The organism is Bacillus stratosphericus (genome assembly GCF_020524495.1).
Taxonomy (GTDB): domain Bacteria; phylum Bacillota; class Bacilli; order Bacillales; family Bacillaceae; genus Bacillus; species Bacillus stratosphericus_B.
Window position 1 is genome coordinate 57,672 of record NZ_JAIVLB010000008.1, and the last position, 47,334, is coordinate 105,005.

Genomic DNA, 47,334 nt, shown 5'->3' on the forward strand with positions numbered 1-47,334 from the left:
GCAATGCTTTGGTGTGTTAAGATTAGGGGATCATGGGGAGCTTCATCACTCCTCCATTGTTACGCATCCAAACCATACATAAAAAAAGCCTAGGGGTAGGCTTTTTTATTTACCTTTCATTCATATAAAACAGTGATTGCTTGAACTGCATGTTCTAAAGCACCTAGCTAGGGCATATCCTCATCGTAAGTACAGTCATCAAGAAGGGGGATGCCTCAGTGTCAAAAAAACTACTTGCACTCAATATAGATGGAACATTACTTCGTTCCAATGGAAAAATCCACTCCGCTACTAAAGAAGCTGTGGAATATGTAAAGAAAAAAGGGGTTTACGTGACGATTGTCACAAACCGGCATTTTCGATCAGCACAAAAAATTGCCAAGGCGTTGAAAATTCCAACTTCAACACTTGTGACACATAGTGGTGCATTTATCGCTGATAAACTCGATGAGCCGCTTCATGTGAAAAAATTAACGGAAGAAAAAACATTTAATCTTGTTCAAATTCTTGAAAGCTTTGATTGTAATGTGCGCTTGCTGCATGAAAAATTCTCTATCGGAAATCGAAAAAAAACACAGTCTCAACTTATGGGAAAAACGTTGATTCATCCGTCTGATCCGATCTTCTATCCCGTTCAATTTGTTGAATCATTAAGTGATATGCTTATGGATGAACCGGTCAGCACACCTGTGATTGAAGTGTATTCGACCGAAGAGCTTCAGCCTGAGATTCACAAGACAATTCAACAAGCGTTTCCATCTGTTGACCTGATCAAAATCAGTCATGAGAAAATGAATATTGTTTGTAAAGGGGTTTCTAAAGAAACGGGACTTTCTCTTTTAACCTCAGCGTTAGGTTTTACATTAGAAGATACGGTCGTCATTGGCCACGGGATAGATGATATTCCAATGCTTGAATTAGTTGGTCTAGGTGTTGCTATGGGAAATGCACCTCATTCGGTCAAGCGTAAAGCCGATTGGGTGACACGTTCTCATGATGAACAGGGTGTCGCTTATATGATCAAAGAATACTTTAGAATGCAGCAAAGAGAAGGCTTTTTACATCAATTTGATATTAAACGATAAAACGGTGAAGGGCCCTGTCAATCATGAAATGACAGGGCCTTCGTCTGTTCTCTTCATTGCTTTCCCTAGATGAATTTTGTAAAATGAAACAAGTTTGAAGATAAAGGTGATACGATGCGAATTTTAATCAAAGGGCTGTCTGATGAACGATTTCATCGCCCGCTTGTCAATATAGCAAATTTATTTGAAGAAGATAGTGAAGTACAGTTTATTCCAGACGAACTGTATGATGGTCTAGTGATGGTACTTAGCTGGAAAGAGGAACATGGAATGGTTGAAGCATCTGGTCATATCGCGGGGTCAGACGTAAACAGTTGTTTTACAAGAGCTGTTCCAGAGGGTTTGAACGACAAGGAACGCTGGAAGCAAATCAAAAACACGGTGCTGTCTGTTTATTTACACTTGCTTCAGGAACATACAGGAATCACGCAAAAATGGGGAATCCTCACAGGAATACGTCCTACGAAATTACTTCATAAAATGCTCAGAGAAGCCATGACAAGGGAAGAGGCACATGCTGCATTAAAGCGTGATTATTTCATTCATGATGAAAAAATCAATTTGATGCAGGAAATTGTCGACCGTCAAATACAAGCGATTCCAGATTTGTATGACCTTCAGCAGGAAGTGAGTATTTATATTGGTATTCCTTTCTGCCCAACGAAATGTGCTTATTGCACGTTCCCTGCTTATGCCATTAAAGGACAAGCTGGAAGAGTGGGGACGTTTCTTTTTGGGTTGCATTATGAGATGCAAAAAATAGGCTCATGGCTCAAAGAACATGGTGTTAAAGTAACGACCGTTTATTTTGGTGGGGGCACTCCGACGAGTATTACAGCGGAAGAAATGGATTTGCTGTATGAAGAAATGTATCGTTCTTTTCCTGATGTGAAACACATTAGGGAAATCACTGTAGAAGCTGGACGTCCTGATACCATTTCGCCTGATAAGCTAGAGGTGCTAAACCGCTACAATATTGACCGAATTAGCATTAATCCACAATCGTATGAGAATGAAACACTGAAAGCCATTGGCCGTCACCATAGTGTCGAAGAAACGATTGAAAAGTATCATTTATCAAGACAGTACGGGATGAATAATATTAACATGGACTTAATTATTGGTTTGCCGGGGGAAGGGCTGAAGGAATTTCAGCACTCTTTGCAGCAGACTGAAGAACTAATGCCTGAATCTTTAACTGTGCATACACTCTCATTTAAAAGGGCGTCTGAAATGACACGCAATAAGGAGAAATATCAAGTGGCAGACCGACAGGAAATCATGCGTATGATGGATGAAGCGGTTGCTTGGACGAAAGCACATGAATATCATCCATATTATTTATATAGACAAAAAAACATCTTGGGGAATCTCGAAAATGTCGGGTATTCATTAGATAGACAGGAAAGTTTGTATAATATCATCATTATGGAAGAAGTGCAGACGATCATTGGAATTGGTTGCGGTGCGGCCAGTAAATTTATTGATCCACGATCAGGAAAAATTACGCAGTATGCCAATCCAAAAGATCCAAAATCGTATAATGATCGCTATGAGCACTATACGGAGGAGAAGATTCAATTCCTTGAGTCATTATTTATTTCTCACATTTAAACACTGTGGTGACGCAGTGTTTTTTTCATTTATAAAAGGGTATATAAAGGTTAAAGCAGGTGTACATATGGTTGTGTGATCGGAATTGGAACTGGGCCCTTCACATTTAGGATTACAGCGTTATTAGAGGAGTATGAAGATATCACGTGCTATTTTTTGAACAGGAGTTCGAGTTTGCTTGGCATGCTGGTTAAATGAACTGATTTGCAAGTTTCCTTTCTAGCGGGCCTTGTGACGATAGAAAATCCAAGGAGTAAATATACTTTTTTAATTATCAAAGAGGTTTCACAGATTCTAATAAATATATTTCTTTTTTCAACAATTACGCTTATTTTAGTATCAATTGATCTGAAATTTTTTGTTTAGAGGAAAAGGAATTGTTCGATGGAAAGGGAAGTAAGTCATAAGCTCAAAAAGAAAGAGGGGTATGGATGATGACATATATCAATTGTCAGTTAGACGGGGATATTTTTGAAATCATTTTCAATAGGCCGGAAGCTTATAATGCATTTCATGTTGATATGTTTGCAGAACTTAAGGAGGCGTGTGATACAGCAAGTGAAAGCAGTGCAAAAATCGTTGTGCTGAAGGGAATGGGAAAAGGGTTTTCAGCAGGCGGAGATATTGGAATGATGCTGAAACAAGATCGCGAGGAAGATTTCCATCGTGTGATGGATTTAATCGAAGGGATTACACTTTCTCTAGCCCGTATGAAAAAAGTGACGATCGCGCTTGTTCACGGGGCGGCGGCTGGTCTTGCTTTTAGCTTTGCTCTAAGCTGTGACTATTTGTTTATACATCAGAAGGCAAAACTAGCCTTGAATTTTAATGGAATAGGGTTAATTCCAGATGGCGGAGGACATTTTTTCCTCACTAAAAGAGTAAGCGAACAAACCGCCAAACAATTAATTTGGAGCGGACAAAAGCTGTCGGCTGATGAAGCGCTAAAGCTGGGTCTCGCAGACGGCGTGTTTCAAGAAGAGGTTGATATGTATCAAAAAGCTTGTGTGAAGCCATTTGTCAACATGCCGCTTCAAGCATTTATTGAAACAAAGATGATCTATTTTCAGCAGTCAGAATCACAACTGTTAGCAGTTCTTCAAAAGGAACGAGCAGCGCAGGCAAGACTCAGACAAAGTCATGATCATAGGGAAGGCATCCAAGCCTTTTTAGAAAAAAGACGACCTGTGTTTCATCAAGTATAAACGAATGTAAGGCCGGCGAGTGCCGGCTTTTTAACGTTCAAATAAAAGAAGCTTGCCTGCATCATCAACGAGCCGATGAGAATGCTTCGTGTATTGTTGTTCGATTAGGCGATGACGTCCTAATTCCTTTGCCTTTTCATCACTATCCGTGGTGATTTTTTCATTTATTAAGGTCTCACCTGACCGATCAAATACGGTCAAAAAGTATGTCTTCTCCATTTCTCATCTTCCTCTCTTCTGTTTTTTAATGTAATTAAACAAAGAGTAAGGCAAAACCTCTTTTTTTCCTTCAAAAATGTGTTTTTTAGAATCAGAGCGATAGAACGTGCATTCGTAAAAATAGCATGATAAAATATGGACAACTACAGTATCGTAGAAGGAGATAGACGTTTGACTAAGCTCACCTTTATTCACGCCGCAGACCTTCATTTAGATAGTCCGTTTACGGGAATATCGAAAATACCAAGCCAAATATTTAAGAGGTTGAAAGATAGTACATTTCAAAGTGCCAAGAACATGTTTGATCTTGCCATTGGTCGAGCAGTAGACTTTGTGCTGCTGAGCGGAGATTTATTTGACGAATCAAATCGCAGCCTGAAAGCACAGCTTTTCTTAAGAAATCAGTTTTTAAGGCTGCAAACACATGGGATCGAAGCTTTTATTATTTATGGTAACCATGATCATTTAGGTGGTGAATGGACACCAATTGAGTGGCCAGAGAATGTCCACGTTTTTTCGAGCAGTACACCAAGTGAACAATCCTTTTATAGAGGAGAGCAGCTTGTCGCAAGTATTTATGGATTTAGTTACAAAGAGCGAGCTGTGTATGAAAATATGACGTCTCATTACATCAAAACGACAGATGCTGCTTACCAAATTGCGATGCTTCACGGCACATTAGCGGGACAAGAAGGACATGATGCGTATGCACCATTTCAGCTTCAGCAGCTCCTTTCTCAGGATTTCGATTATTGGGCGCTTGGACATATTCATAAGAGGGCCCTTCTACATGAAGACCCATTGATTATTTACCCTGGCAACATGCAGGGAAGACATATAAAAGAAACAGGAGAGAAAGGCTGTTACTTCGTTCACCTATCCGATACTTCTGAGACAGCGGAGTTTATTGGCTGTGCTGATGTCATCTTTGAGACATTGACAATAAACATCACAGAAACGGCTCATATGACGGATCTTGTAACGCTTGTGGAAAAAAAGATCTGTGAGCTGAAAGAGCGGGGCGTTCCTCATTTTGTGAAAATTAAATTGATTGGTGATGCACCAGCTTATTTTGAGCTTGCGCAGCTAGAGGTGCTAGAGGAGCTGCTGGCTGTTCTTCATGAGCAGGAAGAAGATGAAGACGTGTTTGTTTGGGTGATGTCTATTGATTGTCGTACAAACGAGGATGTTGTCTATCCAGAAGATTCCTTTTTAAAGGAACTCACATCAGAAATTGCCCAGTTTGAGGCGTATGAAGAGCTGCTCTCACCGATCAAGCGTCATCCAACCTATAGGAAGTCAGGAAAAGCCCTCACAAAAGAGGATGAAGGGGATATAAAAGAAGAAGCGCAAAGGTTGCTGACAGAACAGCTAAAGCAATTATGAGAAAAGGAGAGGCATAATGAAAATACGTTCACTCCATATTGCGAATTTCGGGAAATTTTCCAATCGAACCTTTCACTTTTCTAGTGACGGTTTTCAGCTCGTTTATGGTCTGAATGAATCGGGGAAAACGACATTGAAGGCATTTATTGAATCGATGTTATTTGGTTTTTCGAAAAGCAAAATGTATAAGTTAAAGCAGGGATCATTTTATGGCGGCTTCCTCACTTGTTTAGATGATGAGTTAGGTGTCATTCATATTGAAAGAACGTCCGATCGAGGCGGTCAAGCACAGGTGTTGCTACCGAATGGTGAAGTAAAAGACGAAGCTTTTCTGTGCACTATTTTAAAGGGAACGGACCGCAGATTATTCCAGTCGATTTATTCATTTGATGTGTTTGGACTGCAAAATGTTCAAGCCTTAAACCAAGACCAAATTGGTGAGTTTCTTCTCTTTTCCAGTTTATTTGGCTCAGATGCGGCCTCCAAGATGGATAGCAGGCTTCTAAAGCAGCAGGAGCAGCTTTTTAAACCCAATGGACGCAAGCCCGAATTAAACCAACAGCTTAATCGTATAAAAGAGCTTACAGGCGAGCTGAAACAGGCCAAATTGATAGCATGGCGTTATGCTGAAAAGAAACGGGAACAAGCCCAATTAACAGAGGGGATAGAAGAGCTTCAACAAGAAATAAAGCATGTAGAAGAAGATATTCAACAATTGAATGAACATATTCGCCTTTATCCTTTGATAGAGAAAAAGGTGGAGTTAAAAAAAGAATTAGGGCGTTATCCAAAGCGAGTCAAACAGTTTAGACAAGAAACCGAGCATGAACTCGATAAATTAGAATCGCACCTTCACCCGAAGAAGGCTCAATTGACAGCACTGAAGCAGAAATTAGATCACTTGCAAACATCACTAGGGCAAGTTCAACCACTCTATGACAAGGATACGTTCATGGAGATGAAGCGTCTCATTAATGAGTCCTTTGATGATGAGCTTGTGACGAAGCGCTTAGCAGAAGGTAAAGCAGAAAGTCATTTATTAAAACAAAAAATAGAAGAAGCGACAGCGAAGCTGAAGTGGCAGCGTCCCATCAGGCTGGATCAGATCGATGATTCACTAGATTTTGAGTGGGAATTAAAGGAGGCTGTCAGCCAATACGTTCGTTTAATGGATAGAAAGGCACAACTAGACGAACGCTTTGATCACGCAAGACATGAGTTAGAAGAAGCGGAAACCGCTCTAAAAGGATTAAAGGATCAGCAAGTCAGGCAGCAGGGTGCAGAAGATGTCAGAGGAACAAGAGCCAAAGAGAAACAAGTTCATTATCGAACGTGGTTATTCCCGCTGATGTTTTTGTTTGATGCTGTAATTCTGCTCATCTTATTCTTTTTAGCAGAGTGGTGGGTGACTTTGCTGTTTGCAGGGTTTTCTGTTTTTGTCTTCACAGCATTTTCTCCATTACTTAAAAATACAAAGATGAGCCATGGAGGAAGAAGCGAAAATCATGATTATTTTCAAATTCAAGCAGCTTCAGCTGAAACGCTTGTGAGGCAAAAGGAACTTCTGTACGAAAGAATCATAAGGCAATATGAAGACTGGGAGCGAGAGCTAGAACCTGTTCAGCAGCACGTAGAGGAAATGAAAAGCCAGCTAGGCTTGTCCTCAGAGCTTTCTTTTCTCGTAGAAGCCTTTCATATCCTGAAACAATTAAAAACGAATTCAGCGGCATATGAGGCGCTTGCTCAAGAAATAGAAGCGCTTACTCATCAGCAATCAAACTATAAGCAAAGAGTGTCAGCGTTAAGCAGCCGCCATCTCCAAAGTAAAGAAGGAACCTTTCAAGAAAGCATCTCAGCCTTTCAGGAAGTATTGAAAGATGAGGCAAAAAGAGAAAAAGAACGTCAGACATTGAATGTATCCATTCAACATGTAAAACAGCAGCTGACAACGCTAGAAGGAGAAATCCAATATTACGAAAAACAAACAGGCGAGCTCTTTTGTCAAGTAGAAGCAGAATCAAAAGAAGATTACCATTTACTTTCTCATCTATCTAAAGAATACCGGGAGCAGCTGTACAACTTGCAGCAGCTAAATCAAGAGCTGCATAGAAGCGGTGTTTTTGATGAAGAAGAATGGATTACTCGTAAAGGATTGCGCAGCCTTGAGGAAGAGTGTGCAGAAGCGAAAAAGCGTCTACATGACATTCAACAGAATTTGACCAATATGGAGAAACGCTCAGCAGAACAAGCAGTGGAAATTCGGCAAATGGAAGCTTCAGGTACGGTGTCTGATTTGACTCATCAGCTTGCAGTAGAGCAGGAGCATGCGAAGCACCTTGTGAAAAAATGGGCGGGAATCCAGCTTGTTCGCTTCGTTATTCGTGAAAAATTGAATGAACATAAAGAAACAAGGCTGCCAGCACTGCTTCATACAGCTTCCAGCTTTCTTCAGCCGTTAACGAATGATCGATATGAAACGATCTTGTTTTCAACAGAAGATGACCGGCTGATTGTGAAAAGGATGGATGGACGAATATTCCGACCAGAAGAGCTTTCACAGGCAACATGTGAACAAATTTATCTCGCGATTCGTTTTGCGCTCGCTTTGTCTCACCAGCAAGATTGTCACCTTCCGTTTATGATGGACGACAGTTTCGTACATTTTGATCATGTTCGTCTAGGACGAGTGCTGGAGATGATGAATGAACTGACTTGTTTTGAGACACAACTGTTTTATTTCACTTGTCATCATCATATGAAACAAGCAGCAGTAGGTGGCCAGGTTACGAGTTTAGCAGTTGAATGATTTACAAATAATGACTTATGTTATACTTAAATAAGCAGAAACATGGAAGGAGCTTTTATTGAATGGCTAAAGGGATTATGACCTATGATGTCGGCGAACAAGTTGACCTGCATTTATTAATTAAATCATCTACTAAAGGTATTGCGAGCAATGGCAAACCATTTTTAACGTTAATTCTTCAAGATCAAAGTGGAGATATTGAGGCGAAGCTGTGGGATGCAAAGCAGACTGATGAACTTACATATGCACCACAAACAATCGTGAAGATAGTAGGTGACATTCATCATTATCGCGGGAGGAATCAGCTGAAGCTTAGGAATATACGCCCTGTTGCTGAAAACGAGCAAATTCGAATTGATGATTTTTTAGAAACAGCTCCTATTCCAAAACATGATATGATGGATACGATTATGCAATATATCTTTGATATGAAAAACCCTAATATTCAGCGTGTCACAAGACATCTGATCAAAAAATATGGACAGGAATTTGCTGATTATCCAGCAGCTACAAAAAATCATCATGAATTTGTCTCTGGTCTTGCCTATCACGTAGTGTCCATGCTTCATTTAGCGAAATCAATCGTTGACCTATATCCATCATTAGATCGAGATCTTTTATACTCAGGAATCATTCTACATGATTTAGGGAAAGTCAAAGAGCTTTCGGGTCCAGTCTCCACCACATATACAGTCGAAGGGAACTTAATTGGACATATTTCCATTATGGTGACAGAAATTGCGAAAGCCGCAGAAGAGCTGGGAATTGATTCAGAAGAAATTCTGATTTTACAGCACTTAGTACTGAGTCATCATGGAAAAGGGGAGTGGGGAAGTCCTAAACCACCAATGGTGAAGGAAGCCGAAATTCTCCACTATATTGATAATTTAGATGCGAAAATGAACATGATGGATCGTGCCCTTGAACATGTGAAGCCAGGAGAATATACAGAACGTATTTTTGCATTAGAGAATCGTTCGTTTTATAAACCAACCTTTCATCATAAATAAGAATGTCAAAGCGTCCGTTTAAAGCGGGCGTTTTTTTTCATAACTTGTCTTCTTGTCGCATAAGCATGTAACACAAAGGAAAAGAGGGATGTTCTGAAAAAAAGGAGGCGATGACAAGATGTTGTTTTTTCCATGGTGGGTGTATGCGTGTACCATTGGCATTATTTTCTGTGCATATAAATTAATGACGACAGCAAAAGAAGAGCAAGAGATTGATCAATCCTTTATTGAAAAGGAGGGAGAAATCTTTATCGAGCGAATGGAACAAGAAAGAGAGCGCAGACATCAGGATCAGCAAGTGAAAAGATCAGAGGAAACTGCGAAACATGAGGACCATTCGATTGCTTAAACATCTGTTCATACAAAAACCCCCTCTACGCATTCAATCGAAGAGGAGGTTTTTTTGTGATTATTGGTTTTGGTTTTGTGTTGTTTGTTGAGATTTTTCTTTAAACGTCTTTTGAAGCTCTTTGTCTTTTACTTTTACATCGGCATCTTTCACCAATTTATTTAAGATCGTTTGGATTTCATTTGTGTCTGCTTGTTTTTGATCAAGCACTTCTTTTTTTAAGTCAGCTTTCATGTCATCGTATTTTCCGCGTTCTTCGGTCTTTTTAATGATATGGTAACCGAATTGTGATTTCACTGGTTGACTGATTTCATTTACTTTTAGCTTGAATGCAGCTTTACTGAAATTCTCATCCATTTGGCCATCTTTTGCGAACCAGCCGACATCGCCGCCTTCTGCTGCTGAAGCCGTGTCAGTTGAATATTCAGACACAAGGTCATCCCATTTTTCACCTTTATCTAATTTCTTTTCTACTTCTTCAGCTGTTTTCTTATCAGCAACTAAAATGTGGCTCGCGCGGATTTTTCCTTTTAGGTCATCGTAATACGCTTTTACTTCTTTATCAGTGATTTTGATGTTAGCTTTGGCAGCCTTTTGAGTCAGTAGCTCATATTTCACTTGATCTTTGATGTAATCTTTTCCAAATTCATCTTGAAGTTGTTTTAGACGGTCTTCACCAAGTGTCTTTTTATATTCTTCCATTTTCTTATCAATTTCTTTATCTGATACTTTGTATTTGTCAGCAAGAACCTTTTGTTGAACAAGTAGATTTAAAGCATCTCCACCCGCTTGTTTCTTAAGAGTTGTATAAAGCTCTTCTTTTGTGACATCTCCTGATTTTGTTGTTGCGATCACTTCTTTATCACCGCTACTGCATGCGCCAAGAGTTAAAACACTTACTGCTGTTACAGCTGCTAAAGCCATTTTTTTCATTCAAAAAACACTCCTAATCTTTCCAATTTATTTATCATTGCTTGTATCATAACATATTGTGACACGCTGTAAAAAGAAATGCAAATGGGAGGGCATCCGTCTAGTCAAAATTTTGCTCACGACATACATATATAGTGATCACAAAAAGGAGGCTGAATTATATGGGAGCAGGATATTCTAATGGATTTGCTTTATTGGTCGTGCTATTCATTTTGCTGATCATCGTTGGTGCAGCATATCTTTACTAATTAAATCGCTGTTATAGAAGGAGCCGTCCTGCCATGCGTGCGGGCGGTTCTTTTTTAAAACGATGACATGTGCCTAAACGTTTTCAATTTAACTGCATACACTGAGCTTAGAACAGAGGAAGAACTGGCAGGAGGTGTTTTCACATGGGAGGAGAAGTTTTTGCTGGCGGTTTTGCACTAGTCGTCGTGTTATTCATCTTATTGATCATTATCGGTGCATCTTGGATTTGTTAATCGATCATATAACACAAAAGGCTGCCCTCATACAGGCAGCTTTTGCTTTGAGCTTAAATAGAAATGGTAATTTCAACAAATGATGAGATAAGTAAAATCAGTATTGATACATTGATAAAGCGAAACACCTTATCTTGCCGTTCTTCAGGAATCTCTCTGACAAGGCATAATGTATTAGTAAGCCTGTTTATTGAATACACAATAAACGCGGCAAAGGCGATGAAGTAAAATAAAACTATCGGAGATCCCCCCTCTCTATGCTATTCCCATACTACATTACCAAATTTTTTATGAAAAAGATAGAAGTTGGCTTTAAAAACCTCATGATGAGGAAGTTTGGTCAACTAAAATATCAAACTCGTCTTTGGCTTGATCGATGATACATGATTTTGGTGCTTTTAGCAGTTTCCATGCAAATAAAAAGTCAGGCAAACAATAGCCTGCATGAATACTTGCGATGATGATAAAATAGTGTGCGTACATTGGAAATGCTATGCCTAAAACAAAGTAAACAGGTGAGATGACACAAAACGGGCTGAGCAGGGAGAAAAGCATCACTCTTTTTGGCACGCGCTGCCAGCAATTTCGTTTAAATAACGTCATTTTTTTCTTGTTCTTCATGACCGGAATCAAGTGAACCACACGATGGACAAGCAGTGTCGCAAGTAAAAGCACGGCAAAAAGCGGTGCATTGTGACTACTTAGTTTCGTTTCAGGATGAGTCAGTTGAAAACATAAAAAAGCAAAAATGAAAAAGAGTATAGCAAGACTTATTGCTGAAATGATCATTCTCGTATAACCATAATCCTTTTCCAGATTAATGGTCTTCCAACAATTCATTTTTCATCCTTCCAATCTCAAAAATCTAATTGAATATCTCAAGATAATTTACTCTTCCTGAGGATAAAAATCAATGGTTTTCGTGAAAAAAAATAAAATGTTACATTCATATGGAATAAAGAGAGGAAACTTTGGTTTTTTCAAGAAAAAATGACATAAGGGGAAAGTTCGTCTCTTTCGTCAATGAGTCATTTCGGCTAAAATAGAAAGAATAAGAGAAAGAGGTAACGTACATGAGTATTGAGGAACGAATGAGCCAGCTCGAATATTATATGGAACTTTTACTAACGACGACTGATATGAGCCGTTATCCATATTATGCGCTATTGATTCGGCAGCGTGTATCTAAGGAAGAGGCAACAGACATTGAGCGTATTTGTGCTGAGCTTTCAGACGAAATGGACAAACAAAAAGCACAAGGCTATGTCATGTTCGACGATCTCCTTGCGCTTTTTGCTGGTCAGTTAATTGAGAAGCTAGATGTTCATGAAACGATTTTTGCTCTCCATGCTCAAGGGCTGTTTCAGCCGTTAATGAATGAATTTATAAAGATCATTAAACAATTTGATTTGCTTTAGCCGCTTTTTCTGAATCTTCAAGTTCCTCAGGCTTTTTCGTGACTTTCCCATGCTCATTCAAAAAGTCCTTCTCAATATTTGAAAACGATTTCTCAAAAATCTCCATGAAATCCTCACCATAAATGTTTCGGATAATACACATCATTTCTAAAATTTCAGGGAACTTTCCGTAAATGTCATGAAGCGGCTGTGCGCCTTTGACAATTCCAGTTCGGGCCGGGTCGTAATTTTCGAGTAGTTTATGGAATGTCTCTTCGCCTTTTGGCGTTAGCTCAATATACGTATTGCGTTTATCGTTTAACTTTTTAGAAAATTTTAAAAATCCTCTTTCCTCCAGTTTTTTGGAGAAGTTAAACGCCGTTGATACATGCATGACGCCAAACTTTGCAATTTCTGATATTGAAGCTCCTTTTAATTGATATGCAATCCACAAAATATGATGTTCATTGATATTCAGGTTATACGGTTTGATCCACTGCTGCCAGTCTTTCTCAATGGATTTCCAAAGAGCTTTACTCAATTGGGCCATTCTTTGACTGAATAAAAGTGCTTCTTTTACATCGAAAGGCTGTTCCGAATGATTCATCCATTTCACCTACTTCTCTTTTTCTTGTAATTCTATTATGCCAATAAAATAAAGATTAATAAAGCTGAAAATTCAAGAATTTTAAAAAGTTATGAAAAACATTGACAAAATAACCTTTTTTCATCAAAAAAAGTGCGGGATACGCACCCCGCACACTTTTGTAAACGAATATTTTTGTGAGCATATTAGTTTTGTAAGGTTTTCTCCAGTTGTTTAAGCTTTTCCTCAATTTCCTGAATTTCCTTTTGTAAGTCCTGCCGATGAGGTTTGATTTCTTCTCGCCATTGCTGAATAGATGTTTGTAATTCAGATCCAACCTCTTTGATGACCTCTGCACTTTCTTTTGCTGTTTCAACAATTTGCTCTTTTAAAGCTTGCCCGTCTTTTTTTAATCTTGTTAGCGTATCTTCGAATTTGTCATAGCTGTCTTTCACCTTTTCGCGTACATCTCTGCCAGAAGAGGGAGTCGTCAGGAGCACTGCCGCACCTCCGAGGAGACCGCCTACAAATAATCCTGTTAATAAAGAACGTCCACTAGCCATTCAAATCACCTCTAGTCAAATTTTACACATTCGCATGTTCTCTCTGAGCTGACGATCAGCTTCATTGAACTTCCATACATAGCTTGCTTTATTTTAGCATACTTTTGAAGAAAAGGGAGGGGAGAAGGTTGTCTGTCTTTCTGTTCGTTTTTACGTGTATGGGTGTTGTGTTCACATGTGGTTCCATTCATTATATAAGACAGCTTGGGTATGCAGGGTCATATCCGCCAAAACATGTATTAAAACAAAAAGCACTTGTGTGTGCAGCAGGTGCAGGGATTTCGCTCTCCATTTTGCTGCTCACCCTTTTTCTTTTATAAAAGCATGAAAAGAACCTCTTCATTTGATGAAGAGGTTCGGTTATTCGTTAAGCGACTTCTATCATTCTTGCACGCTTTAGAATGGACTGAGCAATCGGGAAGACAAATACCATCGCGATGGTATTAATCACGGCTGCTGGTAGGACAACGCCCACAAGAAGTGCCGGTAATGCAGTTGGCAGTCCAGTAATCAGTAAAGCAGCAGATAGGAAAATAATGCCTGATACAATGGTTCCAATGGCTGTTAATACAGCAGTCAGCATCACTTTGTTCTTCATCTTTTGACAAGATAAGAAAAGGGCTAAGAAGATAAAGGCCGTCACCGGTTTATCAATCATATTTGGAATTTGTCCGCCGGGGAAACCTGTTGTCAAAGCGGAAATGACCCCAGTCACTAGGGCAATGACGACTACATGCTGTACCTTAGGGAAAAGGATGATGCTTAAAAACATCATGACCAGCATCATATCAGGTTTCATTCCGAAGAAGATGGGCGGGAAAATCGTATGCAAAACAGCTCCCATTGCTGCAAGCAATGACATAATCACTAATTCTTTTGTTTTCATTTCTATGCTCTCCTCTGCTAAGCTCTTAAAGGACTCTCCAATAATATGGCTCATCATTTATTGCAAGAGTCATCACTTTTATTTCTCGTTATTATAACAAATTTATTTCACGATAGGAAAGTTTTTTTCTCATTTTCTTGCTGGAACTTTTTCATAAAGTCCGCAAGCTTTTGGCAGTCTTCTATAGACACCGCATTGTAAATAGACGCTCTGCATCCACCGACGGAACGGTGTCCAGCAAGTCCAACCATTTGTTCCTGTTTTGCTTTCTCCACAAAAGATGTAGTGAGCGCATCATCACGAAGGGTAAACGTGACATTCATATGTGAACGGCTATCAGAGCGGGCATGCCCTTTGTAGAAACCATCACTTTGATCAATCGTATCATAGAGAATGGCTGCTTTTTGTTCGTTGCGTTTTTCCGCTGCTTCTACGCCGCCAGCGTTTTTGACATGCTCAAGAACAAGAGACAGCATATAAATCGCAAAAGTTGGAGGTGTGTGATAAAGAGAGTTAGCTTTTGCGTGTGTTGAATACTTTAATATCTTTGGTGTACCGCTTTTTTCTTTCTTTAATAAACGTTTGTGCGCGATCACAATCGTGATACCAGAAGGCCCTAGGTTTTTTTGTGCCCCGGCATAAATGAAATCAAATGAAGAAACGTTTATTTTTTTGCTGAGGATATCACTGGACATGTCGGCAATGAGTGGCAATGAAATGTCAGGGAATGTTTTCCACTGAGTACCGAAGATCGTATTGTTCGATGTGATGTGCAAGTAAGCCCCATCGGTCAAACTGGATCCATCTACATCAGGAATATACGAATAGTTCTCATCTTCGCTTGAGGCAAACACAGACGTCTCACCAAACCCTTTTGCTTCTGACAATGCTTTTTCTGACCAAGCCCCCGTTTGAATGAAATGAGCGGTCTCGCCTTCATGTAAGAAGTTCATTGGAATCATCGCAAATTGAAGACTTGCCCCGCCTTGTAAAAAAAGGACCTCATAATCTTCTGGAATGTCCATCAGCTCCACCAAAAGCGTTTTTGCTTTATTATGGATCTCTTCATATTCACCGCTGCGATGAGAAAGCTCCATCACAGACATCCCAGTTTGTTTAAAATCAACAAGTTCTTCCTGTGCTTTTTGAAGTACTTCTAGCGGCAGTGCCGCCGGACCAGCATTAAAATTCGTCGTTCGCTTCATCACAATCTCTCCCTATTTCTCGCGTTAATGGATTAAAAGATAAAACCATCCTATCACAAATTTGAGGGATTTGGACAAAAATTTGAGTCGTTCTAAATATCTTACGGTATGGATGGAAGAGATGGATGCCTAGAAAAAGGGGGAGAAAAAGAAAAACCTCAAATCTATTAAGATGAGGTCAGTCGTTTCTGGATGGCAGAAGAAATGTCTGCTAAATCCTCTGAAGTGTATTGCTCTTGATGTGATTTCCATACTGCTCCAAAACCATCTCCTTTGCCGTAGCGTGGAATGATATGCATATGGTAATGGAACACTGATTGTCCGGCTTTTTCACCGTTGTTATTAAGGAGGTTTAAACCGATTGGTTCAAATTCCTGTTTGATTGCTCTTGCAATTTTCGGAATGGCTTGGAAGTAATGATTAGACACTTCTGATGTCATTTCATAAATGTTTTCTTTATGTATTTTTGGGATAACAAGGGTATGTCCTTTGGTTACTTGGCTAATATCAAGAAAAGCCAATACATGCTCGTCTTCATATACTTTTGCACATGGAATATCTCCATCAATGATTTTGCAAAAAATGCAGTCGCTCACGCCATGTCACTCCTCATTATTTTTTCTTTATCGTATCACAAAAAGAAGCAAAAAAGGAAACAGGATAAAACGAACTCCTTTGGTCGCTTATCCTGCTCCTGTAGAAGAAATGCTGATACTTTCAATCGATATGCCTTTTGAATTCTCCATTTACACGAATAAAGAATTCATATGCCTGCTATTTCTGCCGTAAACACCTCATTTGACGTTTTGGTTTGTCGAATACAAGATTGTATAGGACACAAAAATCAAGAATCAGTGAAGCAAAACAGGAGCTAAGGTTTTTAGACGAAAACCCAACTTGTCATGCGGTTCTTTGCCTTTAACAAACACCTCATTTACGTATTGGTCATCAAGTTCATTTCTTCTACATTCCATTATGATGACCAATGCGCTCATTTTTTATTCATGTCTCGACTATAGGTAAACATTTCAAATTATCTTTCGTTTTTGGTACTATAAAGGAAAAAAGAAAGAAAGGAACGAACTCATGTCCCTTTTAACTGTAAAAGATGTAACGGGCGGATATACGAAAAATCCCGTTCTAAAAAATATTTCATTTGAACTAGAAAGAAATCAAATCGTTGGTCTCATTGGCTTAAACGGAGCGGGCAAAAGTACAACCATTCGTCATATCATCGGATTGATGAAACCGCATAAAGGTGTGATTGAACTGAATGGACGAACCCTTCAAGAAGATCAAGAGGCTTATCGTTCGCAATTTACCTTTATTCCAGAAACACCCGTCTTATATGAAGAGTTAACGCTAAAAGAGCATTTAGAGCTGACAGCGATGGCGTACGGTCTTTCAAAGGAACAATTAGAAGAACGTCTACCATCATTGCTGAAAGAATTTCGAATGGAGAAACGTTTAAAGTGGTTCCCTGCTCATTTTTCCAAAGGAATGAAGCAAAAGGTCATGATTATGTGTGCGTTTCTTGTAGAACCAGAGCTGTATATTATTGATGAACCGTTTTTAGGGCTTGATCCACTTGCGATAAATGCGCTGTTGGAACGTATGAATGCTGCGAAGAAAAGCGGGGCTAGTGTCCTGATGTCAACGCATATTTTGGCGACAGCTGAACGTTATTGTGATGCCTTTATTATTTTGCACGAAGGGGAAATTAGAGCGAAAGGGACACTGACAGAGCTAAGAGAGCAGTTCAAAATGAGAGATGCAACACTCGATGATCTTTATTTGGAATTAACAAAGGAAGAAAGTTATGAGTAAAACAACGCAAACCATTTGGAAATCACGATTAGAGGAACACGTACAAGAAACAAGAAAATATTTAAAATACATGCTCAATGATCATCTTGTCATTGTGCTTATTTTTCTCCTTGCAGGTGGAGCGAGCTGGTATAGCGGTTGGCTTAAACATATCCCAACCCACTTCCCTTCGTATTGGTTGATGGCCGTTGTTTTCTCTTTGGTGTTGACGAGCTCTTACGTGAGAACGTTGATTAAAGAGGCAGATTTGGTGTTTTTGCTTCCTTTGGAAGGAAAGATGGAGCCTTATTTAAAGCAAGCCTTTAACTTTAGCTTCATTTCTCAGCTATTTTCTTTAATTGCTGTATCGATTATCGCACTCCCTTTTTATTCGGCTGTCTCTTCAGGAGACTTGGTGCTGTACGCCCTTATTTTGGCGCAAATGATTCTGGTAAAGGGTCTGAATACAGCGATTCAGTGGCGGATCACTTATTTTCAAGGAAAACATGTCAGGTGGCTTGATGCAGCGCTTCGTTTTCTATTGAATACGATTTTAATGTACTCCGTTTTACAGTCAGTCTATGCGATTACAATCGTTTTCTATCTTTTATATGCTGTCTATCTTATTTACTTAACAATTGCAGTGAAAAAACAGCCTTTTCAATGGGAATTGCACATTTCTGATGAATTAAAGCGGAAGCAGCGCTTTTATCGCTTGGCGAATTTATTTACAGATGTGCCTCACTTAAAAAAGCAAGTGAAGAGAAGAGTTTATATGGACTGGCTCTTGCAGTTTGTACCATACGAGCAGCGTAAAACTTTTTCTTACATGTATGTGCGGGCGTTTTTACGTTCAAATGACTATATTGGACTTGTGTTTAGGTTAACGGTCTTGTTTGTGCTCATCATCCTGTATACAGGTGCAGCAGATTGGGTGGGCGCTTTACTTGTGTTGTTCACAGTATTTATCACAGGTGTACAGCTTGTTCCATTAACGAAACACTTTGCTCATCTTTCGTTACAGTCACTTTATCCAGTCTCAAAGCAAGAAAACGATCGAAGCTTTTTTGTTCTCGTCCGTAATGTGCTCATCATTCAATCAATTCTGCTTAGCTGTGCGCTTTTGCCAGCAGGAGGATGGAAGGGAAGTGGACTTGCTCTTCTCATTTCATTGGCATTTGTGCTTGTCCTATTCAAACCTTACGTACAAAGTCGATTAAAAAAGATGAGATAAGTGGAGATATGTTTTTGACAGCGAACGTATGATGACATCAAGGAGGGGACCGGATGAATGCAGCTGAACGGGAGTTGTTTAAAGAGGTCATTCTTTTTCAAACGCATTTTTAAGAAAACCTCCAAAGCTTGAGCGGTTTTCAAAAGGAGTTCAGCACAATTGAATCGCCTAATCCCTGCCAGGTTTTATTAAGTCATCACAAGTGCAGTAAAAACAATGGTCGAAATCCACGGTAGTTGTTATACATTCACTTCATTTTTAGTGATCGATCGTAGAGCGAAATGAGCTGGCAACCACGTGTTTCGCTTAAGGGTGTTGAAAGAAATGAAATAAAAAAGCCGCTTTCGTTAGCGGATTTTTTCATTCATCGTAGGAAAGGACGGCATGTGCCAGTACCTTTGCGGCGACGGGCATTGCTTTTCGTTAATATCAAATTTCGGATGATGATGTGGATATACATCCTGGCTGTTTTCTGGCATGGCTCCTGTGTAGAAAAAGGTACCAGGGACATGCTGAAGGTAATAAGCAAAATCTTCTCCGCCCATTTGTGTTTCCGCTTCTTTTACTTCTGTGACACCCTCAGTCTGTTTCGCTATTTCAGCGATGTATTCAGTTGGTTTAGGGTGGTTTTGGACAGCTGGATATCCTCGGATATATTCATATGTGTAGGAAGCATCATGCATGTGGCAAACCCCTTTCACCACCTGTTCAATTTCACGTTCAATGATATGTCTTGCACTTTCTTCAAAGGATCGTGCAGTACCGGTTAACACAGCTGAATCGGCAATAACATTAAAGGCATTTTCAGCTACAAAACCTCCAACTGATACAACAGCAGAATCAATTGGATTGACTTTACGGGCGACGACTTGCTGCAAGCTTGCAACAATTTGTGAACCGATGAGTACGGCATCTTTCGTTAGGTGAGGCTGGGCGCCGTGTCCGCCTTTTCCTTGGATCTGAATAGAGAAACGGTCTGCGGCGGCCATGAAGTTCCCGCTTTTATAAAGAACCGTGCCACAAGGCTCTGACGACCAAAGGTGAGTGCCAAATATGACATCAACTCCGTTTAAACAGCCGTCTTCAATCATCGGCTTTGCACCGCCTGGGGCATATTCTTCAGCATGCTGATGAATGAAGACAATTTTTCCTTTTAATTGATCCCGATGCGCATGTAAAATTTTCGCTAATACAAGAAGCGTCGCTGTATGCCCATCGTGACCGCATGCGTGCATCACACCAGGCTTTGTCGAACGATAAGTCACCTCCTTTTCATCCTCAATGGGAAGCGCATCAAAGTCAGCTCTGAGGGCAATGGTTGGCCCCGGTGCAGCACTTTCAATAAAGGCGAGGACACCATGACCACCTACTTGAGTGTGTGTCGGTATATGTAATGTGTCATAGTAGTTTGAGATAAAAGCGGCGGTTTCTTCTTCCTGAAAAGAAAGTTCTGGATTCATATGGAGATGGCGTCTAATTTCAACCATTTCCTCATAATGTTCATCAAGACGTTCATTGATGCTTTTTAAAGTGGATATTGTCATTGAACCGAAAACCTCCTTCATGCTCTTTTATTGATTGTATGGTAATTGTTAGAATCTTTCAACAGAAGAGGACTTCCGTTCAACATAAAAGGTCATTTTACATAAAAGTCGAAGGTTGGAAACTCTGGAAAAGGGGGGGACGTGGCGTTGGGAAGCTGTCCAAGTTGTTCAAAAGCATTTTCTTTCGTCGAAAAGTTTCATTTATCTCATACGAAAATGATGATGTGTCCAAGCTGTCAGCACCAAATCAAGGAAACGTTTGTCTCAAAGATGAGCTTTTTCATGCTCTGCTTTATTCCGCTGTTGGTGATGCTTCTTCAGTTGAAAGGCGCTTCACCTATGTTGAAGTGGCCGATCTTATTAGGGTGGATATTGCTGAATTTCTATGTGTTTCAGCCTATTATTCATCGGTACGAGCTAAAATGAAGACGGTTAAAAGAAGAGAGCCCAGCTAATGGGCTTTTTTCATGAAAAAAGAAGTGCTGCAAGCAACACTTCCTTAATTGTCTGTGGCAGCATGGTAGGATGTCAGATAGGCAGGACGAGAGAAGATAGAGCCTGTATCTTCGTGTGGCTGAAAGAATGCCTCTGATGCTTGAAAGTCTTGAAATAACTCCTCTGATTTCCAAATCGTCAAAATGAGATAGACCTCTTCATCTTTTTGGGGTCTTAGGACACGAAGTGACTGAAAGCCACGCTGATGTTCTGAAATGTTTGTTTTTTTCTGGAATGTGGATTCAAAAAGGGGTCTGCTTTCAAGCTTTACGGGGATATGATTTAAGGTGACGAAGCCAGATTGGACGAGCTCGCCTTTCGCGTAAATCACATCATATGCATGAGGAGCTTTAAAGACAGTATCGCCCTCTGTTTCATGACACAGAGCAGCTTGTTCTTTCCCAACCATATACAGCAGATTTTCCTGTTGATGTTTTTTTGCGATTTTGTGCAAAAAGTCTGCTGTTCCATATGTTATATAGACATTCATCTAAACCGCCTCCTGCTTGATAGTATAACAAAAGAATGATATATAATTCTTTGGTAGTCAATCCATAAAACATATTATGAAGCAATACATCCCATACTAATCGTATAAAGGAATGAGGTGCCCTAATTTGAAAAAAAAGAAGATAATCATTCCATTAGTCATTGTAGGAAGTACACTTGTACTCTCATTTATTGGCTATCTGACCATTTTATTTTTAGGACATTATGTCATAGATGAGAAGAAGCTTGTTTTTCATGCTTCCTCAAAAATCATTGATCAGAATGGAAAAGAACTCACAAGTATGTATTCAGAAAATCGAGATCCTGTGTCATTGAAGGAGGTACCTGATAAAGTAGCAAAGGCGTTTGTTGCTGTAGAAGACAAGCGTTTTTACGAGCACCATGGTATTGATGCACAATCTATTTCAAGGGCGGTTTATCGAGATATATTAGCTGGAGGAAAGGTAGAGGGCGGTAGCACGATTACCCAGCAACTCGCAAAAAACATTTTTCTTACAAACGATAAAACCTTTCTTCGAAAAACAAAAGAAGTCATTATTGCTATTAATTTAGAAAGAGATTATTCAAAAGATAAATTGCTTGAGATGTATTTGAATCAGCTTTACTTCGGCCATGGGGTCTATGGTATTCAGGCAGCGTCCAATTATTATTTTAATAAAGATGTCAAAGATTTAACTGTTAGCGAGGGTGCTACACTTGCCGCTATGCCAAAGGCACCTTCTACTTACTCGCCTGTTTTGCACCCTGATAAAAATAAACAAAGGCGAGATACGATACTGAATTTAATGAATGAGCAAGGCTATTTGTCGTCAACAGAGACGATTGAAGCGAAAGGCCGAACACTAGGTCTCCATTTAAAAAAGAAATCAGAAACGCCGTGGATGGACAGTTATGTAGATCTCATCATTAAAGAAGCAGAATCAGAGTATGCCATTTCACATGAGCAGTTACTCCAAGGCGGCTATACGATTACTGTACCGATCGATATGAACTTGCAAAAAGTCGCCTATGATGCGATGAAAAACAACCGTTATTTCCCGGGAAAAAGCGGTTCACCGGAAAGTAGCGCCGTGTTTATTGACAACGCGTCTGGAGGAGTAAAAGCAGCCATTGGAGGACGAGATTATCAGGCAAGAGGCTATAACAGGGTAACGGCTTTGAGACAGCCTGGGTCTGTTTTTAAGCCGATTGCTGTTTATGGTCCGGCGTTGCAGGAAAAAAAGTTTAGACCTTATTCACTGCTTGAAGACAAAGAAAAAAACTATGATGGCTATTTACCAAAGAATTACGATGGACAGTATGAAGGTCAAGTCACGATGGTGGATGCCCTGATGAAAAGTAAAAATACAGCTGCTGTATGGACGTTAAGTCAGCTTGGCATTGACACTTCAAAATCATATCTTGAAAAAATGGGGATTGATATTTCGGATAAAGGACTTGCCATGGCACTTGGCGGCTTAGAAAATGGAGTCTCTCCTTTGCAGATCGCTGGAGCCTTTCATACATTTGCAAATGAAGGTGTCTATAAAAAGCCCTTCTTCATTGAGAAAATCACCAATGGTGAAGGGGAAACCGTTAAGAAGAATCGGAACAAACAAGAGCGAGTGTTTAGTGTGCAAAACGCTTGGTATATGACGAGAATGCTACAGCAAGTCGTCAAAGGCGGGACAGCTCAGAGCGGTTCATATGCTGGAGATCTTGCGGGCAAAACAGGAACGACAACCTATTCAGGTGTGAAAGGTGCAACGAAAGATGCTTGGTTTGCTGGTTATACTCCTAGTACAACGGGTGCGATTTGGATGGGGTATGACAAAACCGATAACAGTCACTATTTAACTGGCGGCAGTCATTATCCAGTCCAGATGTTTAAAGATATTTTAACGATAGCCCAAATCACGAATGAAACATTTGATAAGCCAGAGGGAATCAAGGAACTTCAATCACCCATCCGTTTAGAAGGGTTGTCAGGATTTGAAGCCCGCTATACATTTAAAATAAAAGAATTGTTTATATTGGAGCTGTCTTGGGATGAGCAAGAGGATCAACGGGTTGAATATCGTATTTATGAAAAGAGAAACGGAAGTGAGACCTTGATTGACTCGGTCACAGGCACAAACAGTTACACAATGCCGTATGCCAATGTGTTTTCAGATGTGCAGTATAAGGTCGTCCCATACAATACCCAGACAAAAGAAGAAGGCGAAGGCAGTTCTTATGTCAAGCCAGAGGCTTTTGGACGTTAATATTCGGCGATTTTTTGAACATTGAGCCGCTTTAGTGTACCGTGCCTTGAAAAAACGGTATAGTGAAAGCATTGTTTGAGCCTTATACAAAGAGAGTGTGAGGCGAAAGGTGGAATGAAAGGTAATGGGAAAAACGAAGGCTTTTAATGACACGTTCTTAAAGGCGTGCAAAGGGGAAAAAACAGACCATGTGCCTGTTTGGTACATGAGACAGGCAGGACGCTCGCAGCCAGAATATCGTGCCCTTAAAGAAAAATACGGGCTATTTGAAATCACGCATCAGCCAGAGCTGTGTGCTTATGTAACAAGACTTCCAGTAGAACAATATGGTGTAGATGCCGCTATTTTATATAAAGATATTATGACCCCACTCCCGTCTATTGGAGTGGACGTTGAAATTAAAAATGGTATTGGACCTGTGATTGATTCACACATTCGGACAAAAACAGATATAGAACGTCTCGGGGAGCTTCATCCTGAAGAAGATTTGCCATATGTCCTTGAGACAATCAAGCTTTTAACGAAGGAGCAGCTGAATGTTCCGCTCATAGGTTTTGCCGGTGCACCATTTACGATGGCAAGCTATATGATTGAGGGTGGTCCATCTAAAAATTATCATAAAACGAAGGCACTCATGTACAGTGATCCAGAGACATGGATGCGGTTAATGAACAAATTAACTGATATGACCATCACGTACATTCGGGCACAGGTGAAAGCAGGAGTTAGTGCATTTCAAATCTTCGACTCTTGGGTTGGGACTTTAAATGCAGCAGACTATCGAACATTTATTAAGCCGGTCATACAGCGTATTTTCACAGAGCTTAAATCTGAAAATGTGCCCATGATCATGTACGGAGTTGGCGCGAGTCATTTAGCGAAAGATTGGCATGACCTGCCGCTTGATGTCGTTGGACTTGATTGGCGCATGAGTGTAGACGAAGCGAGAAAAGAAGGTTTAACGAAAACGTTACAAGGAAACCTTGATCCAACCATCTTACTTTCCCCTTGGGAAGTAATTGAAGAAAGAGTAAAAGACATCTTGAATCAAGGGATGAAATCAGATCACTTTATCTTTAACTTAGGTCATGGAGTATTTCCTGATGTTTCACCAGAAACGTTAAAGAAGCTAACGGATTTTATCCACGACTATTCTGCTAAACAGAAAAAACTATCCATCTAAACTATTTCAAATGATCTGAAGGAGTGTTGGTTGTGGAGAAAAAGAAAATGGGACTTCTTGTCATGGCCTATGGCACCCCATATAAAGAAGAAGACATTGACCGTTACTATACACATATTCGTAGAGGCAGAAAGCCAGAGCCAGAGATGCTGCAAGATTTAAAGGATCGTTACAAGGCAATCGGCGGTATTTCACCTTTATCAAAAATTACAGAACAGCAGGCAAATGGCTTGTGTGATCATTTGAATAACATCCAAGAAGACATTGAATTTCATGTCTATATTGGGTTAAAACATATTGAGCCATTTATTGAGGATGCGGTTGCTAAGATGCACCAAGATGGTATTACAGAAGCTGTGAGTATTGTTCTTGCGCCGCACTTCTCCACATTTAGTGTGAAATCTTATAACAAACGTGCGCAAGATGAGGCAGATAAGCTTGGCAATCTGAAGATCACTTCTGTTGAAAGCTGGTATGATGAGCCGAAGTTTGTGGATTACTGGGTGAAGCAAGTGAAAGATACGTATGCATCCATGAGTCAAGAAGAAAGAGAATCGGCAGTGCTGATTGTCTCTGCACATAGCCTTCCTGAAAAAATTATTGCGGCAGGAGACCCATACCCTGATCAGCTCACGCAATCTGCAAAGATGATTGCAGAGGGAGCGGAAATTGAACATTATGAAATTGGCTGGCAAAGTGAAGGGAATACGCCTGATCCATGGCTTGGGCCAGACGTGCAAGACTTAACGCGAGATCTATTTGAACAAAAAGGCTATAAAACGTTCGTATATGTGCCTGTTGGGTTTGTAGCTGATCATCTTGAAGTGTTATATGACAACGATTTTGAATGTAAAGTCGTGACAGATGAAATAGGTGCAGTCTACTATCGTCCAGAAATGCCTAATGCGAAGCCAGCATTTATTGATGCGCTCGCCACAGTCGTTTTAAAGAAGCTTGACGAAAACAAGTAATCATATAAAAAGAAGGCGATCCTATGCATGACAATCAAAAACACCTTGTCATCATTGGCGGTGGCATCACTGGTTTGGCCGCCGCCTTCTATTTGGAAAAAGAAGCCGAGGAAAAAGGCCTTCCTATCCGAATATCTCTTATTGAAGCGAGTCCAAGGCTAGGTGGAAAAATACAAACTTTATATAAAGATGGCTACATCATTGAACGCGGACCCGATTCATTTTTAGAAAGGAAGGTCAGCGGACAGCAGCTAGCAAAAGATGTCGGTCTGTCCGATCAGCTTGTCAATAATGAAACAGGACAAGCGTATGTATTAGTCAATGAAACACTCCATCCGATGCCAAAGGGTGCTGTCATGGGAATTCCAACTCAAATCAGTCCTTTCATTACAACTGGTCTTTTTTCAGTTGCAGGAAAAGCAAGAGCGGCGATGGATTTCGTTTTGCCAAAAAGCAAGCAGACAGAAGATCAGTCGCTTGGTGAATTTTTTAGGAGACGTGTGGGCGATGAAGTGGTCGATAATTTAATCGAACCTCTACTATCAGGCATTTACGCAGGTGACATAGATCGTCTTAGCTTAATGTCCACATTCCCCCAATTTTATCAAACGGAACAAAAGCATCGCAGTTTGATTCTAGGGATGAAAAAGTCACAGCAGCATGCGAAAGCGCAGCAAGTGACAGCGAAAAAGCAAGGACAGTTTCAAACGATCAATCAAGGGCTGCAAGCGCTTGTTGAAGCGGTAGAAAGCAAGCTCAAGCTGACGACAATTTATAAAGGAACAAAAGTCACACAGATCGAAAAAACAGATGGAGGCTATGGCATTCAATTAGACAGCGGTCAAACGCTTTTTGCAGATTCAGCCATTGTCACTACTCCCCATCAATCGTTCTATTCCATGTTTCCAAAAGAAGCAGGGCTTGGGTACTTGCATGACATGACATCGACCTCTGTTGCAACGGTTGCACTCGGTTTTAAAGAAGAGGATGTTCATAATGAATATGATGGCACAGGGTTTGTCATCTCAAGAAACAGTGATTTCTCCATTACAGCCTGTACGTGGACGAACAAAAAATGGCCGCATACAGCACCTAAAGGAAAAACGGTATTGCGTGCGTATGTAGGAAAAGCTGGTGACGAATCGATTGTCGAGCAGTCAGATAGTCAAATCGTCAGCATCGTGCTGGAAGATTTGAAGAAAATAATGGATATTAAAGCAGATCCAGAACTGACGACAGTGACTCGCTGGAAGACGAGCATGCCGCAATATTACGTCGGTCATCAAAAACAGATTTCGAACATGCGTGAAAGGTTTAAGCAATCATATCCTGGTATTTATATCACAGGTGCTGCTTTTGAAGGTGTTGGTATCCCTGATTGTATTGATCAAGGAAAAGCCGCCATCAAAGAGGCTGTATCTTATCTATTCTCCTAAATATCAACTCCCTTTGTGTCATAGAAAGGGAGTTTTTTATGTTCGGTAAGTTTAGAAAAGAGATGTGAATAAATAAAAGTGAACAAAGTAGTTGCATCTGAGGAAAGGGATGTGGTATATTACATTCTGTACTTAATGACCAAAATGTTCAAATAGTCATTTCAGGAGTGAGATCATGAATGTTGATAGGAGACAAATGATTTTAGATGGGGCTACAAAGGCGTTTACTCAATTCGGGTATAAAGCCACGACTATGGATCTTGTCGCGAGGCTTGCCAACGTCGGTAAAGGAACCATTTATACCTTTTTCAAAAACAAAGAAGAGCTGTTTGATGAAATTTTTACATCACTTTTATTGGAGATGAAGAAAATTGCGGACGAGGCAATTGATGAGAAGAATCGTTTCTCTGAAAACCTTCACTTAGCACTCTTTGCAATATTGGAATTTAGAAAAAACCACCAACTTACAATTAAAATCTTTCAGGAAAATGCTGAGATTGGCACGTCAACTGTCAAGGAAATGATTGAAAAGATGGAGCAAATGATTATTCGCTATATTAAAACAAAAGTAAATGAAGCGATTGAAAAAGGCGACATTAAGCCTTGTGATCCTGAATTGACTGCATTTGTGATGGTAAAACTATATATTGCACTTATTTTTGATTGGGAAAAGCGATATGAGCCTTTAACAAAAGAAGAGGTAGCTGAATCTTTGGAGCTTTATGTATTAAAAGGACTTTCTGCAACAACGTAATTTTTTTTGAGTTCAAATGACCAAATTTGAAATTTAGTCAATCATCAATGGGAGGAAAACAGCAATGAATTTAATTCGGAATCAATGGAAAGACATTGTGACGAGCAAAGAACTACTGATCCCGATTTTCGCTGTCTTATTTATTCCGCTGATTTATAGTAGTGTATTTTTAAAGGCTTACTGGGATCCATACGGTACAGTTGATCAATTACCTGTAGCGGTCGTGAACTTGGATGAAGGCAGTCAGTATGAAGGTAAAACACTTCAAGTTGGCGCTGATTTAGTGAAGGAATTAAAGAAAAATGATCATTTTAAATGGCACTTTGTCGATAGTAAAAAAAAGGCCATCAATGGATTAAATAACAAGGCCTATTACCTTGTCGTAGAAATTCCAAAAGATTTCTCTAAAAATGCAAGTACAGTGCTAGACAAACATCCGAAAAAATCGAATTTGAAATATTATACGAATCCAGGCGCAAACTATGCTGCGTCACAAATTGCGAATAATGCCATTATCAAATTAAAAGATTCGGTTTCAAAGGAAGTCACAAAAAATTATGCAGAAGTTATCCTTGATAACTTCAAAACCATTGCAAAAGGATTAGATCAAGCAAGCGATGGTGCGAAGAAAATTGATGACGGAACAAAAAGCGCAAAAGACGGTAGTAAAAAGTTAAAAGACAACATGGCTCAATTGGCAGAAGGAACGTTGACATATAGTGAGGGTGTTCATCAGTTCGCAGGAAAAATGGGGGAACTGAACTCAGGGATTCAATCTCTTGACAGCGGGCTTGTTCAGCTCTTAACGGGTTATCAAACCATTGATCAGAAATTTGGAGAGCTTGGCACAGGAATTGATACATTGACTGCAGGATTAAACACAAGCCTTGAAGGACATCAACAGCTTGCTTCTAAAATGCCACAATTCACAGCAGGCATTGAACAACTCAACAATAAAGCACAATCATTTTCAGAGAAAATTGCAGCAGTAGAGAATGTATTGTCTTCACCAGATTTAGCGAATCTTGAAAAGATGTCGTCAAAGCTAGATCAGGTGAAAAAAAATGCAAAAGCGTTTAATACAAAACTTGCTTCTTTAAAAGAAGCACTGTCTAATCGAGATGAAAAAGTAAAAAGCATAATTCAAAACAGCTCAATGACAGATGAAGAGAAAAAGGCGGCAATGGATCAGCTTGAAAGCCTTCCTAAAATCGAACTGCCTGACCTATCTGGACTTGAGCAAAGCTTAGCAGCCTTACAGGAACTGCCTGACGCAAGTGAAGTTCAATCTGCGGTTGCTTCTGCAAAAGCACAATTACAGCAAATAAAGCAGCTGCCAGAGAAAACAGAACAGCTGTACACATCCACAGTTGCGATACAAAACGCCATTGATCAAATGACAACAGGTACAAATAAATTGTATCAAGGTGCACTCAATCTTCAAACTGGCCAAGGTCAATTACAAGAAGGACTGCAAACAGCAAATGGGAAGCTTGATACAGCGAAAAGTGGTGCAGATAAGCTCGCAAATGGTTCAAGCCAGCTTAGTGCAGCGTTAAATAAGCTAGAAGGTGGTTCAGCGAGTATCCAAAGCAACACATCTAAGCTTGCTGAAGGCTCAAAATTGCTTGATAAAGGATTGGGAGACTTAAAGAGCGGTACAGGAAAACTTTCCGATAAATTGAAAAGTGCCGCAGATGAAACAGGGGAAATTGATGTAGGTCAGGACAATTACAATAAAATTGCCAGCCCAGTCAAAACAGAGAACGATACGGCGAAAAAGATTGATAATTATGGAACTGGGCTCACGCCTTATATTTTATCTATGGGACTCTTTGTAGGGTCTCTCATGCTCACCGTCGTATTCCCGATGAAAGAACCTGCTGGACACCCAAGAAATGCGTTTGAATGGTTTATCAGCAAATATAGTGTGCTTCTACTTGTTGGTATTTTACAAGCAGTGATTGCAAGCTCTATGCTTATCTTTGGACTTGGACTTGAGGTGGAGAGTCTCTGGCGCTTCTATCTCTTTGCAATCATCGTCAGTCTGACCTTCTTAGCAATCATTCAGCTTCTGGCGACAACAATGGGGAACCCAGGACGCTTCATTGCTGTCATTATGTTGGTTCTTCAGCTTGCAGCAAGTGCGGGTACATTCCCGCTTGAGCTTGTACCAAAATTTTTCCAAGTCATTCATAATCTGCTTCCAATGACGTATACAATCAATGGATTTAGAACGATCATTGCAAGCGGTGATTACAGCTATCTATGGCATCAAGCAGCAATCCTTGGAACAGTTGCCATCATCATGATGGCGGCAACCACAGCATACTTTGCTTGGAACGTAAGAAAAGTGAAACAAGACGAAGCTTAAGGAGTAAATCCTTTCTCTTTCAATGAGAAAGGATTTTTTCTATTAGAACATTAGACATCAGAAACCCGAAGCGATATATTTTAAGAAGAGATGCTGAAAAAGGTATACATGGAAGGAATTGCTTTCAGACAAAGGAGGAAATGTCGAATGACAACGGAAGTAAATGAAACGGTTCAACTCATTCAAAAGCTCGTATCAATTCCAAGCCCATCAGGAAATACAGAAAAGATAATCGGTTTTGTTGAATGTTTTTTACAAGATTTGAATATAGAGACAAAGCGAAATCGAAAAGGCGGATTAATTGCCACAATAAAAGGATCGGATGACGGGGAACACCGCATGCTGACCGCGCATGTTGATACACTTGGTGCGATGGTCAAGGAAATTAAGTCAAATGGTCGAATTCGTCTTGCACTAATCGGGGGCTTCCAATATAACTCAATTGAAGGAGAATATTGTGAAATTGAAACAGTATCAGGACGAACATATAAAGGGACAATCCTCATGCATCAAACGTCTGTTCACGTATATGAGGATGCTGGAAAGGCGAAACGAAACCAAGAGAATATGGAGATTCGTCTAGATGAAAAGGTGAAAAATGCAGACGATGTCAAAGCACTTGGAATCCAAGTAGGGGACTTTATCTCGTTTGATCCTAGAGTAGAAGTGTCATCTTCAGGCTTTATTAAATCTAGACATCTTGATGATAAGGCAAGTGTGGCGTTATTGCTGCAATTGATTCACCGCATTCAAACAGAAAACATCACATTGCCACATACGACGCACTTCTTAATTTCTAATAATGAAGAAATCGGATACGGCGGAAACTCGAATATTCCAGAAGAAACGGTGGAGTATTTGGCTGTCGATATGGGAGCCATCGGCGACGGTCAATCAACGGATGAATACAGTGTGTCCATTTGTGTGAAAGATTCAAGTGGGCCTTATCATTACGGTTTACGCAAGCATTTAGCGACATTAGCAGAAGAGAATGAGGTTGATTACCGACTTGATATTTATCCTTTTTATGGCTCAGATGCCTCAGCAGCTATTAGAGCCGGTCACGATATCATTCATGGACTGATCGGTCCTGGTATTGACTCCTCGCATGCTTTTGAAAGAACACATGAAGACTCGCTGATCCATACAGCCAACCTTCTTTATCACTATGTTCAATCAACATTAATTACAGCATAAAAAAAGAACCCAGAACCCCATCTATTGGGGTTCTTTTTGATTAGCTTGAAAGTTGTGTTGGCTCAGGAACATCTTGTGCAGTCATCACACGATGTCCTTTTTCAGGGTCATATTGCCCTTCCCATTTAGACATCACGACAGCTGCAAGTGCATTACCTGTTAAGTTGACAACAGTCCGTGCCATATCCATGATACGGTCAACACCTGCAATAAATGCTAGGCCTTCAGCAGGTACACCGATCGTTCCAAGTGTTGCGAGTAATACGACAAATGAAGTACCAGGAACGGCAGCCATACCTTTTGATGTTACCATCAGCACAAGAACAAGTGTGAGTTGCTGTACGATCGTCAGGTCTATGCCATATACTTGTGCAAGGAAAAGCGCGGCGATGGATTGATATAAGACGGAGCCGTCCAAGTTAAACGTATAGCCGATTGGGATAACGAAAGAAACAATTCCCTTTGGACATCCGATGCGCTCCATTTTATCCATAACTCGTGGTAAAACCGTTTCGGAGCTGGATGTACTAAAAGCAAGAAGCATTTCGTCTTTCATGTAAGCGAGAAATCTGAAAATATTGACGCCAATCATCTTTCCAATAATTCCGAATACAACGATAAGGAAGAGCGCCAGCGCAAAATAAACAAGACCTACGAGCTTACCTAATGAAATTAGAGATTCAAGACCAAATTTTGATACTGTGACACCAATGAGTGCAAAGACACCAAATGGTGCAGCTTTCATTACAACATTAACGACATGGAACATGGCGTGTGATACCCCTTCAAAGAAGGCGAGCACAGGTTTGCCTCTTTCACCGATTGCTGAAACGCCAAGTGCAAATAGAACAGTGAAGAAAATAATTGCAAGCAAATCACCTTCCGCCAGTGATTGGAAGAAGTTCGTCGGAACGATATGAAGGAACGTATCAGCAACTGATTTACTGCTTTGTTCTTTTTCCGTTTCAACATACTGGCTTATATCTTGTTTTTCTGTATGTCCAAAGTCAACGCCCGCTCCTGGGTGAGCGACGTTCGCGAGGACAAGACCGAGGAGGATCGCAAATGTTGTGATAATTTCAAAATAAAGAATGGTTCTAAAACCAAGCTTCCCTACTTTTTTACCATCACCGGCACCTGCAACTCCTAGAATTAAACTAGAAACGACAATCGGGATGACAATCATCTTAATGAGTCTTAAGAAGAAGTCTCCAATTGGCTTTAAATATGTCTCAACACCTGGGTTACCGAAAAAGATTGCACCAACCACGACACCGAGAATGAGACCGATTAGGATTTGAGTAGCTAATCCAAATTTTAATTTTTTCATAGATTTCCTCCCTGACATACTTCATTAAAGGAATATTCCCATCATATTAAGTTTTAATAGATGAATTAAAGTATAACTAAAATTAAAGAAGTCCGTCCACGATTAAATTATATTGAGAAAATACAAAATTATAAGAAAAAATGGATATTTCGACCCCTCTTCCTTCTATAAAGTCAATAAAAAGTGCCTTCAGGCCTAAAATTCATTATATAAAAATACTAAAAAACCCTTTTAGTATCAAGGGTTTTCCCTTTTTACCTATTTTTCAGAAAAAATAAAAAGCACTTTTGACTCCAACCGATAGTTGAGGAAAAAAGTGCCTGTTTATTCAATTTTTATCTATTTAAAATAACTTACTTGTGAGCATTCCTCACATTCATTACCATAACACTCGTGCTGTTCCATTAAGTCATTTCCACATTTTGTGCATTTCTTTGAGGGCAAATTTCTAAAAAACTCAGTGATTTTTCCTAGCATTTGTCATCCTCCAATACATTTTGTTGCTATTATTGTATTATAACAGGTTAATAATTGTCAATCTGTTTTGTAACAACGGGCAAGAAGAATGCTTTTTCCATTAAAAATGGGTATATTGTAAGAAGGGGATTTTTAGAAAAAGGAGGTAAGAATGTCGATGAAATTAACCGTTATTGGATGCTACGGAGGGTTTCCAGCAGTTGGTGAAGCGACGTCAGGCTATCTTTTTGAATCAGATGGTTTTCGGCTCCTTGTAGACTGCGGGAGTAGCGTTCTTTCAAAGCTTCAGCAATACATTGATATAGAAGAATTAGATGCTGTTCTCCTTTGGCATTATCATCACGACCATATTGCAGATATCGGACCTCTTCAATATGCTAAATTGGTGGGGTATCATTTAGGGAAAAGTAGTGGTCCGCTTCCGATCTATGGACATACTGGTGATCCAGAAGCGTTTCTTCGGCTTTCTGATGATGTACATACAAAGGCAAAGCCTTATCATCCGGGAGAATGCCTTCAAATTGGCCCATTTCAAATTGATTTTTTGAAAACGGTTCATCCGGTAGAATGCTATGCCATGAGAATTCATGCTGATGATGCTGTTGTGGTGTATACAGCCGACTCTAGCTATAAGGAAGCATTTATCCCATTTAGCAAGGATGCTGATCTTCTCATTGCCGAAAGCAATTTTTACGCTGGGCAAGACGGATCGAGTGCAGGACATATGAACAGCACTGATGTGGGCAAGATTGCAAATGAAGCAAATGTTGGAGAACTAATGATCACACATCTGCCTCATGTCGGTCGGCATAAAGACCTAGTCAATGAAGCACAGGCGTTATATACTGGCAGTATACAGCTTGCCCATTCAGGGCTTAGATGGAACAAGGGAGGAAGATAGAGTTGCTGTTTATCGATAACGAACAACATGATGATCCAATGATTAATTTGGCAATTGAAGAGTATTGCCTAAAATATTTAGATCCCGAAGAAACGAATTTGCTGTTTTATATTAACCAGCCATCCATTATAATTGGAAAGAACCAAAATACAATAGAAGAAATCAACACAAAATATGTGGAAGACAACGGAATTAAAGTCGTTCGCCGCCTATCAGGCGGTGGTGCAGTTTACCATGACAAAGGAAACTTAAACTTCAGCTTTATCACAAAAGACGATGGGGAAAGCTTCCATAACTTTAAAAAGTTCACAGATCCAGTCATCAAAGCGCTAGAAAAGCTAGGAGTCAAAGCTGAATTAAGCGGCAGAAATGATATCATGGCAGACGGGCGTAAAATTTCTGGGAATGCTCAATTTGCGACGAGAGGACGTATTTTCAGTCATGGCACACTCCTATTTGATTCAGAAATTGAACATGTGGTCTCTGCATTAAATGTTAAAAAAGAAAAGATTGAATCTAAAGGCATTAAATCCATTAGAAGCAGGGTTGCCAATATTAGTGAACTGTTGGATCAAAAGATGACAACTGAAGAATTTAGAAAGATTCTTTTAAGCTACATTTTTGATACGAATGGGGACGTACCTCAATATCAACTGACAGAAAAGGATTGGAAAAACATTCATGACATTTCCCGGGATCGATATCAAAAATGGGAATGGAACTATGGCCGTTCACCTAAGTTTAATTTGCAGCACTCAAAGCGATTCACAGCAGGCTCTATTGATCTACGATTAGAGGTGAAAAAAGGGCTCATTCAGGATTGTAAAATCTTTGGTGACTTCTTTGGCGTTGGGGATATTGTGGATATTGAACAAAGACTCATTGGAAAGCAATATGACCGTAAAACCATTAGCGACGTATTAGAAGATATGGATATGCACCACTATTTTGGCAACGTATCGAAAGAAAACTTTCTTGATTTGATTTATTAAATGATGGATAAGCTCGGCTAGAGATAGCGTTGCTTTTCTATCCAAAGAAATGAAAGCGATTCACATTTGAGCTTGTGGATTTTTTCGATTGTCTATTATAATAGAAAGGAGGAATGTTTGGCCATAAAATGAATGGCTATTCATTCATTGATGATGCATAAGGGGTGGGAGAATGGATTTGATCAAAAATCTTCAACAGACTGCGATGACCAAGGGAGAAAACATCGCACTTATCTTTGAAGGAAACAAGTGGACCTATCGAGAGCTGATGACAAGTGTCGAGCGCTTTGCAGATGGCTTAGTCAACGAAGGATTTCAAGCAGGGGATCATATTGCGCTTATTTTAGGGAATTCACCGCATTTTGTCATTTCTTTTTTTGGAGCATTAAAGGCAGGACTTGTCGTTGTACCCGTCAACCCAACGTACACGCCAAGTGAAATCGGATATATGCTCACCACAGGTGATGTGAAGGGCATAGTTGCGGCACATCAGCTTCTGCCAGTTTACGAACAAGTGTATGAACAGCTTCCTTCCATCGATCGAGTGATCATTTGTGCAGAAAACGAATCTGCGTGCAGATCAAGTATAAAGGAAGTATCTGATCGCCTTGTTTTCTTTGGAAAGCTTGTATCTGGACATGCACCAGAAACAAAACATCCTTCTATTCAACCTGATGATACTGCTGTTATTTTATTTACATCTGGCACTACAGGAAAACCAAAGGGTGCGATGCTCACTCACTTCAATCTTTATTCAAATGCCAGAGACATTACTGAGTATCTATCTATCGGTGAAAAGGACAAGGTGATTGCGGCTTTGCCGATGTTTCATGTATTTTGTTTGACGGTCTGTATGAATGCACCGTTGATTCATGGCGCGACCATTTATGTCCTTCCTCATTTTAGCCCAACAGTGCTATTGCGCATGATGGAAAAAGAAAAACCGACACTATTTGTTGGTGTTCCAACCATGTATAATTATTTATACCGCAAAGAAGGTCATGATGAGGCGATGAAATCAGTGAGAATTTGTATCTCAGGGGGTGCCTCTATGCCCGTTGCCTTACTTTATGGTTTTGAGGAGAAATTTGGTGTGAGAGTGCTGGAGGGTTATGGTTTATCAGAGGCTTCCCCAGTGACTGCATTCAATCCCATTGACGGAAAAAGAAAACCAGGTTCAGTCGGGATCGATATTATGAACGTGAAGAATAAGATCGTGAATGAACTTGGAGACGAAGTCGGTCCGAATGAAGTCGGAGAACTCATTGCAAAAGGGCCAAATATTATGAAAGGCTATTATCAAATGCCAGAAGATACAGAGGCAGCACTGAGGGGCGGCTGGCTGTATACAGGAGATTTGGCCAGAAGAGATGAGGACGGATATATTTATATTGTCGATCGGAAAAAGGATATGATTCTTGTTGGCGGATATAATGTCTATCCAAGAGAAGTAGAAGAAGTTCTTTATCAACATGAAGCTGTAGAAGAAGCCGTCGTCATCGGTGTTCCAGATCCAAACACAGGAGAGGCTGTCGCCTGTTACATTTCCCCTAAGAAACATGCTCACATCAATCAAGATGACATCATTACACATTGTTCACGCTATTTAGCGAAATATAAGCAGCCCCAAACGATCCATTTCATAGATAATATTCCAAAAAACACAACAGGGAAAATTTTAAGAAGAGCGCTAAAGGACAAGTACCAAACAGAAGAAAGCAAATAATGAAAGGGAGTCTCTATGAGGAGGCTCCCTTTTGAAAGGCTTCTTGTAACTGTTACTGAAAAGAATTCGACTGTTTTTGATTCAGTTCTTAATACGTTCATCTACTAAGAAAACGACCTATAATCGGTTGGTTCATAGCTGAAAGGTGGTTTCGATTTTGATACACTTAGTTTCTCCGATTTTTTTAGAAGCATCATCATTTTTTTCGCTGAAGCTTTTTAGATGGGGCATGCTATGATGGAGGCACATGAGACAGGTTCTAAACAAAAATATACGGGATTAGAATAGAGGAGAAGGATAGAAAGGAGGCTGACATGTGCGAGTACGTAAATGGGTAGCTCTTGCAACGTTAGCATACATATTGTACGGTCTTTTTATTTATTTTTATTTGTTTATAATGGGTGATTCATCAGTTCCTGAAAGTGTGAAAGGGACAAGTGCAGACCCTCATACCTTTATGACAAGACATGAGCTTGTGATCAGCCAGAATTTCTCAAAAATACGTAACCTGTTGTACTTTATTACAATCCCGTTAGATTGGTATATCTTTTTCCTATTGCTGATTTCAGGGTTTTCACGGAAATTAGCAGACTGGAGCCTTGTAGCTGCTCATTTTCAAATTTTAAGCAAACTTGTCTATGTCTTAATGCTGTCGCTTCTTACCATGCTGGTTTCACTGCCGATCAAATGGATTGGTTATCAGCTGTCCTTACACTATGGTGTGTCAGCTCAAAGCACGGCAAGCTGGTTAAAAGATCAAACTCTTGATTTTTGGATTCAATATCCGATTCTTGTGCTATGTGCCATTGTGTTCTTTTGGTTAATTCAAAAGAAAGGGAAGTTATGGTGGCTGTATGCCTGGTGTTTGACAGTGCCAGTCACACTGTTCCTCTTTTTTATACAGCCAGTCGTTATTGATCCGCTATACAATGATTTTTATCCATTAAAGAATCAAGCACTTGAGAAAAAGATATTAACTCTTGCAGAGGAAGCGCATATCCCCGCAGATCATGTATATGAAGTCAATATGTCTCAGAAAACAAACACGATGAACGCATACGTAACAGGGATCGGTGATAATAAGCGCATTGTCCTTTGGGACACGACGTTGCAGAAGCTGAAAGATCGAGAAATTTTATTTATCATGGCGCATGAAATGGGGCATTACGTCATGAAGCATGTCTATATCGGCCTAGCAGGTTACTTGGTGCTGTCACTTGCTGGATTTTTTGCGATTGACCGCCTTTATTTTTACCTTTATCAAAAGGGTGCTGTTCTATTTCGGCTGAAAGTGCCACACGAGGTCGCTGCACTGCCGCTTCTTTTGATCATTGTATCTATGCTGTCATTTGCTGCTTCCCCTTTTACAAATGCTGTGTCAAGGCATCAAGAAAGGGCAGCTGATGACTATGCAGTGAACCTGACAAAAGATGGGGAGGCAGGGGTGACATCTTTTCAAAAGCTTGCAAAATCTGGACTATCCCAAGTGAATCCGCCGCTTCTAGTGAAAATATTTCGCTATGGACACCCGACAATGATGGAAAGAATCATTGACATGGAAAAGGCATCAAAAAAAGAGGAAACGTCTAAATAGCAATAAACCAATAAAATCCGGCTGGATCAGCCGGATTTTTTGAAACACATAATTAGTTAGAAGCCGCTTGAACGTTAATTAACCCTTTTCCGTAATAGAATGAGTCACCAAGCGGTGTTGCTGTGCTTTCTAAACGCTGACGAACCTGTGAACTTGATAGATTCGGGTTCTTAGAAAGAATAAGCGCTGCTGCTCCTGCTACATGAGGAGAAGCCATGGATGTTCCAGTATAAGATGTATACCCATCGCTTGGTACTGTACTTAAAATGGATGTACCAGGTGCAGAAACATCTAATTCAGGTCCTACGCTAGAAGAGGAGTTTCTTTCATTGTTGTTGTTGACATTGGCAACGGCAATCGTAGAATCATATTTTGCTGGATAGCCAACAGTGCTTGAAGAGCCAGAAGAACCTGAATTACCAGCAGCAACAACAACAACGATTCCGTGATTGTTTGCTGTGTCAACAGCATTTTTAAGCGCTGTGGAACCGCTCGGTCCGCCTAAGCTCATATTGATGACATCCATGTTATTGGCAACGGCCCATTCAATACCGCTAATAATCCAGCTGTATTGTCCACTGCCGTAACGGTCTAACACTTTAACAGCATACAAGGAGGCACTTGGAGCGACACCAAGAACACCAATTGTGTTATCTAGGGCAGCAATAGTTCCGGCTACGTGAGTTCCGTGTGATTGAAAGTCTTCGGTGGCATTTGGCTCTGAAGGGACGAAGCTAGCACCGCCTGCAACATTTAAGTCAGGGTGTGCAGCGTGGATACCAGTATCAAGGACAGCTACTTTGACGTTGGCGCCTTTATAGCCTTGAGTGTGTACATCTGGAGCTTTGATTTGAGGGATACCATAAGGGACGGTTTGTGCATATGCTTCTGCTTTGTGGTCTTCTTCTACATAAGCAATGCTAGGGTCATGTTCAAGTTTTTTGGCGGCTTGTTCGGACATCTTCACTTGTGCAGCATTAATGAGTCGATATTGCTTTTCTAGTTTCCCGCCATTTTGAGTCACCGCATGTTTCTTAGAGCTGTTCGTGGTGGCAGAAGCTTTAAAGCCAACGATATAGCTTTTTTCACTATCTGACTTTGAGACCGTCTCGGCATTTGCCATTGAGCCTCCTAATCCTACTGAAAACAGAAGAGGGACAGCCAATAAAACACTTGTCATCACATTTTTCTTTTTCACGTACGTTCCACTCCCTTTTTTCTTATTTCAGAATAATCATCCGTAGTCTGCAGAATGATTTATTTGATTTATTTGATTTATTTGATTTATTTGATTTGTTCGATTATTCTGTGTTTTCAGTTTAAAGGGAATGGGCAAAAAAGAGTAGACCTGAATTTTTGTGAAAGTCCTAGTATAAATTAGGTAAATAAGTCGCTTGAAAAACATATTAAATTATGTTTCATTGCGGTTTTCTGTTAAAAAAGAAGGGTGCTTTTTTTCTCATGATCGATTTCAGGACAAACATTCGTTATCCGAAAAGTTATAAAATAGGCAGGAAAGACTATCATCTATTTCAAATTTCGATATAAAAAAATATTATTTTATCATTGTTTCTGATATAAAAAAGAACCTGTTGGTGATAACAGGTTCTTTAAGAAGGTGAAGATGGAGTTAAATGGCTGGCCACGTTGTCATCACGTACCTTCCATTCACCATTTTTCCATTTCACATAATTTAAGCAAGCATTTACACGTCTCGTGTCCCAAAGACCGATAGTTCATCACCAAGGGTGGTGAGTAAGGCATGGACGTCAGCATCACTATCATCGTGTTCAATGAAATCGTCCATGATCATAAGAGGTACATCCACATGTTTTAAAAACAAATAAGTTGTTTCTTTCGCTCTTGATAATGGACTGGAAATGAAGACATCCCAATGGACAAAAGTCCAGTTTGTTCAGCCTGCCACTTACCTGTCTCATTTAAAGGGATATCTGTTCGCCCTTGAATTGTTTCGCTGCATTCCAATCTGTTTCCCCGTGTTTAAATAGGCAAATTGTTTTCAATCAATCCCGCCTTTTCTATCTTTTCTTCTATGATACTAAAGCAGAAGAAGAATGACTGGATTAACGATTTGTCAGACTTGTTAAGGATTCGACAGAGCTGGCAACTTGTGACACTGTTTGTTTGACTTCTTTCAACTCGTTAAGGAACGTTTGGAGATCTATTTCAATTTTTCCGTTTTGGTTTTTGCTTAAGTTCATGCTCCTCACAATATCATCGAAGAGCGAATTGATTTGAGTCATTTTTTCTTTACTGTCTATCACAAGTAAATTCACGTCTGCAATGTGCTGTGACACAATGGCAATTTGAGAATTTGTATTGTTGACAAGCTCTGATACAGTCGAAACCGTTTTCTTGGTATCTTCTGATAATTTACGAACCTCATTTGCGACAACAGCAAAGCCTTTTCCATGTTCACCTGCACGTGCAGATTCGATTGAGGCATTTAAAGATAACAAATTCGTTTGCTCTGCAATGCCTGTGACAATCCCAAAAATTTGTTCAATTTGTTTTGCAATTTCTTCTAAGCGTTTTATTTCCGTTTCGATCTTTGTCATACTGCTATCAATCTGATTCATTTGTGTTTGTTGAATTTCTAATTCTTTTTTACCGCCAATTGATTTTTCCTCAACTTGGGCCGAGATATTCGTTCCAGCCTGTGACATATCCGCCATCTCATCAGATTTTGACACAAGTTTATCCACTGCACTTGTTGTGTTTGAGAAAAGAGAAGCAAGTGAATTGGAGGTTTCTGTAATTTTTGTGTGAAGCTCTTTTTGCTGTACTTCCGCTTCATCACGAATTTTAGAATATTCATTTTGGAATGTATCTAGGACAAGCTGCTGCTCTAAATTTAAAATTTTCGTCGTCGCTTTGATAGCCGTCTGATATTCTTTGAAATCTTGGATATGGTAGGAAAATAATTCCATAATCGATAGCAAAAGGTCTTGGAATGCAGCCATATACCATTTAGGCTGGAGCCCAATCCGTAAATGAGCTTGTGCAATTTTAATTCTTTTTGCCACATAGGCCTCGTCAATCACACCTTCAAACATTTCGCTAATATGGATGCGGAGTGTTTTTTTCAAACGATCGACTGAACTATGATCTTGAATGATATGCATCAAGGAAGACTCTACTTCTAGGTTTTTATAAAATGTATCGACGATTTGTTCAATATCATCTTGAACGATTGGATTCAATTGTTTCAGGATAAAAAGATCTTTCTGAGTCAAATCAATCATTTTAATTTGTTTGGTAATGTCTGTATTCGCCGAAACGTTAATTCTTTTTATCCCATTATCCTGCTGTGTGAAAAAAGCAGTGTTTTTTCTTTTTGTCTCTTTTTTAAATAACAATGTGTTTGTCCCCCCATAACATCACAAATATCAGACTTTATGTTTTTTATCGGATAATATTGGATTTTTTAAAGGGAAACAAGTTAATTTTTACTGTTCTTTATATGACCTTTTTAGTGGTTTTTTTGCTGGACCTTCTACTACTTCTCCAGTTATTGAAAAACGTGAACCGTGACAAGGACAATCCCAAGTACGGTCACTATTATTCCAAGCGACTTCACAACCTAAGTGCGTACATGTTGTATCGACAAGAAAGACATGGCCATTCTCTGATTTAAAGGCACCGCATTTTTTTTGTTCATAAGATACAATGCCGCCTTCTCCTGGCTTTAAATCATCAATTGTTTGATCAGTTTGTTTTAATTTACCACTAATCAGCTTCGCAGCAACATTGGTATTTTCTTTCATAAAATTTTTGACGAATGGGTCAGAAACAAGTCTTGATGGAGTAAAGATTGATTCATAAGGATGAGATTGTCCCTGGATCAAATCACCAATAAGGGTCGCTGCGACATGGCTTGTGGTCATGCCCCATTTTCTAAAGCCTGTAGCAACGAAGATATTCGGATGATTTTTGGTCAGGTGGCCAATGTAAGGAATTTGATCCATTGTGACCAAATCGTGGGTAGACCAACGATAGAGGACTTCCTCTATTCCAAGAGTGTTGTCTCCGAATTTTTCTAGCGCTTCATAGTGAGCAGATTCATCACCGCCTTGTCCAGTTTTATGGCCTTCTCCTCCAATGAGAACTACTTCTTCACCATGGAATTCTGCCGTTCTTAAAGAGTAGGCTGGCTGGTCAATTCCTAAGTACATCCCGTCTGGGAGTGGCTTAGTTGTTTTGGCTGCTACCACATAAGATTGCTCGGGATGAATGCGCGTGAAATAAAGTCCTTTGCCATCATAAAAAGGAAAGTGTGAGCATGAAATGATATAGCGTCCTGTCAGATGATGACCACTTTTTGTGACGACAGCAGCCTGCTCACCTTCTTTGACATCGACTGCAGTTGTCTGTTCAAAAATACGCACACCTCGCTCAATGAGTAACTCGATCAGTGCATTGACATAGTGAAGTGGATGAAATTGTGCCTGCTCTGTCATCCCAAGTGCAGCTTGTATGTCAGCATCGAAAGGCAGCTCTGTTTTCCATTCTCGATCAATGCCTAGCTGTTTGTAGGCATCTAATTCCTTCTTTAACTTTTTTACGCCACTTTCTTGCTTTGTATAAAGATAAGCATTTTTTACCTCTATCTGACAATTGATTTTGTGCTGTTTGACACGTGCTTGAATGAGCTCTTTCGCTTTTTCATTCGCTTCTACATACAAACGGGCTTTTGGCATGCCAATATGCTGAATCAGCTCATGATAGTACACATCGTGCTGTGATGTTACTTTAGCTGTTGTATGTCCGGTCGTTCCTTGAAGCAATCGATCGGCATCGATGATGAGGACATCAAATCCACGTTCCGTCATTTCAAACGCAGTGGCGATACCGGTGATACCGCCACCTACAATAATCACGTCTGCTGTTAGGTCTTCTGTTACAGTAGGAAAAGAGTGCCTCTTATTCTCTGCTAACCATAACGATTTCGCCTGATCCATTCCTTTATGTTCTTGTACCATGTTGTCGCCTCCAGTTTTTTGTTGTGTATAATTTTTCCACGATGCTGAAAATCATACATCCGAAAGGAAACAAGCACATCATACTTAAAAAAATGGCCAACCTATAAAAATATACAAGATAGAAGGAAGGAGTGAACTGACGTGTCAACAAAGCAGCCGAAGAAAACATTGCCGTCTCAACACCAGAATGAACGTCCGGGTCATGAATATATAATGAGTCCTAGACCTATTTTTGATCGAGAGGTGCAGAGCAAAAAGCTAGCTGGAAAAACAGCTATTGTGACAGGTGGAGATAGTGGGATTGGAAGAGCAGTTGCTGTCTTATTTGCAAAAGAAGGAGCCAATGTAGCGATTGTTTACTTAAATGAACATCATGATGCAGAGGAAACGAAGGACGATATTGAAAAAGCGGGAGGCAGTGTCATTATAATTGCAGGTGACTTGGGGGAGGAAGCCTTTTCGAATGAGGTCGTCAAAAAAACAAAAGATGCTTTCGGTTCAATTGATATATTGGTGAACAATGCAGGAGAACAGCACCCACAAAAAAGCATTGAACAGATTACTTCGCATCAGCTTCTTCGGACATTTCAAACAAATATCTTTGCGATGTTTTATTTAACAAAAGCTGTGCTCCCGCATTTAAAGAAAGGGTGCAGTATCATTAATACAACATCCGTCACAGCCTATAAAGGTCATGAAACCTTGATCGATTATTCATCGACAAAAGGCGCAGTCGTAACATTTACAAGATCCTTATCCTTATCTCTTATCAAACAAGGGATCCGGGTCAACGGGGTAGCTCCGGGGCCTATTTGGACACCGCTGATTCCATCCACATTTACAGAAAAGGAAGTTTCTGAATTTGGCGGCGATGTTCCAATGGAAAGACCTGGTGAACCAGTCGAGCTTGCGCCAAGTTATTTATTTTTAGCGAGCGAAGACTCATCTTATATGAATGGGCAAATTCTTCATGTGAATGGTGGAACGATCTTAAATGGATAAACAAAAAACTTGCGGTAAAGAGACGGGTGGGTGTCTCTCTGCCACAAGTAAAATCATGATGATTGATGTAAGCATTGTTTTGTATATTGAGCTGACAAGTCATTGAATCGCTTTTCATCACGTTGATCCAGTGCCTTATCAATCTCTTCTCTAAGGAAGGTTAAGCGCTGTTTATAAAGCGCCTCATCTAAAACCATTTGAATGTAGGTGTCTAAAATGGTGACGCCATTTTCTTCGGTTTTTTGGGTGTTGCGGGACTTCATGAGCTCAGCGTACGTTTTTTTCTCTTTCATAAAGAATCCCCCCGATGCCTTTTTTATAGTATATGAATTGGCAAAGAAAAAATCAACAAGATTTTATAATTTTTAGACAATTTATTTTTGAGCAAATTTGACACCTCTAGTCCAATCGACAGGATGTGATATATCTTTAAAAATTGCTTTTAGATCGATCGATTGTACTAAAAAATATGATAAAAAGATGATTTTAAATAAATTTTGAAAAAATCCTGTCGTTTCTTATACGTTGGTGATAGATTAATAGTAGCTAAATTAACCAAAAATTAACACAGGAGGAAATGAAGTGTCAGGAATTAGTGAAACACCTTTAGATTCATACGTCATCAATCAAACAACGATGGCGATCCTTCCGATAGAAGAAGGAAAGAGAGTATATTCAAAAGTCATTGAAAGAGAAACAAGCTTTTACGTTGAATTAAAGCCGCTGCAAATTATAGAACGTAGCTGCAGATTCTTTGGCTCAAGCTATGCAGGTAGAAAAGCGGGAACATACGAAGTAACAGGTATATCCCACAAGCCTCCAATCGTGATTGATCAATCCAATCATCTGTATTTCTTCCCAACCTATTCATCCAATCGCCCTCAGTGCGGGTGGATCTCCCACAAATACATTCATACCTTCCAAGAATCATCCCTCGGAGACACGGTTGTCATTTTTACAAATGAGCAAACGGTCAAACTTGATGTCTCATATAAATCGTTTGAGAGTCAGGTGCACCGAACAGCGTATCTTCGAACAAAATTCCAAGACCGTCTTGATGGAGGTCTTCCAAAAAAACAAGAATTTATGCTGTATCCAAAAGAGCAACAGCTCAATCTTGTATATGATTTTATTTTAAGAGAACTTCGTAATAGGTATTAGCGAACAACCAGCGGCGAACAGCCGCTGGACTATTCGTATGGTGGATGGAACCCTAGAGGATGTAGCAAAGAAAGCGCAGATGGCAGTTCAGCAAGAAGGGACGTTCTATGCAAGTCATGTGTTTAATCCATATTTTCATGAGGGAACAAAAACGTACACTTACGAGATATGGGAACAGCTCAACAACATGACGGATACCCTGATCATTCCTGTCGGTAATGGTACACTCTTATTAGGTGTCTACCAAGGTTTTGGTGAACTATTAGCGCAAGGTCTCATGACGAATTTTCCAAAAATTGTCGCAGTATAAGCAGAAAACTGTGCCCCTCTTGCACAAGCCTTTCATGAGCAGCGTCTTGAAATAGAGGAGATACAAAATAAAGGAATGATCGCTGAGGGCATTGCGATTGCGGCGCCTGAACGAGCAGAACAAATCCTTCAAGCTATCAAACAGACAAATGGATACATCATGACGGCAAACGAGCAAGAGATTAAAGAGGCACACACAGCACTTACAGCAAAAGGGTTTTATGTTGAACCAACAACAGCCGCCAATTATGCTGCCTATTTGAAGCATCAAAAAGCGACGACACAAGAACGGATTGTGCTGCCACTATGCGGAGCAGGATTAAAATCAGTGTAAACCAAAGTAGGTTACAAGTTGACCATTCATCTAAAGGACAAACTCACAACATTTACTGAGCACTGGCGAAGGTTATTGCCGAAATGAATGATGTGTGGATTTAATGCAAAGTGAAAAGGCGCCGAAAGGGGTCTTTTTCTTATTTTAAAAAAAGTCATCAAAATAAAATGAGCTGAAACCAAATACGTATCCGCTGTCGTCTATTGACTGTATCAGAATGATCTTAAAATGAAAAAAGGAACTATAAACCATTAAATTTGTTTCATTCATTTATTACAAATAACAGAAGTGAAACGGGCTGTCTGCTACAATAATAAAAAGAAGTCATGTCTTGCAAAGTGTTCGTATGAGGTAAAAGATAATAATCAAATTGACCGATATGAACGAATGGGAATAAGAAATGGAGGCTCTGTATGAAAAAACGATGGCATTTGATGCTGTTATTCACAATGACATTATTAGCAGCCTGCAATCAAACATGTCAGTCGCCTTCAAAACAAGAGATAAAAGAAGCTACGTATGAACAATGGGTTCAGCATTATATGGATGAGTTAAATGAAGCATATGAAAAAATGACAGACCAATTTATTTCAGATGGGCATGGGAGGATTCAAGCCAACAAAAAATTGGCAAAAGCGACAAAAGCATTTGATCGTGTGATTCAAAAAGGACTTGCTCATCATGAAGTCCCAGTTGCGTACAAACAGGCTGACAAACAATTAAAGACAGGCCTTGTTTCATTTGAAAAAGGGATTGGCAAGGTGGAGCAGTTGTTGAAGCATCCCGATCAAGAAAAGCTGTTTATTTCAGCTACCAATCATTTACAAGAAGGATTGCAAGAGACAGCCGCGTTTATTGAAAAAGTAGGTCACATTCAGAAATCATGAAAAAAAGCTTGGAAGGGTGGGACTGACCCCTAAGATGAGACAAATAAAAAACACCTTCAAGTTTGAAAACGGACCGTTGTGATCCGAAATAAAACATGGAGGTGTTTTTTCTATGGGGACAAGAGTGAGTTATCCAGTTGAAGTC

Annotated in this window: 47 protein-coding genes and 3 pseudogenes; 30 read left to right on the plus strand and 20 right to left on the minus strand. The window is 39.9% G+C overall.

Annotation, left to right across the window (positions count from 1 at the left end; translation table 11 throughout):
- Positions 1-218: 218 nt before the first annotated feature.
- The 4 genes from LC033_RS04800 to LC033_RS04815 all read left to right on the plus strand — a co-directional run bounded on the left by LC033_RS04800 (position 219) and on the right by LC033_RS04815 (position 3,904).
- A complete protein-coding gene (locus tag LC033_RS04800; RefSeq protein WP_226567118.1) occupies positions 219-1,085 on the plus strand; it encodes a Cof-type HAD-IIB family hydrolase in 867 nt (288 codons plus the stop codon).
- 114 nt (positions 1,086-1,199) lie between these two features.
- Positions 1,200-2,699: a coproporphyrinogen III oxidase gene (locus tag LC033_RS04805; protein ID WP_226567119.1), complete on the plus strand. Its 1,500-nt coding sequence runs from the start codon at positions 1,200-1,202 to the stop codon at positions 2,697-2,699.
- Positions 2,700-2,903: 204 nt separating this feature from the next.
- Positions 2,904-3,065, plus strand: coding sequence for a SidA/IucD/PvdA family monooxygenase (locus LC033_RS04810; RefSeq protein ID WP_226567120.1), 162 nt, complete (start codon positions 2,904-2,906; stop codon positions 3,063-3,065).
- 65 nt (positions 3,066-3,130) lie between these two features.
- Positions 3,131-3,904 carry an enoyl-CoA hydratase gene (locus LC033_RS04815; protein ID WP_226567121.1) on the plus strand — a complete coding sequence of 258 codons (774 nt, stop codon included), beginning with the start codon at positions 3,131-3,133 and terminating at the stop codon, positions 3,902-3,904.
- 30 nt (positions 3,905-3,934) lie between these two features.
- Here the strand turns inward: LC033_RS04815 and LC033_RS04820 are convergent, their stop codons facing one another.
- Positions 3,935-4,123: a YhzD family protein gene (locus LC033_RS04820; protein ID WP_226567122.1), complete on the minus strand. Its 189-nt coding sequence runs from the start codon at positions 4,121-4,123 to the stop codon at positions 3,935-3,937.
- Between the two features lie 171 nt (positions 4,124-4,294).
- Here LC033_RS04820 and LC033_RS04825 point away from each other — a divergent pair, with 171 nt between their 5' ends.
- The 4 genes from LC033_RS04825 to LC033_RS04840 all read left to right on the plus strand — a co-directional run bounded on the left by LC033_RS04825 (position 4,295) and on the right by LC033_RS04840 (position 9,674).
- Entirely contained in the window at positions 4,295-5,509 is a 1,215-nt protein-coding gene (locus LC033_RS04825) for a metallophosphoesterase family protein (protein ID WP_226567123.1), read from the plus strand.
- 16 nt (positions 5,510-5,525) lie between these two features.
- A complete protein-coding gene (locus tag LC033_RS04830) occupies positions 5,526-8,315 on the plus strand; it encodes an AAA family ATPase (RefSeq protein WP_226567124.1) in 2,790 nt (929 codons plus the stop codon).
- Positions 8,316-8,377: 62 nt separating this feature from the next.
- Positions 8,378-9,325 carry a 3'-5' exoribonuclease YhaM gene (gene yhaM / locus LC033_RS04835; protein ID WP_226567125.1) on the plus strand — a complete coding sequence of 316 codons (948 nt, stop codon included), beginning with the start codon at positions 8,378-8,380 and terminating at the stop codon, positions 9,323-9,325.
- Positions 9,326-9,443: 118 nt separating this feature from the next.
- Positions 9,444-9,674 carry a sporulation YhaL family protein gene (locus LC033_RS04840; protein ID WP_226567126.1) on the plus strand — a complete coding sequence of 77 codons (231 nt, stop codon included), beginning with the start codon at positions 9,444-9,446 and terminating at the stop codon, positions 9,672-9,674.
- Between the two features lie 60 nt (positions 9,675-9,734).
- Here the strand turns inward: LC033_RS04840 and LC033_RS04845 are convergent, their stop codons facing one another.
- Positions 9,735-10,607, minus strand: coding sequence for a peptidylprolyl isomerase (locus tag LC033_RS04845; RefSeq protein WP_226567127.1), 873 nt, complete (start codon positions 10,605-10,607; stop codon positions 9,735-9,737).
- Between the two features lie 161 nt (positions 10,608-10,768).
- Here LC033_RS04845 and LC033_RS04850 point away from each other — a divergent pair, with 161 nt between their 5' ends.
- Both LC033_RS04850 and LC033_RS04855 read left to right on the plus strand, forming a co-directional pair.
- Positions 10,769-10,855, plus strand: coding sequence for a YjcZ family sporulation protein (locus LC033_RS04850; protein ID WP_008361129.1), 87 nt, complete (start codon positions 10,769-10,771; stop codon positions 10,853-10,855).
- Between the two features lie 144 nt (positions 10,856-10,999).
- Positions 11,000-11,089, plus strand: coding sequence for a YjcZ family sporulation protein (locus tag LC033_RS04855; protein WP_017360317.1), 90 nt, complete (start codon positions 11,000-11,002; stop codon positions 11,087-11,089).
- 53 nt (positions 11,090-11,142) lie between these two features.
- Here the strand turns inward: LC033_RS04855 and LC033_RS04860 are convergent, their stop codons facing one another.
- Both LC033_RS04860 and LC033_RS04865 read right to left on the minus strand, forming a co-directional pair.
- Positions 11,143-11,328, minus strand: coding sequence for a hypothetical protein (locus LC033_RS04860; RefSeq protein WP_226567163.1), 186 nt, complete (start codon positions 11,326-11,328; stop codon positions 11,143-11,145).
- 82 nt (positions 11,329-11,410) lie between these two features.
- Positions 11,411-11,929, minus strand: coding sequence for a DUF3267 domain-containing protein (locus tag LC033_RS04865; protein WP_226567128.1), 519 nt, complete (start codon positions 11,927-11,929; stop codon positions 11,411-11,413).
- A gap of 233 nt (positions 11,930-12,162) precedes the next feature.
- Here LC033_RS04865 and LC033_RS04870 point away from each other — a divergent pair, with 233 nt between their 5' ends.
- Positions 12,163-12,507, plus strand: coding sequence for a YhaI family protein (locus tag LC033_RS04870; RefSeq protein ID WP_226567129.1), 345 nt, complete (start codon positions 12,163-12,165; stop codon positions 12,505-12,507).
- Here LC033_RS04870 and LC033_RS04875 read toward each other — a convergent pair.
- Both LC033_RS04875 and LC033_RS04880 read right to left on the minus strand, forming a co-directional pair.
- Positions 12,485-13,093 carry an HTH-type transcriptional regulator Hpr gene (locus LC033_RS04875; RefSeq protein WP_226567130.1) on the minus strand — a complete coding sequence of 203 codons (609 nt, stop codon included), beginning with the start codon at positions 13,091-13,093 and terminating at the stop codon, positions 12,485-12,487. The two genes, LC033_RS04870 and LC033_RS04875, sit on opposite strands and share 23 nt — an antisense overlap.
- A 185-nt stretch (positions 13,094-13,278) precedes the next feature.
- A complete protein-coding gene (locus LC033_RS04880; RefSeq protein ID WP_226567131.1) occupies positions 13,279-13,635 on the minus strand; it encodes a YtxH domain-containing protein in 357 nt (118 codons plus the stop codon).
- Positions 13,636-13,763: 128 nt separating this feature from the next.
- On the opposite strand from LC033_RS04880, the gene yhzF reads away from it, so the two are divergent.
- Positions 13,764-13,955 carry a membrane protein YhzF gene (gene yhzF / locus LC033_RS04885; protein WP_226567132.1) on the plus strand — a complete coding sequence of 64 codons (192 nt, stop codon included), beginning with the start codon at positions 13,764-13,766 and terminating at the stop codon, positions 13,953-13,955.
- Between the two features lie 47 nt (positions 13,956-14,002).
- Here the strand turns inward: yhzF and LC033_RS04890 are convergent, their stop codons facing one another.
- From LC033_RS04890 to LC033_RS04900, 3 genes are all read right to left on the minus strand, one after another.
- Positions 14,003-14,521, minus strand: coding sequence for a tryptophan transporter (locus LC033_RS04890; RefSeq protein WP_226567133.1), 519 nt, complete (start codon positions 14,519-14,521; stop codon positions 14,003-14,005).
- Positions 14,522-14,628: 107 nt separating this feature from the next.
- Positions 14,629-15,726, minus strand: a complete 1,098-nt coding sequence (gene serC, locus LC033_RS04895; RefSeq protein ID WP_226567134.1) for a 3-phosphoserine/phosphohydroxythreonine transaminase — start codon at positions 15,724-15,726, stop codon at positions 14,629-14,631.
- A 167-nt stretch (positions 15,727-15,893) separates the two neighbouring features.
- Positions 15,894-16,322 (minus strand): HIT family protein, encoded by a 429-nt coding sequence (locus LC033_RS04900; RefSeq protein WP_226567135.1) that lies wholly within the window; start codon positions 16,320-16,322, stop codon positions 15,894-15,896.
- A gap of 490 nt (positions 16,323-16,812) precedes the next feature.
- On the opposite strand from LC033_RS04900, the gene LC033_RS04905 reads away from it, so the two are divergent.
- A complete protein-coding gene (locus LC033_RS04905) occupies positions 16,813-17,553 on the plus strand; it encodes an ABC transporter ATP-binding protein (RefSeq protein WP_226567136.1) in 741 nt (246 codons plus the stop codon).
- The gene (locus tag LC033_RS04910; RefSeq protein WP_226567137.1) at positions 17,546-18,766 is read left to right on the plus strand and encodes an ABC transporter permease; all 1,221 of its coding nucleotides are present in this window, start codon (positions 17,546-17,548) and stop codon (positions 18,764-18,766) included. Before LC033_RS04905 ends, LC033_RS04910 begins: the two co-directional genes overlap by 8 nt.
- A gap of 360 nt (positions 18,767-19,126) precedes the next feature.
- Here the strand turns inward: LC033_RS04910 and LC033_RS04915 are convergent.
- Positions 19,127-20,310 (minus strand): annotated as a pseudogene (locus LC033_RS04915) (M20 family metallopeptidase).
- Positions 20,311-20,474: 164 nt separating this feature from the next.
- On the opposite strand from LC033_RS04915, the gene LC033_RS04920 reads away from it, so the two are divergent.
- The gene (locus LC033_RS04920; protein ID WP_226567138.1) at positions 20,475-20,765 is read left to right on the plus strand and encodes a hypothetical protein; all 291 of its coding nucleotides are present in this window, start codon (positions 20,475-20,477) and stop codon (positions 20,763-20,765) included.
- A 44-nt stretch (positions 20,766-20,809) separates the two neighbouring features.
- On the opposite strand, the gene LC033_RS04925 is transcribed toward LC033_RS04920, so the two are convergent.
- Positions 20,810-21,295, minus strand: coding sequence for an antibiotic biosynthesis monooxygenase family protein (locus LC033_RS04925; RefSeq protein ID WP_226567139.1), 486 nt, complete (start codon positions 21,293-21,295; stop codon positions 20,810-20,812).
- 112 nt (positions 21,296-21,407) lie between these two features.
- On the opposite strand from LC033_RS04925, the gene LC033_RS04930 reads away from it, so the two are divergent.
- From LC033_RS04930 to LC033_RS04960, 7 genes are all read left to right on the plus strand, one after another.
- Entirely contained in the window at positions 21,408-23,558 is a 2,151-nt protein-coding gene (locus tag LC033_RS04930; RefSeq protein WP_226567140.1) for a transglycosylase domain-containing protein, read from the plus strand.
- Between the two features lie 124 nt (positions 23,559-23,682).
- Positions 23,683-24,741, plus strand: coding sequence for a uroporphyrinogen decarboxylase (hemE, locus tag LC033_RS04935; RefSeq protein WP_226567141.1), 1,059 nt, complete (start codon positions 23,683-23,685; stop codon positions 24,739-24,741).
- A gap of 32 nt (positions 24,742-24,773) precedes the next feature.
- Positions 24,774-25,712, plus strand: coding sequence for a ferrochelatase (hemH, locus tag LC033_RS04940; RefSeq protein ID WP_226567142.1), 939 nt, complete (start codon positions 24,774-24,776; stop codon positions 25,710-25,712).
- 23 nt (positions 25,713-25,735) lie between these two features.
- Positions 25,736-27,148: a protoporphyrinogen oxidase gene (gene hemY / locus LC033_RS04945; protein WP_226567143.1), complete on the plus strand. Its 1,413-nt coding sequence runs from the start codon at positions 25,736-25,738 to the stop codon at positions 27,146-27,148.
- A 175-nt stretch (positions 27,149-27,323) separates the two neighbouring features.
- Positions 27,324-27,902 (plus strand): TetR/AcrR family transcriptional regulator, encoded by a 579-nt coding sequence (locus tag LC033_RS04950; RefSeq protein WP_226567144.1) that lies wholly within the window; start codon positions 27,324-27,326, stop codon positions 27,900-27,902.
- A gap of 64 nt (positions 27,903-27,966) precedes the next feature.
- Positions 27,967-30,276: a YhgE/Pip domain-containing protein gene (locus LC033_RS04955; RefSeq protein WP_226567145.1), complete on the plus strand. Its 2,310-nt coding sequence runs from the start codon at positions 27,967-27,969 to the stop codon at positions 30,274-30,276.
- Between the two features lie 147 nt (positions 30,277-30,423).
- Positions 30,424-31,473, plus strand: coding sequence for a M42 family metallopeptidase (locus LC033_RS04960; protein ID WP_226567146.1), 1,050 nt, complete (start codon positions 30,424-30,426; stop codon positions 31,471-31,473).
- 40 nt (positions 31,474-31,513) lie between these two features.
- Here LC033_RS04960 and gltT read toward each other — a convergent pair whose 3' ends face one another.
- Together gltT and yhfH are read right to left on the minus strand one after the other, a co-directional pair.
- Positions 31,514-32,803 carry a glutamate/proton symporter GltT gene (gene gltT / locus LC033_RS04965; RefSeq protein ID WP_226567147.1) on the minus strand — a complete coding sequence of 430 codons (1,290 nt, stop codon included), beginning with the start codon at positions 32,801-32,803 and terminating at the stop codon, positions 31,514-31,516.
- Positions 32,804-33,142: 339 nt separating this feature from the next.
- The gene (yhfH, locus tag LC033_RS04970) at positions 33,143-33,280 is read right to left on the minus strand and encodes a protein YhfH (protein ID WP_226567148.1); all 138 of its coding nucleotides are present in this window, start codon (positions 33,278-33,280) and stop codon (positions 33,143-33,145) included.
- A gap of 157 nt (positions 33,281-33,437) precedes the next feature.
- Here yhfH and LC033_RS04975 point away from each other — a divergent pair, with 157 nt between their 5' ends.
- The 4 genes from LC033_RS04975 (at position 33,438) to LC033_RS04990 (ending at position 38,493) form a co-directional block, all read left to right on the plus strand.
- The gene (locus tag LC033_RS04975; RefSeq protein ID WP_226567164.1) at positions 33,438-34,181 is read left to right on the plus strand and encodes an MBL fold metallo-hydrolase; all 744 of its coding nucleotides are present in this window, start codon (positions 33,438-33,440) and stop codon (positions 34,179-34,181) included.
- A 2-nt stretch (positions 34,182-34,183) separates the two neighbouring features.
- Complete coding sequence (gene lplA / locus LC033_RS04980) at positions 34,184-35,173, plus strand: lipoate--protein ligase (RefSeq protein ID WP_226567149.1); 990 nt, start codon at positions 34,184-34,186, stop codon at positions 35,171-35,173.
- Positions 35,174-35,345: 172 nt separating this feature from the next.
- Positions 35,346-36,899 (plus strand): fatty acid--CoA ligase family protein, encoded by a 1,554-nt coding sequence (locus LC033_RS04985; RefSeq protein WP_226567150.1) that lies wholly within the window; start codon positions 35,346-35,348, stop codon positions 36,897-36,899.
- Between the two features lie 316 nt (positions 36,900-37,215).
- Positions 37,216-38,493 carry a M48 family metallopeptidase gene (locus LC033_RS04990; protein WP_226567151.1) on the plus strand — a complete coding sequence of 426 codons (1,278 nt, stop codon included), beginning with the start codon at positions 37,216-37,218 and terminating at the stop codon, positions 38,491-38,493.
- A gap of 52 nt (positions 38,494-38,545) precedes the next feature.
- Here the strand turns inward: LC033_RS04990 and LC033_RS04995 are convergent, their stop codons facing one another.
- The 6 genes and pseudogenes from LC033_RS04995 to LC033_RS05015 all read right to left on the minus strand — a co-directional run bounded on the left by LC033_RS04995 (position 38,546) and on the right by LC033_RS05015 (position 43,496).
- Positions 38,546-39,691 carry a serine alkaline protease SapB gene (locus tag LC033_RS04995; RefSeq protein ID WP_226567152.1) on the minus strand — a complete coding sequence of 382 codons (1,146 nt, stop codon included), beginning with the start codon at positions 39,689-39,691 and terminating at the stop codon, positions 38,546-38,548.
- A gap of 507 nt (positions 39,692-40,198) precedes the next feature.
- Positions 40,199-40,375 (minus strand): histidine phosphatase family protein, encoded by a 177-nt coding sequence (locus LC033_RS17190; protein WP_226567165.1) that lies wholly within the window; start codon positions 40,373-40,375, stop codon positions 40,199-40,201.
- On the minus strand, positions 40,327-40,479 hold the full coding sequence (locus tag LC033_RS05005; protein WP_226567153.1) for a histidine phosphatase family protein: 153 nt from the start codon (positions 40,477-40,479) through the stop codon (positions 40,327-40,329). The genes LC033_RS17190 and LC033_RS05005 overlap by 49 nt, the downstream gene beginning before the upstream one ends.
- A 98-nt stretch (positions 40,480-40,577) precedes the next feature.
- Complete coding sequence (locus tag LC033_RS17530) at positions 40,578-41,189, minus strand: methyl-accepting chemotaxis protein (RefSeq protein ID WP_446680372.1); 612 nt, start codon at positions 41,187-41,189, stop codon at positions 40,578-40,580.
- 144 nt (positions 41,190-41,333) lie between these two features.
- Positions 41,334-41,873 (minus strand): annotated as a pseudogene (locus tag LC033_RS17535) (protoglobin family protein); the annotation flags it as partial.
- A 90-nt stretch (positions 41,874-41,963) separates the two neighbouring features.
- Complete coding sequence (locus LC033_RS05015; protein WP_226567155.1) at positions 41,964-43,496, minus strand: FAD-dependent oxidoreductase; 1,533 nt, start codon at positions 43,494-43,496, stop codon at positions 41,964-41,966.
- A 141-nt stretch (positions 43,497-43,637) separates the two neighbouring features.
- On the opposite strand from LC033_RS05015, the gene LC033_RS05020 reads away from it, so the two are divergent.
- A complete protein-coding gene (locus LC033_RS05020; protein ID WP_226567156.1) occupies positions 43,638-44,498 on the plus strand; it encodes an SDR family oxidoreductase in 861 nt (286 codons plus the stop codon).
- Positions 44,499-44,551: 53 nt separating this feature from the next.
- On the opposite strand, the gene LC033_RS05025 is transcribed toward LC033_RS05020, so the two are convergent.
- The gene (locus LC033_RS05025) at positions 44,552-44,791 is read right to left on the minus strand and encodes an IDEAL domain-containing protein (protein ID WP_226567157.1); all 240 of its coding nucleotides are present in this window, start codon (positions 44,789-44,791) and stop codon (positions 44,552-44,554) included.
- A 289-nt stretch (positions 44,792-45,080) separates the two neighbouring features.
- Between LC033_RS05025 and LC033_RS05030 the strand changes: the two genes are divergently transcribed.
- From LC033_RS05030 to LC033_RS05040, 3 genes and pseudogenes are all read left to right on the plus strand, one after another.
- A complete protein-coding gene (locus LC033_RS05030; RefSeq protein ID WP_226567158.1) occupies positions 45,081-45,659 on the plus strand; it encodes a competence protein ComK in 579 nt (192 codons plus the stop codon).
- Positions 45,660-45,696: 37 nt separating this feature from the next.
- Positions 45,697-46,302: pseudogene (locus LC033_RS05035) on the plus strand (pyridoxal-phosphate dependent enzyme).
- 413 nt (positions 46,303-46,715) lie between these two features.
- On the plus strand, positions 46,716-47,189 hold the full coding sequence (locus LC033_RS05040; protein WP_226567159.1) for a hypothetical protein: 474 nt from the start codon (positions 46,716-46,718) through the stop codon (positions 47,187-47,189).
- Positions 47,190-47,334 lie beyond the last annotated feature (145 nt).

Coding starts and splice junctions, on each gene's coding strand:
- LC033_RS04930 (WP_226567140.1), top strand. CDS start 21,408: ATGAGGTGCCCTAATTTGAAAAAAAAGAAGATAATCATTCCATTAGTC.
- LC033_RS04950 (WP_226567144.1), top strand. CDS start 27,324: ATGAATGTTGATAGGAGACAAATGATTTTAGATGGGGCTACAAAGGCG.
- LC033_RS05040 (WP_226567159.1), top strand. CDS start 46,716: ATGAAAAAACGATGGCATTTGATGCTGTTATTCACAATGACATTATTA.
- hemY (WP_226567143.1), top strand. CDS start 25,736: ATGCATGACAATCAAAAACACCTTGTCATCATTGGCGGTGGCATCACT.
- LC033_RS04905 (WP_226567136.1), top strand. CDS start 16,813: ATGTCCCTTTTAACTGTAAAAGATGTAACGGGCGGATATACGAAAAAT.
- LC033_RS04845 (WP_226567127.1), bottom strand. CDS start 10,607: ATGAAAAAAATGGCTTTAGCAGCTGTAACAGCAGTAAGTGTTTTAACT.
- gltT (WP_226567147.1), bottom strand. CDS start 32,803: ATGAAAAAATTAAAATTTGGATTAGCTACTCAAATCCTAATCGGTCTC.
- LC033_RS04865 (WP_226567128.1), bottom strand. CDS start 11,929: ATGAATTGTTGGAAGACCATTAATCTGGAAAAGGATTATGGTTATACG.
- LC033_RS04815 (WP_226567121.1), top strand. CDS start 3,131: ATGATGACATATATCAATTGTCAGTTAGACGGGGATATTTTTGAAATC.
- LC033_RS04880 (WP_226567131.1), bottom strand. CDS start 13,635: ATGGCTAGTGGACGTTCTTTATTAACAGGATTATTTGTAGGCGGTCTC.
- LC033_RS04985 (WP_226567150.1), top strand. CDS start 35,346: ATGGATTTGATCAAAAATCTTCAACAGACTGCGATGACCAAGGGAGAA.
- yhaM (WP_226567125.1), top strand. CDS start 8,378: ATGGCTAAAGGGATTATGACCTATGATGTCGGCGAACAAGTTGACCTG.
- LC033_RS04870 (WP_226567129.1), top strand. CDS start 12,163: ATGAGTATTGAGGAACGAATGAGCCAGCTCGAATATTATATGGAACTT.
- LC033_RS04890 (WP_226567133.1), bottom strand. CDS start 14,521: ATGAAAACAAAAGAATTAGTGATTATGTCATTGCTTGCAGCAATGGGA.
- LC033_RS04855 (WP_017360317.1), top strand. CDS start 11,000: ATGGGAGGAGAAGTTTTTGCTGGCGGTTTTGCACTAGTCGTCGTGTTA.
- LC033_RS04805 (WP_226567119.1), top strand. CDS start 1,200: ATGCGAATTTTAATCAAAGGGCTGTCTGATGAACGATTTCATCGCCCG.
- LC033_RS04925 (WP_226567139.1), bottom strand. CDS start 21,295: ATGAATGTCTATATAACATATGGAACAGCAGACTTTTTGCACAAAATC.
- LC033_RS04875 (WP_226567130.1), bottom strand. CDS start 13,093: ATGAATCATTCGGAACAGCCTTTCGATGTAAAAGAAGCACTTTTATTC.
- yhfH (WP_226567148.1), bottom strand. CDS start 33,280: ATGCTAGGAAAAATCACTGAGTTTTTTAGAAATTTGCCCTCAAAGAAA.
- LC033_RS04840 (WP_226567126.1), top strand. CDS start 9,444: ATGTTGTTTTTTCCATGGTGGGTGTATGCGTGTACCATTGGCATTATT.
- LC033_RS04830 (WP_226567124.1), top strand. CDS start 5,526: ATGAAAATACGTTCACTCCATATTGCGAATTTCGGGAAATTTTCCAAT.
- LC033_RS04960 (WP_226567146.1), top strand. CDS start 30,424: ATGACAACGGAAGTAAATGAAACGGTTCAACTCATTCAAAAGCTCGTA.
- LC033_RS04850 (WP_008361129.1), top strand. CDS start 10,769: ATGGGAGCAGGATATTCTAATGGATTTGCTTTATTGGTCGTGCTATTC.
- serC (WP_226567134.1), bottom strand. CDS start 15,726: ATGAAGCGAACGACGAATTTTAATGCTGGTCCGGCGGCACTGCCGCTA.
- LC033_RS04955 (WP_226567145.1), top strand. CDS start 27,967: ATGAATTTAATTCGGAATCAATGGAAAGACATTGTGACGAGCAAAGAA.
- LC033_RS04910 (WP_226567137.1), top strand. CDS start 17,546: ATGAGTAAAACAACGCAAACCATTTGGAAATCACGATTAGAGGAACAC.
- LC033_RS04820 (WP_226567122.1), bottom strand. CDS start 4,123: ATGGAGAAGACATACTTTTTGACCGTATTTGATCGGTCAGGTGAGACC.
- LC033_RS05025 (WP_226567157.1), bottom strand. CDS start 44,791: ATGAAAGAGAAAAAAACGTACGCTGAGCTCATGAAGTCCCGCAACACC.
- LC033_RS05015 (WP_226567155.1), bottom strand. CDS start 43,496: ATGGTACAAGAACATAAAGGAATGGATCAGGCGAAATCGTTATGGTTA.
- hemE (WP_226567141.1), top strand. CDS start 23,683: ATGGGAAAAACGAAGGCTTTTAATGACACGTTCTTAAAGGCGTGCAAA.
- LC033_RS17530 (WP_446680372.1), bottom strand. CDS start 41,189: ATGGCGGATATGTCACAGGCTGGAACGAATATCTCGGCCCAAGTTGAG.
- LC033_RS04975 (WP_226567164.1), top strand. CDS start 33,438: ATGAAATTAACCGTTATTGGATGCTACGGAGGGTTTCCAGCAGTTGGT.